This is a genomic window from Tessaracoccus lapidicaptus, from assembly GCF_001693815.1.
Classification (GTDB): domain Bacteria; phylum Actinomycetota; class Actinomycetes; order Propionibacteriales; family Propionibacteriaceae; genus Arachnia; species Arachnia lapidicapta.
Genome location: NZ_MBQD01000023.1, coordinates 56,304 through 113,163 on the forward strand (window position 1 = coordinate 56,304; position 56,860 = coordinate 113,163).

Genomic DNA, 56,860 nt, shown 5'->3' on the forward strand with positions numbered 1-56,860 from the left:
ATGTAGTAGACGGGATACCGCTCCCCCGTCGCCCCCACGAGCGCGGAGCCGATCGCCCAACCGGGCTCGGGAGCCACCCCGGGATCGGTGAAGACGACCTGGGTCGGCGTCACGAACATCCCCTCCGACGACTCCACGCGCTCGACGAGATCGGTGGGAACGGACTCGGAGCGGATGCCGGTGGACACCAGGCGTGACGTGGGGCCCTCGATGACCACGCGGTACTGGGCGGCCTGGGCGTCTGCCAGGTCGGCCAGGCGGTTGAGCGCCTCGTGGACGGCGACGCCCCGGTTCTCCGGGCTGCGCAGCTGGGCCTGCATGAACGCGTACACGCCGGCCGCTTCGTTGAGCGACGCGCTCTTCTTGGCGGCCACGACGCCCGCCGTCGCCTGCTGGAGCAGGACGACGCCAGCGAGGACCATGAGGAGCATCGACAGACCCAGAGTGGAGATGAGTACCCGCAGCGGCAGCGACCGCCACCACAGTCGGCGCACCCCGCCCTGGGTCCTACGCCCTCGGCTCACCGGCCCGGTACCCGATTCCCCGCACGGTGACGACGATCTCGGGGTGTTCCGGATCCTTCTCCACCTTCGACCTCAACCGCTGCACGTGGACGTTGACCAGCCGCGTGTCCGCCGAGTTGCGGTAGCCCCACACCTCGTCGAGGAGCGCCTCGCGGGTGAAGACATGTGACGGCCGCTTGGCCAGCGCGAGCAGCAGATCGAACTCCAGCGGCGTCAGCGACAGCTGCATACCGCCGCGCCGCACCGCATGGGAGGACACGGAGATGGTCAGGTCCCCGATGGTGAGGGTGTCGGCGCCCGACTCCTCCTGCGAGCGACGCAGCCGGGTGCGGATCCGGGCCACCAGTTCCTTGGCCTTGAACGGCTTCGCCACGTAGTCGTCCGCGCCGGCCTCGAGGCCCGCGACGACGTCCGCGGTGTCGGACTTGGCCGTCAACATGACGATCGGCACGCCGGACTCGGCGCGGATGTCGCGGCAGACCGCGACACCGTCGCGGCCGGGCAGCATGAGGTCGAGGAGCACGAGATCGGGACGCGCCTGCCTGAACTCGGCGACGGCGGCGTCGCCCGTGGAGCAGCGGACCGTGTCGAAGCCTTCCTGCCTCAACACGATCTGCAACATCTCCGACAGCGCCGCGTCATCGTCGACGACGAGGATGCGCGCCTTACCTCTCGGGTCGCTCACACCGATCTCCTCTTGCGTTCGCGTCCATGGTAGCCAGCCACGACGCCGTGACAGGCCAATGCCTAGTTGAGCGCCGGTTCGTCGGTCCAGGTCGACCACCTGCCCGGCGCGCCACCGACGCGGCGCAGGACCCGGCGCCAGAGACCTTCGGGGGTGCCGAAGACGTCTTCGGCGTGCGCGGTCGTCCGGAACCACGATCCGCGGATCAGCTCGTTCTCCAGCTGTCCGGGTGACCATCCGGACAGCCCGACGAACAGCCGCAGCTGGTTGAACGACGACCCGACGAGCTCAGGGGGGAAGTTGAGGTCGACGACGCCGATGTGCGGAGCGATGGCCTGCCACCCTGGTGGCGGGGCCGTCGGCGTGGCCGGCTCTCCGAGCGCAACGACCACGTCGGGGTTGACGGGGCCGCCCTCGAACAGCGCCACTGGCGGACTCATGTGGTCGCGGAAGGCCTCGTGCACCCCCGAGACCGGCAGCTCCGACAGCCGCGTCAGGCAGACCCCGATGGTGCCCTGAGGGTTGTGTTCGAGCAGCAGGATGACGGACTGGTCGAAGTAGCCGCCGCGCCCGGGCTGCGTGGCCACGAGCAACTGCCCGGCGGCGATCGCTCCCGTGTGCATCACGAGACCCACTCTATCCGCCCGGAACGACGACGCATTCGTCCTCGGCGGGACGCGGGAAGCCGGCGCCCCCGCACCAGCTCAGACCGGACGCTCTCCCCGCGTCAGCCTCTCGACGATGGTGTGGAGGCGCGCGGCCCGCGTCTCCGGGCGGCGTGCCAGAGCGATCCAGCCCAACGCCTGCTTCCGGACGCTCGGTGGCGATGCCTTCCAGGCGCCGCGAACTGCCGGATCAGCGTCCAGGGCTGCTGCAAGCTCAGCCGGTTCCTCCAGCGCCTCCACGGAGTCGAACACGGTCCACATCCCCGTCGCCTTCGCCCGCTCGATGGCGGCGAGACCGGCAGGTTGGAGGCGACCCTCGCGCGCAAGCTCGGCCACGCGCGCCTTGTTGGAGGCGGCCCACGGGCTGTTCGCACGCCGCGGCGCCATCCACTGCATCGCACGCTCCTCGTCGAGCACCTTCACCTGGCCGTCGATCCAAGCCCAGCAGAGCGCCTCGCGGACGAGGTCCTCATACGGCACGGCGGTCCGGCCCGAGCGGGCGCGCCAGCCCACCACCCAGACACCCTCGCGACGGGTATGGTTCGCCGCGAGCCAGTTCCGCCAGTCCTCCAGCGTCGCCGGGTGGAAATGCTCTGCATCCGTCACCATGCTGTCATCCTGCTGGCGACGAGGGGCGCGGCACAAGATCCTCCGCGACCCGGAGCCCCGCGGTCACTGCGTCGGACCCCAACCCGGCTCCAATTGCTTGTATCTCCCCTGGACGCATGCCTACATTGCCAAGGATCACAAGGAAACGGAGGCGATCATGATCCTGACCACACGACACCTACGCTCCGTGGCACTCGCGGTGGCGTCGATCGGGGCGATGGTCGTGGCCGGCGGGTCGGCCAGTGCCGCAGGAGCGATCCCTCTCAACGGGGGACAGGAGGCTCCCGCCCCGCTGAACCACGGCGCACGGGGCTGGTTCAGCTACGAGGTGTCGGGAACTGAACTGTGCTACACGCTCTCCGTCTCCGGACTGTCCGCCCCCGCGGCAGCCGCCCACATCCACGTAGGGCCTCGCAATACGCCGGGACCCGTCGTCGTCCCACTGATGGTCGAGAACACCACCACCTTCGAGACAGCCGGATGCGCTGTCGTCGAGGCCTCGCTCCTTGAAGCAATCGGGGAGAACCCGCGCGCGTACTACGTCAATGTGCACACGCCCACCAATCCGGCCGGCGAGATCCGTGGCCAGCTGAAGTGACCAGCCCCGGGCGGTCCGACAACGTATAAAGGGGCCGTCAGCGAACTGAATCGCCCCAGGTTTCGTGCCGCTCTCATGTGGGGAGCAGCTCTTGGTTGGCAGCATCCGCATCGAAGGGGTGCCGTCGCCGGGCTGCGGAGGCTGCAGCGGCATGGCGGGTGTGGGCCGTGCGGCCTGGCCAGGCCTCCCAGTCAGTCAGCGCGGTGTTCCAAGAACTGCTGCCCACAAACACGGACCGGCTGGCCCCGCACGCTGAGGGTAAGGGCGGCATGTCGCGAGGGTACGCACATCGGCTGCGAGATCGGCATGTGTTTGCTAGCCGAGGCTCGAGATTCGCGGCGGCCTACGAGTCGATCGCTCCGGTGGTCTGGCACGTATGCGGCACGGGCCCAGCATCGGCTTCCCCAATGCGGTTCCGACTGAGCCAAAGACCTCGGCGGGTTTGACAGGATTCGAACACGTCAGCCACCGCTGAACGTTCGTCGTCCTGCCCGTTCGGCGAACCGGTCAAGCGCCGAGAGCAGGCCTGGGACGGTCCAGACCCTGACGCCACCGATCGGCTTCTCGACACGTAACACCCCGGTCGCGACCAGACGGTCAAGGATTCGGTAAACGCTGGGCACCGGTACTCCAAGATCGGCCACCATCTCGGCGGTAAGCGCCGGCTCGCCCGAACACAGATCCGCGACCTTCATCAGATTCGCAGTCCGCCGGTCAGCCGTGGCCAGAATGCGGTCGCGGAGATCGTTGATGTCAGAACGCAGGATGTTCGCATTCTCCATGGCCCGACGACTGGCCTCGACGAAGGCTTCCACGATGGGCACAAGGTCTCCGCGCCGGTAAGCGGTCAGCGCCGCGAAGTACTCCCCCGTGTCCGCCAGCAGGCCCGAGGAGATCGGCACCGTCATCCGCGGAGACACCCCACGATGCCGAAGAATCGACGACACGAGAGCCCGACCGGTTCGCCCGTTGCCATCGGTGAACGGATGAATGGTCTCGAACTGAGCGTGCGCGATCGCGGCCTGCACCATGGGCTGCAGATCGGTACGGCGCGCGAACACACACAGATCATCGATCGCGGACTCCACCTGGTCATGCGAGGGCGCCACGAACGTGGCGGTCACCGGGGACCGGCCCCCGACCCACACGCTCTGGTCGCGGAACCTGCCGGCATTGGCCGGGTCGTCCCCGCCATTGAGACGCTCATGCATTGCCCTGATCGTGTTCGGGCTGATCCTGTCGGCCAGCTCGATCGCTGCCCGCATCGCGTCGGTGTTGGCCGCGATCATCACCGCGTTGGCTCCGGTCCTGCCGCCCAGCGACGCCAGTGCGATCGCCCGCGCCCCGGCGGTCAGGTTCTCGATCTGCGAACTCGAGGCGGACTCGGTGCGCAGCAGGACCGACGCGAACGGGACGCCCCAGGACGCCGATTCGGCGTCGAACGCCCGGATGTCTGCACAGACCTGGTCCGCTTCGCCCGCCAGCGCCGGATCCACGCGTGGTGCGAGGTCGCCGATGACCGCGGGAACCGCAAACCGGAAGGTGCCCCGGTTCAATGCACGCTGGCGCCTGCTGGCAGCCGGATCATCGGCGTGCCACGTCGCCTCGATGTATCCGACACCCGGCCAGGCGTCCCAGGTCTCCATATGCTCCACGTCCTCCTAATGAGAGAATCATAGCCGCATATTCTCATTAGACGCCCTGTTGAGAGACTAACAGCATCCATTCTCACTAGCGCCCTGAGAGTAGGTCCCTGGCTCGAGCCATGAACTGTCAGTGGAGGCGCGAAAGCTGACCGACCGCCGGGATCCGACTGAACTGGCGGTCGAGGTTCTTCACGCGGACCCTGATCAGTCGCGCGCCATGCCGGGCCGCGGGAAGATCCCTCGACGAGATGCTGCGACGCAGCGCGTCGACGCGACCTGGACGTCGCTGTGGCCGCCGAAGGTGAGGAGTTCCTCCGTGGTGGCCCCGGCGCCCGCGATCATCGTCAGGGCAGAATGGCGCGAGCCATGCCACACGAATCCTTTCGGGACGATCGGGCGGCCGGCGGCCGTCAGCTTGGCGTCGGCCGCTTCGATCGCCTTGGCGAAGTGGTTCCGCAGCACTTTCGGATGCAGGTACTGCATGCCGCGGGGGCTCTCGGGAACAGCGGTGCGTCGGCTGCGTCAGCGACCCGAGCAGTGAGCTGCGCGTCGAGGACTGCCCTCAGCTCAGAGTCCGGGGCCAGTGGAAGCTCGCGAATGCCTTCTTTGGTCTTGGGCGTGTCGAGCACGAGCCCGTTGCCCCGGCTGATCTGCTCTCTGGTCACGACCTGGCCCGAAGCCTCGGCGCGCTTGACCGCCGCGTGGAGACACGTCGTGCCCGCAGGTGACGCGGACCTGGTAGAGCCTCACGTCGCGGCCATGACGTGTCCGATGCGCCCGCCAGGGACACGCCCTTGTTCAGCAGCCCTGCAGGCATGTGGAGATCCAGGAATCCGATCCGAGCCCGCAGTACCCAGGTACCGTCTCTCTCCATGGGAGTGCCCACCTGGGCCCTGCTGTGCGACCAGCGCTCACCGCGCAACATGGCTCTGACAAGGAAAAAGGGGCCGTCAGCGAACTGACGGCCCCAAGGGGTGGAGGTGCTGGGAAACTATTCAAACCCGGATCCCCGCCGGATAGGCGTGATCTCGCGTCTCAGGGCGGCTACCCCGGTCGAGACACCTGCCGGGAATCCAACCCGACAGACGGTGCAACCGCGGGCAAGTCGGATGCAGAAGCTGCGTCCCGACCAGATCGCAGAGCTGGTCGCCGCCTACCAGGAGGGCGACACGACCTACGTGCTGGCTCGGCGCTACGGCGCCAAGCGAGAGACCATCTCCCGGCACCTTGAGGAGGCGGGCGTCGCCCGCCGGGGCGGAGTCAAGCGCCAAGACGACTCGGCCGACCAGATCGTCTCCCCTGCCAAGATCCGCGACTGGGCTCGAACGAACGGCTACCAAGTCAGCGATCGCGGGCGAATCCCGGCGCCGATCAAACAGGCGTGGTTGGCAGCCCGCCAGCGTGGACTCACGGGTCGTGTCGGAGCTCGCCGATAGAGTCCTGACTACCTGCGGACCGAGAGGGGGCAACGGTGGCGCTCACGACGTCGCTCGCGGGACGAGTGCGCAACACGAACCTCCCCAAGAGCCATTCGCTACTCCCCCTGCTGGAGGCTGTTATCAACGGTCTCCAAGCGATCGACGTGCGCTTCGGCGACGACATGAGCCAGGGACACCTTCGAGTCATGATCGAGCGAAGCGGGCAGGAAGAGTTCGACTTCGAGCCCACCGGCCCCGGTCGTGTGGCGCTGAAGCCGATCACGGGCTTCGTCGTCGAGGACAACGGCGTCGGCTTCACGCCGGACAACATGGACTCCTTCGAGACCCTGGACACCGACTACAAGGCGAACCTTGGCTGCCGTGGTGTTGGCAGGCTGCTGTGGCTCAAGGCGTTCGACAAGGTCTCCGTCCGCAGCGCCTACCTGGCTGACGACGGAGAGCTGTGCGCGCGGCAGTTTAGGTTCTCCATTGCTGGCGAAGTTGAGCACACCGAGACTCCCGACAACCTCAGCGATGCCGGTACCGCCGTTCACCTGGACGGGTTCAAAGAGGCCTTCCAGAAGAGTGCGCCGAAGTCAGCCGACGCCATCGCTCGCGAGGTCTTCGAGCACTGCATCTGGTACTTCCTCCGCCCCGGCGGTGCTCCGGACGTGAGCATCGTCGACGACGAGGTCGTCTCGCTCAACAGCCTGATGGAGGATTTCGTCTTCTCCGAGCTGCCTTTGACGACGGTCGAGGTCAAGGGTCAGAAGTTCGAGATGGCGAACCTCTGCCTGAAGTCGTCGACCCGTAACCCCACGCCGCGGCTGTACTGGTGCGCCGCGAACCGCCTGGTCATGGAAGAGAACCTCACCGGGAAGATCCCCGGGTTGTACGGACGGCTCAAGGACAAGACCTCAGCCGAGTTCGCCTACGCCTGCTACCTCTCCTCCGACTACCTCGACTCGCACGTGCGGGCCGACCGCACGGCCTTCGACATCAGTGAACGAATCCCCGGAGCGACCCTCGAGGACGACATCTCGATCGAGGACATCCGGACGGGAGTGCTCGACGCCATCGAGGAGCTCCTGGCCGACTCGCTCACCGCGGCGCGCGAGGAGGGCAAGGCCCGAGTCAGCGAGTTCGTGAGCAACCGAGCGCCCCGGTACCGACCGGTGCTGGCACGACTGGATCCTCTCGGCGTGACCGTGGACCCGTCGATCAAGGACCAGGACCTTGAGCTCGTCCTGCACCGACACCTCCAGAAACTGGAGGCCGACGTCATCGAGCAGGGTCACGCGGTCTTCGCCGAGGCTGACACCACGACACCCGAGGTCTACCAGGCGCGCCTGAACGAGTACCTCCAGACCGTCACGGACATCAACCAATCCGATCTGGCGGCTTACGTCTCACGACGGCGGGCGATCCTTGACGCCCTCGGCAAGCTCATCCGATCCAACGAACTCGGCAAGTACTCCCGCGAGGACGCCATCCACTCGCTGCTCATGCCGATGCGCACCGACTCCAACGAGATCGGCACCGACGCCTCGAACCTGTGGATCATCGACGAGCGACTGGCCTTCATGACTACCTCGCCTCGGACAAGACACTCAAGAGCATGCCGATCACCGGATCCGACTCCGCAAAGGAACCCGACATCCTGGCGACACGACTCGTCGGCTCCCCTGGATCCCCGGTGCTGGCAGCCGAGGGCGAGACGCTGCCCTTGCCCTCGATCGTCGTCGTCGAGATCAAGCGACCGATGCGGAACGACGCCTCGGAGGACAAGGATCCGATCTAGCAGACGCTCGACTACGTGAAGCGCGTACGCAACGGCGGAGTCATGACGGCGTCGGGGCGTCCGATCCCGGCCTCGAAGGACCAGCCCGCCTTCTGCTACGTGCTGGCCGACCTCACAACCACAATGGTCAGCCGGTGCGAGTACGCCGGGCTGCGCCCGACCCACGATGGCATGGGCTACTTCGGCTTCAACGAGCCGCACAAGGCCTATATCGAGGTCATGTCCTTCGACCGGCTCGTGAACTCGGCCACCGAACGCAACCGCGCTTTCTTCGACAAGCTCGGGCTGCCATCCACGTAGCCCGGAGCTGAGCGAGAAGCCGGTTCCCTGACAGGCACTTCTACTCGGATTCGAGCTCGAAGAACACCTCGGCCTGCCGACGGATCAGCGCGAGCTTCTTGGCGATCGGGCTGTGGTTGGCGTAGCCGAGCCGCTCAGCGATCTCGTGCTGGCGGTAGCCGCTGGACAACAGCACCACGATCTCGCGCTGCTGGCTGTCGAGCAGGGCAAGGAAGTCGCTGGTCACCAGCTTGCCGAGCACCTCACTCTCCGGGCTCTGAACCGGGATCGTATCGGTCAGCTCGACGAAACGTACCTGGACCTTGTTCCGCTTACGGTAGAGCTTGCGCTCGAAGTCCTCTCGTGCGTTCGACCACTTCGTGGAGAAATCATCGGCGACCCGGTGGCTGCGGACTGCGTCAAGGATGCCTCGGAGACGACCGGTTGCGTCGGCCGCCTCGACGGTCTCGGCAACGACCTCAGCCGCCTCCTCCTCGCCCATCCAGATCGGGCCACCCATCCGAGGGTTGCCGGTCACGCTCCCTCCAGAACGCTGCCGTCGACCAGGGTGACCGGACCAACGACCTTGCCCTTATCGACCTCGGGGAACGTTCGCAGGATGTCCTGGATGACGTCCGTGACGGGCGGCACCCAGAAGTCCAGGTTGTGAGCCAGTAGCCGGATCGGATCGTCCTTCGAGAAGGCCGACAGCCTCGAGCCGGAGTTGAGGTGCGGCCAGACAGTCCAGGCCCAGGCCTTGGCGAGCCGGTCACCGAAGTCGGGAGTGAGGAACCGACCGACGTTGCTGTGGTCGGCGAGAAACGGCCACTGGCCACGACGGAGCAGCGGCAGCCCGAAGCGGTCGAGCGTGGCCTTCGGGAGCAGGTGGAAGAGAGCCTCGTACTCGAAGTAGTGCGACTCCGTGCGGGGCACCAGGATCGTGTTGATGTCGCCCAGGTCGGCAAGCTCGGCGATCGGCGCGGGCAGGTCATCCTCATCGAAGAACCGACGACGGAACTGCGCCGCCTCCCAGAGCATGTTCCACATCCCGACCTGGCCGGCCATCTCCAGGTTGGGCTGGTCCATCTCGATCGCCACGTAGTCGGGCAGCTCGGGCTCGACCGGACGAATCACGCCACCGAACAACATCCCGGCGGACATGTTGTAGAGCGACGGGTACTCGTCGGGCGTCGCCTTGCCCGGCGGCACGAACGTCTCCTCGCGCTGCCAAGCCTCGATCTCGGCAGTGGTCGGTTCGCGCTCGTCCTCGACCAACCGTCCCGTGTCCTCTTGCATCTGCGTCATGCCCTACCTACGACAGTTCGGCCGAGAATTGTTCCTACCGCTCAGTCGCCTGGCCGGATACGGTTCTGGGTGAGACGGTCGATCACCTGGCTCGGCAGGCAGCCGTTCTCGGTCATGACCGACCGCACGTGTTGCTTCTGAGCCTGCTCGGAAGCGATGCCGACCGCAGTGGTCAACAGGTCGCCCCAGACGACCGCGACATCGCTCCCAATCTCCTCGACTGTGCTGGGCGACGCCAGGTGGACGTTGGGGTTCGCCGCTGGGGCGTGCTGCGGATCGACCGACAACTTGTCCGACACGATGATCGCGGGGCTACCCGCTGGCGGGTTGTCCATGCCCCGGTCGGCGGCGAGCTGGTCGAGCTGGGTGTTGGCCTGGCGGACGTCCTTGAGCGGCAGCAGGCCGTCGTCGTGCTCCTCAGACTTGGCCTCGATCGTCATCCACATGGCGGTGCCCCAGACCCAGTCCGAGTCGCACCGCCCCTGGCCCTTGGGCTTGGAAGCCTCGGCTCCGAGGAAGGACCCGAGCGTCGTCAGGCCACATTCGTACCGGGTCGCCTCATCCTGAGCGAGCGCCTCCTGCATCTCAGTCAGGGCGGCGTTGATCTTGTTCGGCTTGAGCTGGCCGCGCAGTCGCGCCACAACGGCGTTGACCGCCACTACATCCATGGGCACGAGCGGAACCTCTTCGGCACCAGGCAGGTCCCGCATCTCCTTCAGCCAGGTGGCCCTGTTGCCGGCGAGAGCTGCTTCGCGAACAAGCTGCCGAGCTCGAGCCCGCTGCGTCTCGTCCTGAGCTCCCAGATGCAGCCATACCCCAGCGATGTAGAGCAGCAGACCTCGGTAGCCCCGGGTCGCCTCCGGCCCGACATGGGGCACAGCTTCCTGCAGTTTCTCGCTCGCCCCGAGCCAGTCCCCGCCGAACGCCAGCTGCCACGCCTCGACCTCCAGAGCAGCAGCCTTGCCGAGGGCGTCGGCAGCCGGAGGCTCGACCTTGACTGCGTCCTGGCGAAACTCAGCGACTGCGGGCTCACCCTGTTCACGCCAATCCGCTTCGTGCTCAAGGAACATCTCGACGTTCTCGATGACCTCGTCTGGATCTGCACCCTTGCTGTTCTGCCAGCCGAACTCCACCTCAGCCTGCAGCTCAGGCTCGAGCGCCTTGAGGTTCTCGGGCCGAGAGAAGTACTTCATGATGTCCGAGCCGAGAACGACGACCACGGCATAGTCGTTGGGGCCACGGGTACAACGACCAGCACCCTGCACGATGCGCGTCCGAACTCGCTCCGCGAGGGCAGCGTTGGCCTCGGCCCGCTCGCTCAGGAACTTCTCCTGCAGGCCGACCGCATCGGGCTTGCCACCAAGCACCACAATCCGGCAGGCGGTACCCGGGAGATCCAGACCGTCGTAACGGTTGGCCAGCCCCAGGACGCCGGTCGCAGCACTCGCGAAGGCATCCAGCCCCTGCTGCTCCAGATCGTCACGCCCCAGGACCGGAACACCGTCGCCCGCCAACGCCTTGGCCGCCGCCTCAGTGTTGGCGACGCTCTCCTGACTGAGCACCAGCGCCTTGTCGGTCAGCCCGATGATCCGCTTGGTCAGCCCCGCCGGGTCGTTGCCCTTGACGATGTCCGGGAAGACGAACAGGCGGCGACCAGAGCGCGGCGGCGTCTTGGTCGGTAGCGGCATCCGGACGATCTCCCGTCGACCGAAGGCGCGCTCCAGCTCACCACCGGAGCCGAGCGTCGCCGACAGGTAGATGCGCTGCTCGGCGCGCGCGAACACATGGTTCTCGAAGGTCGGCGGGATCATCGGGCGGATCTGGATGCCGCCGTAGGACAGGTAGACACAGCACGACGCCAGTCCCGCCCGGATCATGGCGACCTTGTAGGAGTACGGCGTCGGCAGGGCCGCCAGGGCCGCGTCGAGCTTTGCCAGCGCCGCGGGGTCGACAGCCGGGAGGATCAGGCGCACCTGATGGTGGGCACCGGGATCGGGCTGGCCTTCCAGACGCTGGATGAGCAGACCAGACAGGAACGGCTTCAGCGACTCGAGGATGGCCAAGTAGGCAGCCTGGTCCTCGTGGCGCCGGATGTTGATCGCGTACTCGTTGCCGACAAACTGCTCGCCTGCGTGGGCGTCGTCGAAGAGCAGCAGACGGGGCTCAGGAATCTTCGGGCTGCTGTTGAAGATCGAGCTGTAGGTCGTGATGCCGATTGCCTCGCCACCCTCGACCGAGGCCTCGTCGATGGGGTCCCAGTCACGAGCGCGACCGACCAGGACTCCTACTGGAATGCCCTCACGCTGTGCCGTCCCTGCCACCTGGCGTGCGAGCTGCTTGGTCGGGGTGGCGTAGATGACCGGACCCTCGGCCTTGCCACGCACCCACTCGCCGATTAGCAGACCAGGCAGCGTCTTGCCCGTGCCGGTCGGCAGTTCGAGTGCCAGATCGGAAGTCTTCTGGTGGCTTTCGGCGTAGGCACGGATGACGTCACCCTGGTGCAGCCAGAGTGACGGAACGGCCTCGGTAGTCCGCGGCAGCGTCCCGTTGAGGTACAGCTCCTCCGGCGACGGGAACTGCTGAGCCGCTCGCTTGGTCTTGCCCTGAAAGGCCATGTCAGGCTTCCATCTCTCGCCGACCCTGGCCGGCGCTTTCGGTGGCGTGCTGGCTTTGCCGTTCCAGATCCCGCCAGTTGGGCACCAGGGCGGTCATCATGGCCTTGAACTGCTTGCCGTGGTCGCGGTACTTGAGGTGGAGCAGCTCGTGGACGATGACATAGTCCTGGAGGTCCTCGGCCTCGGTGGCGAGGTCGTCGGCCAGCGTCACGACGCCGTCGGGCGCACACGAGCCCCACTTGCCGGGTAGGCGCTTGATCTGGACCTGCTCCGGGTTGACCTTGAGCTTGACGGCCCAACCCATGGCGCGCCGGCGAAGCTGCTGCTCGGGGTAGAGCGACGACTTGGTGGCCATCAGCTCGCCTGCTCCAGCACCTGCATGATCCGCTCAATGACACCCGCACGGTCGTCCTTCGACAGAGCCAGCAACGGCTTGTACAGACTTGCCCGCAGCCGCCGACGCTCGTCAGGGTTCTCGCGCCAGCTCGGGAACTTGGCCAGCACCGACTCGATCTCGCGCAACGGTGCCATGCCGTCAAAGCCGGCCTTCTTCGCACCGTCGTCGATGGAGATGACCCAATAGACGGCGAAACCCAGGTCGGTCAGGCCGGACTCCTTCGCCTTCTGGCGGGCGGCCTCCTTCTCCTGCGCCAGCGCCTCCAGTTCGACCATAGCGGCCAGACCAGTGACCTTACGGTCCTCGAGATCCTGCAGGACGCGGTCGGCACGCTCCTTGATGCTCTGGAGCACCACAGCGCCGGCCGAGTGTTCCTCGATCTCCTTCTTCAGGCCACGGAGCAGGTTGTAGACCTTGCCTTCGTCCGGCCCCTCTTCCTCCTTGAGCTGCGCGAGCGTCTCGACGTCAAAGGTGACGACCTTCGAGAAGCGACCGAGCCCCTCCTGGGTCGCGGAGTCCTCGATCAGCTTCCTGGTCTTGTGCTCCAGGTCGCCGAGGAAGCCGCCCGACTCGGTGTAGTTGGCCCGCACCGCGGCGTAGAGCTTGGACAGATCCTTGTAGGTCTGGATGTGGTCACGAAGGCCGGGGTCAGGCGACAGGATCTCCCACAGCCGCTCGATGTTCTTGTAGACCTCGTAGAAGACCTTGCGAGCCTCCGGGTCGAGGAAGCGTCCGTAAACCGAGGCCTCCAGCTGGGCATCCGGCGTCGTGGAGCCGTCCGCCTGCAGGTACTCAGTTGCCGCTGCCGTGATCTTCATCTGCAGGTCGACCATCAGCACGTCGAGGTCTTCCAGCGCCCCCTCTATAGACGCCGAGTCGAAGTTGAGAGCCTTGGTCAGGTTCTTGAAGATGCTCACGAAGTCGACGACGAGGCCGACCTTCTTGCTGACGTTGTCGCTGTCGATGTACGGCCGGTTGACCCGCGCCAGCGACTGCAGCAGGACATGGTTGCGCATCGGCTTGTCGAGATACATCGCGTAGAGCACCGGTGCGTCGTAACCGGTCAGCAGCTTGTCGGTGACGATCAGGATCTTGGGCTCCTGGTCGGCCTTCTTAAAGGCCTTCCGGACAGCCTTCTCCTTGTCGTCCGACAGCTGGAGTTCGGCCACGGTCGGGCGATCGACGACGTCATTGACGTTCTTGGAGTAGACAACCTCCGACCACTCGGGCGGCAGGTATCGATCCAGCGCCCGCTTGTACTTGGCGCAGGTCTCGCGGTCGACAGCCACCACGAAGGCCTTGTAGCCGAGTGGCAGGACGTTCTCCTTGAAGTGCTCAGCCACGAACTTGGCGACCTGGTCAACCCGGTCCTCCGCCCCAAGGAAGGCACGAAGGTCTACCGCCCGCTCCAGCACCTTGTTGAGCTCGTCGACGTCGGTCACGTCCTCCTCTTCGGCGAGGGCGTAGAACTGCGACTCCAGATCCTCCTCAGGCAGGCGCATGGTGCTGGGCGCCAGCTTGTAGCGGATGGGCAGGGTGGTCTCGTCCTCGATCGACTCGATGATCGAGTACTTGTCGAGGAAGCCATCCGGATCCTGGCGACCGAAGATCTTGAACGAGCCAGAGCCCGCCTTGGAGTCGCCGACCGGCGTACCCGTGAACCCGATGATCGTGGCGTTCGGGACAGCGGCCATCAGGTAGGTGCCGAGGTCGGCAGCCACCGAGCGGTGCGCCTCGTCGATGAAGACATAGATGTTGTCCCGCGTCGAGGAGTTGGCCTTGATCTCCTCAAACTTGTGGATCATCGAGACGACGAGCCCACGGAAGTCCGAGTCGAAAACGTTCTGGAGATCAGCCTTGCTGTCCGCCCGGCGCACAGCGATGTCGGCGGCCTGCATCTCGCCGAGCAGTCGCTCCACCCACTCCTTGAGCTGACCCTCCAGCTCATTGCGGTCGACGACCAGAAGTACCGTCGCGTTACTGAAGCGCGCCTTGTCCTCCAGGATCTGGCGGGCAGCGGTCAGCAGTGTGAAGGTCTTGCCTGAGCCCTGCGTGTGCCAGACCAGACCACGAGTCTTGTCGGGGTCGGCGCAGCGCGCCACGATCTTGTCGACCGCCACCCGCTGGTGCTCCCGCAGCACCGACTTGCGGGTCTCGCCGTCCTCGACGTAGAAGAGAATCCAGTCCTTGAGGGTGCGCAGGAACGAGTGCGGCTCGAAGAAGGCCTGGACGGCGTTCTGATAGGACTCGTCCTCGGTGTACTTCCACTTGAAGATGAAGCGTCGCGAGACGTTCCAGGTGACGCCGTACCAGTACCCGAGCATGTGGGTGACGTTGTAGAGCTGGGTCTGCGCGAGCAGTTCCGGCGTCTCCTTTTCGTAGCGGCGCAGCTGGGTAATGCCCCGCGTCAGGGCGTCGCCGTCCTTGGGGTTCTTGTGCTCGACGATGGTCACAGGCAGACCGTTGACCACGAACATGACGTCGGCACGGTTGCCCTTGCGGGCTACCGGCTCGATCTTCCACTCCCACGTCACTTGGAGCTTGTTGTTGTCCGGGTACGCGAAGTCGATGAGCTGGACCGAGCGGGCACGCTTCTCGTTCTCGTCGTACCAGGTGTGCTCCCCGCGCATCCAGCGCAGCACTTCCCAGTTTCCCTCGATGCTGGCTGGAAGGGCCTCGATGGTCTCGACGATGGAGCGTGCCTGGTCGGCGGTCAGCCAGTAGTTGAACTCGCGGAGCTTGTCCTCCAGTACAGAGGTAAACAGCATGTTGTCGCGACCCCGACGCAGGATCTCAGCGTCAATCGGCTCGACGATCTCCCAGCCCACACTGTGGGCATGGGTCACCATCGGGAACTGCGCCGTCCGCGCTTCGCTGATCTTGAGTGCGGTCACGAGACCACCGCCAACGGCTCAGTCGGCCGCGGAAGCGCCGTCAGATCCAGCTCATCCACGGCCAGCCGTCCAGTCATCAGCTGATCCATCGCGGTGGTCCGCAGACCTTCTGCAAGCGAGGTCAGCCGGGCGCCCAGTTGCTGGGCACGCACAATGAGGTCCAGAACGTCGGCAATCGCCTCCTGCTCCGGCTCGGGCGGCAACAGAACCGGGATCCGATCGATCTTGGCCTTGTTGAGGGTGTTGCCCTTGATCTGCCGGTCCCGGTGCTCGGAATAGTCGACCTGGGACAAGTAGTAGCCGAGGTAACGCTGGTTGATGCCCTCGTGCGGGTAGATCGACATGATGGCCTCGTTGTGGCAGGCATCGATACCGAGGGTGGCAACACGTCCGATCGTCAGCTTGAAGCTCATCAAGAGCGTGCCAGCGGGCACGAAGCGCCCGCCGAACGACTCCTTGAGCGCCAGGCCACTGATTGTCTCCTTGGTCACCTTGACCGTGCCGTGGGCCTTCATGTCGGAGATGGCAACCCACGGCACATTGCCACCGTCATCGACCCAGTAGTCCGACCGAGCACGAGCGGGAGTGCGCCCGATCGAGTAGTCGGCGATGTCGGCGAAGTGCTCCTCCGTCCAGCCGTTAGGAACAGTCGTGGTCATGCCCGAACACCTCCGAAGAGCGTCGCGAGTGCAGTGCTGATCTCGCGGTAGTCGTTGTCGAGCTGAGCGAACTCGCGCAACTGGTCTGGGATGGACACCAACGCCTCGGCGTCGGGGCGCTCGATCCACTTGCTGGGGTTGAGGTTGTAGTCGGCCTGTTTGGCGTCCTCGAGCGTGATCCGGGCAACCGCCCCGACAATCGGCTCACCGTCGATGAACTTGCGCGCCAGGTCGATGACCGCATCGGCCGCCAAGTAGTTTTTCGGACGCCCCTTTGTGAAGGCCGTGCTGCCGTCTACGAGAACGATCTTGCCCTTGCGTGCGGCCGGCTTGCGCTTGTTGAGGATGACGATGATCCCTGCAGCGCTCGTGTTGTAGAACAGGTTGTCCGGCAGCAGGATCACCCCCTCAATCAGGTCGCGGTCAACGAACCAGCCACGAATGTCTCGCTCCTTATCGTTGACCTGACCAGATCCCCTGGTCACGGCCGCCGCATCGAGAACCACCGCGGCCCTCCCGCCGTCGTTTAGGACCGCGAGGGTGTGCTGGAGCCAGGCCCAGTCCGCTTTGCCGGTGGTGATTCCGCCCGCCCTGACGAAGCGGTCGTACGGGTCGTCCTCGTAGATGTCTGACGAGATCGGCTGGTTCCACATCGGGTTGGCAACCACGATGTCGTGGCGCTGGAGCCCGCCAGCGGTGTCGTGGAACTTCGGGTTGATCATCGTGTCGCCCCGCTGCAGGTCGACATCCATGTCGTGGATGATCGTGTTCATCCGCGCCACCGCGTAGCTCTCCGCCTGGAGTTCCTGGCCATACATCTTGAGCGGCACCTTGCTGGTCTTGTCGAGCTCGCGCGCCACCAACTGCAGCTTGATCAGTAGGCCGCCTGAGCCACAGGCGTAGTCGTGGCAGGTCTCACCCGGTCGCGGACGCAGGATGTGCGCCATAAGGAACCCGACCTCAGTCGGTGTGAAGAACTCACCCGCCGACTGGCCAGAGCCCTCAGCGAACTTGCGGAGAAGAAACTCGTACGCCCGGCCCAGGAAGTCGGGCTGAACATCGGCCAGACCCAGGCGGTAGCGCGGGTCGGAGAAAGCCTCGACCACCCCGCGCAGCTTGGCCGGGTTGATGTCGCGCTCACCGTTGCGCTCGGTGGCGAAGTCGACCACGTCGATCACGCCACTGAGAGTCGGGTTGTAGCGGACAACAGCACGCACAGCCTTGGTCAGGTGTTCCCCGATGTCCTTGGGCTCGGTCGTCCGACCACGGTCGTCGAGCGGCCAGGTGTAGGGCTCGCGACCCGAGATCGCTCCCCAACGCGCCTCAGGCGGCAGGTAGAAGCGCAGGAGCTCGGTATCCGTCTCCGCGATTTCCAGAGCAACATCCCTGTCGCCGTACTCCTCCGCCAGCCGCGAGATCTCGTCGTCGAAGACGTCCGACAGTCGCTTCAAGAAGAGCAGCGGCAGGAGGTAGTCCTTGAACTTGGCTGCGTCCTTCTCGCCCCGGATCGAGCTGGCAGCATCCCAGAGCATCTGCTCCATGGACTTGGTCGTGCCAACATCGGAGCGTGTACCACGCCGACGGCGTGGCATCACGGGAGTCGAGTCGCCAGCTTCAGCGGTGTCAATGCCCGCATCAGTCGCCAGCTCGAGGATGCGGGCCATGGGGGCGCGCTGCGGCTTGTTGCCGCCGCCCTCCCAGCGGTTGACGGTGGCGAAGGAGACGCCCAGGCGCGCGGCGAGCTCGGTCTGGGTCAGGTCGAGGTTCGCCCGGATGGCCTGCAGGACGGCCGCCACGTTCTCTGTCATGTTTGCTATCTTTGCTATATCGCAGAGTGCTGTCAAGCCGAAGCGCCCGAGAGAGTTCGCCGTGTGCTCAGCGCCTGCCGAACCAGCGTCGCGGACGGGGACTGTACGGTCAACGGTGTAACTCCGATCAAGGAGGAACACGATGAGCAGGCAGGCTGAGACGGCCCCAGCGGCTGTGGTGGACGGAGCCGGAGTGGCTGTGATGACGGAGGCGACTCGGCCGCCGGTGGTGGACCGGGGGCTGGTCGCCCAGCTCGTGGGTGACGCGCAACGTCAGGGCCTGTCGGTCGACGGGGAGGGCGGTCTGCTGTCCGAGTTGACCCGACTGGTGCTGGAGTCCGCGCTGGAAGGCGAGATCACCGATCACCTCGGCTACGACAAGCACACCAAGGGCGCCTCTGCGGACGGGAACGCCCGCAACGGCTCCCGGACGAAGACGGTGCTGACGAAGGCCGGCCCGGTCACCATCGGCGTCCCAAGGGACCGTGCCGGAACGTTCGAACCAACGATCGTCGCGAAGCGGCAGCGCCGGCTGGGGTCGATCGAGGACATCGTCTTGTCCTTGTCGGCGCGGGGCATGACCTACGGCGATATCAGCGCGCATCTGGCCGACGTGTACGGCTCCGAGGTGTCGAAGACCACGATCTCCACGATCACCGACAAGGTGCTGGACGGGATGTTGGAGTGGCAGAATCGGCCGCTGGACCCGGTCTACCCGGTGGTGTTCATCGACGCGATCCACGTCAAGGTCCGAGACGGCCAGGTCGCCAACCGGCCCATCTACGTCGCCCTTGCGGTGACGACGGAGGGCAACCGGGACATCCTCGGCCTGTGGGCAGGAGACGGTGGGGAAGGCGCCAAGTACTGGCTGCAGGTCCTCACGGAGCTCAAGAACCGCGGCGTGAACGACGTCCTGATGGTGGTGTGCGACGGCCTCAAGGGGCTGCCCGAGTCGGTGAACACGGTGTGGAAGGAGACGATCGTGCAGACCTGCATCGTGCACCTGATGCGCAACAGCTTCAAGTACTCCGCCCGGCAGCACTGGGACGCCATCTCCCGGCCTTGAAGCCCGTGTACCAGGCTGCGACCCTCACCGAGGCCGAGGAACGTTTCCTCGAGTTCGCCGAAGCCTGGGTCGAGAAGTATCCGGCAATCGTGCGGCTGTGGGAGAACGCCTGGGCCGAGTTCGTCCCGTTCCTCGGCTTCGACCGCGAGATCCGACGCATCGTGTGCACCACGAACGCGATCGAGTCGGTCAACGCCCGCATCCGCAAGGCCGTCCGAGCCCGCGGGCACTTCCCCAACGAGCAGGCCGCGCTCAAGTGCGTCTACCTCGCCGTCATGGCGCTCGACCCCACAGGCAAAGGCAGGGCCCGCTGGACCCAGAGATGGAAGGAAGCCCTCAACGCTTTCGACATCCGATTCGACGGCCGCCTCAGCAGCCCCAGACCAGCATGACAACACAACCCAGTTACACCGTTCGTTTGACAGACCCGGTCGAGGCCGAGGAGCTGGAGGCCGCGTTCTGGCGGTCGCTCAACACCAACCACGCACACAACGAAGAAGGGGCGGTCCAGATGGACCGCCCCTCTTCTGTGACAACATCGTGGGCTTCGTGCCTGGGCCGCCTTTCGGCGGTCCAGGGTTCTACTAAGCCCTCTATGGTGGAGGTGGCGGGAATTGAACCCGCGTCCTCGAGAGATGAACCAGGGCTTCTCCGGGTGCAGCTGACTAATCGTTCTACTCGGCTCTTGCACTCACGTCAGCATGTCGCAAACGAGCCCAGCTTCAGTAAAGTCCCGAACCGCCCCTGAAACACAGGCGGCTCAGCAAGCCTTCTAAATGAGGCCAGTCACCGGACGGAAGGCACGTCCGGGCTGACCGTTCGGTCGCTGATCAGGCAGCGAGAGCGAACTGTGCGCGGTTGTTTTCGGCACTTATTGGTTTCCATGCGTCGTTAACGAGATAAGCATGGATCCTCGACCCGCTTCCCCTGGAACTACCGTCCCAAGTCGAAACCAGTCACCCCCCTGTTGAGTTGTACCTACCCAGTGTAGCGCGGACCGCCCAGTTCCCCGCGCGGCGCCTGTGGCCGGGCCAGCAGGAACCGCTGAGCGCTGCCGGTGCCGGAGCGGCCGTTGAAGGCGCGCACGCCCGCGGCGATCGTGAAGCCGAACCACGCCAGCCAGGCCAAGCCGACGAGCTCCCCCACGCCGAGCACGATCCCCAGCACGGTGGCCACCGCGCCGACGACCAGCACGGTGATCTGGAGGCTGAGCGCGCGGGCCGCCTCCCACCAGACCCGCGACCCGGGAGCGGAGACAGCCTTGACCACCGCGGGACCCACGAAGGAGGTGAACAGCGCCGACAGGTGCGTGAGTCCGGCCGCGACGTTGGCCGCGGGCGCGGGCTCCCCCGGCCGAGGGGCGCGGAACGGCGCGGGCGCGATGCGCGCCAGGCCGGCGAGCGAGCGATTGAGTTCGAGGCGGTCCCGGGCGGCCAGCGCCTGGTCTAGGCGGCGGTCCAGCTGGGCCTCGTCGAGCAGGCCCTGCGCGTAGCAGGCCTGGAGGTGAGCCACCGCACGGTCTCGCTGCTGGTCGGTGACCTGGGTGAGGGGGCTCATGGGATGCGACGTCATGGTGTCCATTGTCCTCCGCGCCGCACCCCGGACCCACCCGGCGGTCCCCTGACCGGACCCCGGTTCTATCCCCGGTTGTAGCGGTTCCGGCTGGCGAGCGCCCGCTCGGCCTCGCGCTTGGCGTCGCGTTCGGCGATCGTCCTGCGCTTGTCCCAATCCTTCTTGCCCGTCGCGACGGCGATCTCGACCTTCGCGTAGCCATCGTTGAAGTAGATCGACAGCGGCACCAGCGTCGTGCCCGCGCTGCCCATGTCGCGGGTGATCTTCGCGATCTCCTTGCGGTGCAGCAGCAGCTTGCGGGTCCGTCGGGCGGAGTGATTGCGCCAGGTGCCGAACTCGTACTCCGGGATGTGTGCGTTGATCAGCCAGGCCTCGCCGTTGTCGTCGACGGTGGCGTAGGCGTCCAGCAGCGTGGCCCGCCCGGCGCGCAGCGTCTTGACCTCGGTGCCGGTGAGCACCAGCCCGGCCTCGTACACGTCACCGATGTGGTAGTCGTGCCTGGCCTTCTTGTTCTGCGCGATCAGCCTGCGTCCGGTCTCCCTGGGCATTCGCCCAGTATGGCACGGGTCAGCCGAACCACTTCGCCAGCGGATTCACGACCGAGCCGTCCTCCCACACCATGAGGTGCAGGTGGCACCCGGTGGAGTAGCCGGTGTTGCCGACGTAGCCGATGACCTGGCCGCGGGACACGCGCTGGCCCACGCGCACGGTGTACCGCGACGCGTGGTTGTAGCCGGTGGTGACGTAGTCACCGTCGAGGAGACCGTGGTCGATCATGAGGCGGTTGCCGTAGCCGGAGTTGTAGTAGCGCTCGCTGACCACACCGTCCTCGGCGGCGCGGATGGGCGTGCCGCAGGACGCGCCGAAATCGGTGCCGTCGTGGAGCTTCCAATAGCCGAGCACCGGGTGCAGGCGCATGCCGTAACGCGAGGTGATGCGGGCGCCCACGGGCATGAGGAACCGGGACGTGGGCGCGGCGACGGCGGGACGCGAGACGGTGCTGGTGGATCGGCTCGTGGTGGCTGCCGCCTTGGCCGCTGCCGCCTTGTCCGCGGCAGCCTTGGCGGCGGCGTCGCGCGCTGCCTTCTCGCGGGCGGCCTTCTCCCGTGCGGCCTTCTCGGCCGCCGCCTTCTTCGCGGCGGCGATGCGCGCCTGGATGCGCGCCTCCACGGAGGCGGCCTCCTGCTGAAGCGCGGCCTGGCGCGCCTCCTCGGCCGCCAGTTCTCCCTGGGCTGCCTGCTGGGCGGCTGCGGCTTCCTCCACAAGACGCGCGACCTCGGTCCGCAACGCGGCAGCCTCGTCGGCGGCGGCCTTGCGGGCGCGGAGCTGCTCGGCCGCGGCTTCGCGGGCCGCGTTCGCGGTGTCGCGGGCGGCGTCAGCGGCCGCCTGTGCGTCCTCGAGCGCCAGGCGCCGCATCTCCAGTTCGTCCAGCTGCTTGGCGGAGGAGTCGAACAGAGTCTGGGCCAGCTGCGCCCGCTGGTTGAGGTTGCTGGTGGTGACGTCGGTGAACAGCAGCGCCAGGTTGAGGAGGCCGTCGCTCTGCTGCGTGGTGACGAGCACCTCCTCGTTGATGCGACGGTTGACCGATTCCAGCGCGGCGAGGGCGGCGGCCACGTCGGCCTCGGCCTTCCTGAGCGCGATCTCGGCGGCCTCGAGTTCCGCCGCGCGGAGTTCGTCCAACGCCTGGGCGTCGCGCTCGGCGGCCTCGGCCTTCGCCAGCTTGGCCTCGGCGGCCGCCAGGTTCGCCTTGGCCTCGTTGTGCCGGCCGACGGCTGCAGAGAGGTCCGCGTTGGCGTCTTCGACGGCGTCGCTCTGCGCGGCCATCTCCTGCTGCAGCTGCGACTTGCGGTCGTCGAGTTCGTCGGCCCCGGCAGGGACGCCGAAGGCGGTGACGAGGGACAGGGCGGCGACGGTGGCGGCGATGCCACGGGCGAACCGGCCTGTGAGTGGGCGGCTGGTGACGGGCCTGGGGGGAAGATCCCGGTTCACGCTGGTGCCTCCTTCAACGTTGACTAGATGCGCAGGTACTTACGGGTCGCCAGCAGCGTGGGCACGATCGACAAGGCGATGCCCACGGCCGCTATGGCAAGAATTGCAGTGACGAGGTCTCCCCAGCCAATCCACGGTAAAGCGGTGATTGAGGTTGCCGCGTTCTGGACGATGACGAACCAGTAGCCCGCGGTGAGGGCGACCGCCGCCAGGATGATCCCCACCAGGCCCGCCACGAGCGACTCGAGGAGGAACGGCAGGAGGATGTAGAGGTTGGAGGCGCCGACGAGCCGCATGATGCCGATCTCACGGCGTCTCGTGAACGCCGCCATCCGGATGGTGTTGGCGATCTGTAGCGACGCCGCCAGCAGCAGCAGCGCGCTCATGGTGATCGTCGCCCACTGGAGCGCGCCCAGCCAGGTGAACATCGGCTCCAGGACTGTGTGGAGGTCCTGGACGTTCTGCACGCCCTGCAGACCCTCCGCCTCGCTGACGACGCCGGCGTAGTTCTCGGGGTTGGCGAGGCGGACGCGGAACGAGTCCTGCATGTCCTCGGCCGTGCGCGACGCCACGACCGGGGAGTCCTTGAACACGCGCTGGAACTCCTCGAATGCGGCCTGCTTCGACTCGTAGACCACCTCGCTGACCTCCGGGTTCGCCTCCAGGGTCTGCTGGATCTGCTCGCGTTGGGCGTCGGTGGTGCCCTTACCCGCTTCACAGCGACCGCCCTGCGTCTGCTCGGTGCAGAGGAACACGGAGATCTCGATCTTGTCGTAGAGGCTGCGCTTGGCGAGATCGACTTCCATCGACGTGAGGAGCCCGGCCCCGAGCAGCGACAGCGACACGCCCATGGTGACGATCACGGCGATCGTCATGGCGAGGTTGCGCTTGAGCCCGGACCAGGTCTCGCGGAGGGAATGACGCATGTGGTGGTTCTCCTGTCCTACGCCGTGCCGTAGACGCCCTTCGCCTGGTCCCGCACGAGTTCTCCCTGACGGAGCTCGAGGACCCGGCGACGCATCTGGTCGACGATGGACGAGTCGTGGGTGGCCATGATCACGGTGGTGTCGGCCTTGTTGATCCGGTCGAGCAGCTTCATGATGCCGACGGAGGTCTCCGGATCCAGGTTGCCGGTGGGCTCGTCGGCGATGAGGATCTTCGGGCGGTTGACGAACGCGCGGGCGATCGCCACCCGCTGCTGCTCGCCGCCGGAGAGCTCCTCCGAGGGGCGATCCGCCTTGCCCGTGAGTCCGACGAGGTCCAGGGTCTCCGGCACGATGCGCCGGATCTCGCGGGCGGGCCGGCCGATCACCTGCAGGGCGAAAGCCACGTTCTCGTAGACGGTCTTGCCCGGCAGCAGCCGGAAGTCCTGGAACACGGTGCCGATCTGCCGGCGCAGGGCCGGCACCTTCCACTGGTTCATGGTGCTGAGGTTCTTACCCGCGACGTACAGGGTGCCCTTGGTGGGGCGGTACTCGCGCAGGATCAGGCGGATGAAGGTCGTCTTCCCGGAACCGGACTGGCCGACGAGGAACACGAATTCACCGCGGCCGATCTCCAGGTTGATGTTGCGCAGCGCGGCGCGCTCCTGCCCTGGATAGAACTTGGTGACGTCCTCGAACGTGATCACGCACTTACTCCGACGGTTGGGGAAGAACCTGAGAAACTCTCAGTTGTCGTGGAGAGTCTACGCGAACGTGTCAAGGCCTCCAGCCCGACACGCGGCGTCACCCGGCCAGTTCCGCCTTCTTCCGCCAGCGGATGCCGGCGTCGATGAAGCCGTCGATGTCGCCGTCGAACACGGCCTCGGGGTTGCCCACCTCGTGGTCGGTGCGCAGGTCCTTGACCATCTGGTAGGGGTTCATGACGTAGGACCGCATCTGGGCGCCCCAGCTGTTTCCGCCGTCGCCCTTGAGCGCGTTGAGCTCCTTCTCGCGCTCCTGCCGGGCGCGTTCGAGGAGCCGGGACTGGAGCACGCGCAGTGCCGCCGCCTTGTTCTGCAGCTGCGACTTCTCGTTCTGGCAGCTGACGACGATGCCGGTGGGCAGGTGAGTGATGCGGACGGCCGAGTCGGTGGTGTTGACCGACTGCCCGCCGGGGCCCGAGGAGCGGAAGACGTCGATGCGGAGCTCGGCCTCCGGGATGTCGATGTGGTCGGTCTCCTCCGTCACGGGCAGCACCTCGACGCCCGCGAAGGACGTCTGGCGCCGCCCCTGGTTGTCGAACGGGGAGATGCGGACCAGCCGGTGCGTGCCCTGCTCCACCGACAGCGTCCCGTACGCGAAGGGGGCCTTCACAGCGAACGTCACCGACTTCAGACCGGCCTCCTCCGCGTAGGAGGTGTCGTAGATCTCCGTCGGGTAGCCGTGGCGGTCCGCCCACCGCAGATACATGCGCATGAGCATCTCTGCGAAGTCGGCCGCGTCCACCCCGCCTGCCTCGGCGCGGATGGTGATGAGGGCGTCACGCGGGTCGTACTCGCCGGACAACAGAGTCCGCACCTCGAGCGCCTCGATGTCGCGGCCGAGCGTGGACAGCTCCTTGACGACCTCGGCGCGGGCGTCGGCGTCCCCTTCCTCCTCCGCCATCTCGAGCATGAGACCGGCGTCGTCGAGCCTGGTGCGCAGTCCGACCAGCCGGTCCACCTCGCCCTGCTTGGCGGAGAGCTGCGACGTCACGCGCTGCGCGTTCTCCTGGTCGTCCCAGAGGTCGGGCGCCGCCACCTGCTCCTCGAGCACCGCGATCTCGGCGCGCAGTTTCTCGACATCGGCCACCGCCTCGATGGAGGCGAGGGAGCGCCCGAGGTCGGAGAGCCGCTGGGAGAGATCATCGTTAGCCACGATCGACCATCCTACCGGCAGTTCGTCCGGGCGCCCCCCTGCCACAATGGGGGGACGACCACACACCAGGACGGGGAGTTACATGGCGGCGACGAAGGACCGGTTGAAGCGAGATCTCGCGGCGGCGCTACGCGCCCGGGACGAGACGGCCAAGAGCAACATCCGGATGATGATGGCCGCGCTCACGGTGGAGGAGGTGGCGGGCGACACCGCCCGTGAGCTGAGCGACGCCGAGGAACTGGCCGTGGTGACCAAGGAGATGCGCAAGCGTCGCGACTCCGCCGAGACCTACGCGGCCGCCGGCCGTCAGGACCTGGCCGACAAGGAGTCCGCCGAGGCCGAGTTCATCGCCGCTTACCTCCCGGCGCCGCTCACCGACGTGGAGCTCGCCGCTCTCGTGGATGAGGAGATCGCCGCCCTGGGCGCCCCTGCCACGATGAAGAACATGGGCGGCCTCGTCAAGGCGGTGACCGCGCGAGCGGAGGGGCGGGCCGAAGGACGGACCATCGCCGCCCTCGTCCGGGCGCGCCTGGCGTGACCGCCCGCCGCACGAGGCTGGCTCGCCACGGGCGCATTGGCTAGTGTGGGGTGGCGCTCGGGCGCATAGCTCAGTTGGTTAGAGCACCTGCCTTACAAGCAGGGAGTCGGGGGTTCGAGTCCCTCTGCGCCCACCGCACGGGAGGGAGACGAGCATGACGACGCCACGGCGCGCGATGTCCCCCGAACCCGGCCACGCCCTGCGCGGCGGAGCCCGGCGCGGGCTGCCGCCGACGTCGGATCCCGAGCGGGAGCAGCGGAGCGCATGGCTCGCACTGGCGATCCTGGCCGTCGTCCTGGTGGTGGCCGTCATCGTTCTGCAGCTCGGCCTCGGACAGCGCACGTCGGCCTCGCCGTCGCCCACCCCCGCCGTCACCGCGACGCCCACGACGTCGTCGGCGACGCCCACGACGACACCGAGCACGTCCCCGTCGCCCGCGCCGACCGGCTCCCCCACGTCGACGGGCTCTCCGCCGGCCGCGTCCCCCTCCCCCACCCCGCCCGGGGTGCTGGATCTCGGTGACGCGGTGGTGACGGTGCCGGACGGCTGGGAGGTGTACGCCGACGAACTGGTCCAGGACGCGCGTCGCCTCGTGCGCCTCCGTGACCCGGCCACCGACGTGCGGGTGCAGATCGTCACGCTGACCACGGTCACGGGCGAGCTCGACCAGGCGTGCCGTGACCTCGTCGCCGACCAGCGGTCGGCCTTCACGGGGGTCGCCACGTCCCTGGTCGTCGACGTTCCGGTGGGCGCCGGCGCCACGGCGGTGTCGTGCGCGTTCACCGGGACACGCGTCAGCGACGGCGTCCCCAACAAGACGGAGTTCACGTTGCTGCGCCGCGACAGCGACGCCCAGACATTGGTGTTCCGCGACACCATCCCGTCGGCCACCGGGGACGGTGCCCCCGTCCTGGCGACGCTCACCGGGATGGAGTGCGCCGCCGCCGAGAGCTTCGGCGTGGTGGTCCAGGCCTGCTAGCGGTTCACTCCTGGCCCGGCTTCCGGCTCAGCTGGTCGAACACCGCCCGCAGGCGCAGCCACCACTGTTCCCGGGGGCGCTGCCGCTCCCAGTCCATGTGGTCGGTCACGTCGCGCAGCGGCGCCATGAGGCCCGGCGTCCCGCTGTGGGCGGCCACGTAGTCGTCCGTTCCGCTCTGCAGCTGGCGGTCGAGATTGACCAGCGCCTGGTAGGCCAGGCGGGTCGCGTTGATGCGGTCGAACGGCGACGGCGTGCCGCCCTGCTGCACGTGGCCGATGAGCGCCCTCCGGACGGAGTACAGCCCGCGACCCTCCGCCTCGAACAGTCGGGCGAGGACGTCGGCGGTGTAGTGCTCGCTGGTCTCCTCCCCCATGACGGCGAGATAGAAGCTGCGGCCGGTCTCGAAGGCGTCGACCAGCGCCTCGATGTCGGCCGACAGCTGCTCCAGCGTGATGCCCGACTCCGGCAGGTACGCCTTCTCGGCGCCGCCGGCGATGCCACCGAGGAGCGGCAGGAACCCGCAGGTGCGGCCCATGGTCTCGACGACGAAGGCGCGCTTGCTCGCCGACGCAGACATGCGCACCATGTCGATGGAGGACACGATGGTGTTGAGCGCCGTGTCGGCGCCCACAGCCATGGGCCAGCCGGGGAGGTTGTTGTCGATGCTGGCCGGCAGCAGCGCGAGCGGGATGTTGAAGGCGGGATACCTGCGGCGCTCCCGCTCCATCAGGTCGACGGTGGCGTAGGCGTGGAACCCGCCCATGACGAGCAGCGCGTCGACGCCGTGGTCCTCGAGGCTCCGGGCCATCTGGTAGAGCTCGCTCTCCTGCGGCACGTACCGGCGCGTCCCGAACGCGGCTCCACCCGTGTGTGCCATGCCCTCGACGTCGGACCAGCCGACCTGACGCAGGTCCCCGTTGATGAGGCCGGGCACGCCCCCGATCACGGCCATCATCTCGTACCCGAGGTCGAGGCCGGCGCGGACGGCGACGCGCGCCAACTGGTTCATGCCGGGCGCGAGGGCACCGGCATGCATGACGGCGATCCGGCGCGGCGTCTCCGGTGGGGACACGCTGGGCCTGGCCTCGTGCAGCATGCGGTAGATGTCGATCATGGTGAGGAAGCCATGGCCCCGCGCCGCCACGGCGGCGTCGTAGTCCGCCGAGGCGATGTAGTCACCGATCCGGTGCGTGGCCTCCACCGCCGAGAGCAGCCCGGTGGTATGCACGGCGTCGCGATGGACGCCGACGAGGACCGGTTCGCTGTCCGGCTCGGCGTCGAGCACCTGCCTGACCGCCTCGACCCCGCACGCGGTGGCCATCCACCTGTCGTAGGCCGACGGCGTGCCGCCGCGCTGGACGTGGCCGAGGATGGTGATCCGGGCCTCTTCGCCGGTGCGCTCACGCAGGACGTCCTGGATGCGGGAGGCCGTGATGGGCGTCCCGTCGCGGTCGGCCGCGCCCTCGGCGACGATGAGGATGGAGTCGCGGCGACCCGCGGCGCGGCCGCGGGCCAGGACGTCGACCATGCGGTCCTCCCAGCCCGGACGCGGCGGCGACTCGGGCAGGAACGTGTAGTCGGCCCCGCCGGCGATCGCGCTCATCAGGGCGAGGTAGCCGCAGTGGCGGCCCATGACCTCGACGATGAAGGTGCGGCGGTGGGACTCCGCGGTGGAGCTGATCGCGTCGATCGCCTCCGTGATGCGGTGCAGGGCCGAATCGGTGCCGATGGTCATGTCGGTGCCGACCATGTCGTTGTCGATGGATCCCACGAGCCCCGCGATGTACAGCCGGGGGTGCTGCGCCGCCTGCTCGGGGGTGATGCGGCCGGCCTCGACGAGCTCCGCGACGTACTCGGGCCAGCCCAGGCACAGATGTCTGCTGCCGGTGAGGGATCCGTCGCCGCCGATGACGATGAGTCGGTCGATGCCCTTCTCGATGAGGTTGGCCACTGCGGTGAGCTGCCCCTCACGCGTCCGGAACTCCGCGGACCGGGCGGTGCCGATCACGGTCCCGCCCTTGCTGAGGATGCCGGACACGTCGCTCCAGCCCAGGCGCACGATGTGCTCGCCGCCCTGGATGGCGCCCTGCCACCCCTCCCGGATGGCGAAGACCTCGGCACCCTCGTGGATGCCGGTCCGCACGATCGCGCGCACCGCCGCGTTCATGCCCTGGGCATCCCCGCCCGAGGTCATGACGCCGATGCGCACGGTCATCTGCGGAAGCCCTTGGGGCGTACGACCTTGGTCGCCTGCCAGTCCTCGGCGACGCTGGCGGTCTTCGTCAGCGTGAGTCCGGCGATCGTGACGCCCTCGGCGACCGAGGCGGGCCCGATGAATCCAGGGCGACCGACCTTGGGCGTGAGCAGCCAGATGTAGCCCGCATCCGTGAGATCCGTCAGCGCGTCGACCAGCCCGTCCGCGACGTCGCCGTCCTCGTCACGCCACCACAGCACGACGACGTCGACCGCCTCCAACGGTTCGTCCACCATCTCCGCGTCGAGGATGTCCATGATGTCGTCGCGCAGGTCGGAGTCGACGTCCTCGTCCCAGCCCAGCTCCTGGACGATCATTCCTGGTTCGAGGCCGAGGAGCTCCGCACCACTCGTGCCGTCATGGCCGGATGCGAGGCCCTTTCCTTCAGTGTTGTCCACGGGCCCAAGCCTGCCAGATGGGCCATCGCTTCGCATCAACCACCCCCGCCGGATGCGACGAACGGCGCGGGGCCGATGCTCTCGACCCCACGCCGTCCCGTCCGGTTCACCCGATCAGGCGTCGCCGCCCGCGTTGCCCGAGGACCCGGCCGTCACGTCGTCGAGCCGGTACTTCTCCGCGGCCTGCGTGGCCCACTCCTGCGGCACCTCACCCGCCAGGGCCAGCCGCTGCAGGACGGACACCGCGATCGACGGACCGTCGATCTTGAAGAAGCGCCGCGCCGCGGCCCGCGTGTCGGAGAACCCGAAGCCGTCGGCGCCCAGCGTCGTGTAGTCCCGGGGCACCCACTGGCGGATCTGGTCGGGGACGGCGCGCATGTAGTCGGACACCGCGACGACGGGGCCGGCGGTGTCCTTGAGCTTGCGCTCCACCCAGGTCTCGCCGTGGCTGCCGAACGGATCGGAGAACTTGCGCTCGTCCAGTTCGAGTCCTTCACGCCGCAACTCGCCCCACGAGGTGACGCTCCACACGTCCGCCACGATGCCGAAGTCGTTCTTCAGCAGTTCCTGCGCCTCGAGGGCCCACGGGACGGCGACGCCGGAGGCGAGGATCTGGGCGCGTCGGGCGTCCTCCCCCACCCCATCGAACGAACCGGCCTTGAACAGGTACATGCCGCGCAGGATGCCCTCGACCTCGACGCCCTCCGGCTCCGCCGGCTGGACCAGCGGCTCGTTGTACACCGTGAGGTAGTAGATGAGGTTCTCGGGATCCTCGCCGTACATGCGGCGCAGCCCGTCCTTGACGATGTGGGCGATCTCGTAGCCCCAGGCCGGATCGTAGGCGACGACCGCCGTGTTGGTCGACGCCAGGATCGGCGAGTGGCCGTCCATGTGCTGGGTGCCTTCGCCGGTGAGCGTGGTGCGGCCGGCGGTGGCGCCGATGAGGAACCCACGCGACAGCTGGTCAGCCGCCGCCCAGATCGCGTCGCCCGTGCGCTGGAAGCCGAACATCGAGTAGAAGACGTAGATCGGCACCATCGGCTCACCGTGGGTCGAGTATGACGACCCGGCGGCGGTGAACGCGCCGAGCGAGCCGGCCTCGTTGATGCCGGTGTGCAGGATCTGGCCGGTCTTCGACTCGCGGTAGCTGAGGAACAGCTCGTTGTCGACCGGCGTGTAGTTCTGCCCGTGCGGGTTGTAGATCTTGATGGTCGGGAAGAACGCGTCCATGCCGAACGTGCGGGCCTCGTCGGGGATGATCGGCACGACGCGCGGCGCGAACTCCTTGTCCCGCATGAGGTCCTTGAGCAGCCGAACGAACGCCATGGTGGTGGCCACCTGCTGGTTGCCCGAGCCCTTGCGCGACGAGTCGTAAGCCTTCTCCGCCGGCAGTGAGATGAACTTCTGGTCGCCGCGCCGCTCGGGGAGATATCCACCGAGCTCGCGCCGGCGCTCCTGCAGGTACTTGATCCGCGGATCGTCCTGCCCGGGATGGATGTACGGCGGACGGTAGGGATCCGCCTCGAGCTGCTCGTCGGTGATGGGGGCGTCGACGCGGTCGCGGAACGCCTTCAGGTCGTCGAGGGCCAGCTTCTTCATCTGGTGCGTGGCGTTGCGGCCCGCGAAGTGCTTGCCGAGGAAGTAGCCCTTGATCGTGTGCGCGAGGATGACCGTCGGCGCTCCGGTGAACTCCGTCGCGGCCTTGTACGCCGCGTACACCTTGGCGAAGTCGTGACCGCCGCGGGTGAGACGCCAGATCTCGTCGTCGCTCCAGTCCTTGACCATGGCGGCGGTGCGGGGGTCGCGGCCGAAGAAGTGCTTGCGCACGTAGGCGCCGTCGTTGGCCTTGAAGGTCTGGAAGTCGCCGTCGGTGGTGGCGTTCATGAGGTTGACGAGCGCGCCCTCGTGGTCGTTGGCCAGCAACGGATCCCAGCCGCGGCCCCAAACGACCTTGATGACGTTCCAGCCGGCGCCGCGGAAGAACGCCTCGAGCTCCTGCATGATCTTGCCGTTGCCGCGCACCGGGCCGTCGAGGCGCTGCAGGTTGCAGTTGACCACGAACGTGAGGTTGTCGAGCTCGTCGTTGGCGGCGAGCTGCAGCACGCCGCGCGACTCCGGCTCGTCCATCTCTCCGTCGCCCAGGAACGCCCACACGCGCTGCTGGGACGTGTCCTTGATGCCGCGATTGTGCAGGTACCGGTTGAACTGCGCCTGGTAGACCGCGTTGAGGGGCCCGAGGCCCATGGAGACGGTCGGGAACTCCCAGAACGACTCGAACTGGCGCGGGTGCGGGTAGCTGGGCAGCGCCCGCAGCTGGCCGTCGACGTAGTGCGAGTGCTCCTGGCGGAAGCCGTCGAGGTCGTTCTCGTCGAGGCGGCCCTCGAGGAAGGCCCGCGCGTACATGCCGGGCGAGGCGTGTCCCTGGAAGAAGATCTGGTCGCCGCCGCCGGGATGGTCCTTGCCCCGGAAGAAGTGGTTGAAGCCCACTTCGTAGAGCGTGGCCGACGAGGCATAGGACGCGATGTGCCCGCCGACGCCCACCCCGGGGCGCTGCGCGCGGTGCACCATGATGGCCGCGTTCCAGCGCAGCAGGCGACGGATGCCGCGCTCCAGCGTCTCGTCACCGGGGAAGGCCGGCTCGCTGGAGGCGGGGATGGTGTTGACGTAGTCCGTTCCGGTGAGCGAGGGAACCCCGATGTGACGTTCCCTGGCCCGCTCGAGCAGTTTGAGCATGACGTAGCGGGCGCGGTTGCGGCCACCGGCGTCGATGACCCCGTCGAGGGACTCCAGCCACTCCGCGGTCTCCGCCGTGTCGATGTCGGGCAGATTGGTGGGCAGACCGTTGAGGATCGGTCCGGCCTCGTTCTGGCTCACGAAAGTTCCTCTCGATGAAAAAATTCTCCAGCGTGGGCATCGCGCTGCGGTGCCCGGATGTCTCACCCTAGCGCGCGCGGCGGTGGTGTGCCCGGGTTGACTGGGTGCCTCGCGTTTGCTCGTGGGAACGGACCCAGGTCGGGTGCGTCAGCGGTGGCGGCGGCAGTGCTCGAGCAGGCGGTCGACGGGCCACGTCGTGATGATGCGATCCGGGTCGATGCCGCCGGCGGCGGCCCGGGCGGCGCCGTAGGTGAGGAAGTCGAGTTGGCCCGGCGCGTGCGCGTCCGAGTCGATGCTGAACAGGCAGCCCGCGTCGGCGGCCACACGCATGAGGTCCAGCGGGGGGTCCTGGCGCTCGGGGCGCGCGTTGATCTCGACCGCGACGCCGAACATGGCGCAGGCCGCGAAGACCATCTCCGGATCGAAGGCCGACTGGCCGCGCCACGTCCCGTCCCCGCGCAGCTTGCGGCCGGTGCAGTGTCCCAGAACCGTCGTCGCGGGATGGGCCACGGCGCGGACCATGCGTGCGGTCATCGTGGCCGAGTCCGCCTTGAGGTCAGAGTGCACCGAGGCGACCACGACGTCGAGCCCGGCGAGCAGGTCCTCGGCCCGGTCGAGCGATCCGTCGGCCAGGATGTCGACCTCGCATCCCCGCAGCACGCGGAGCGACCTCTCCTCCTGGACCCGTCCGATCTCGTCCCACTGCTCCAGCAGGCGCTCCCGGCTCAGGCCGCGGGCCACCGTGAGCCGGGGCGAGTGGTCGGTGATGGCGATGTACTCGTGCCCGAGAGCCTCCGCGACCTCGGCCATCTCGGGCAGGGGCGACCCGCCGTCGGACCATGTGGTGTGCGTGTGGAGGTCGCCGCGCAGCAGCGCCCTCAGCTCGTCGCCGGCGGGATCCAGCGACGCGGCGCCCTCCTCTCGGCGGCGGGCGAGCGCCTCGGGGATCCGTCCGGCCATGGCCTCGGTGACCAGCGCCGCCGTCTTGGGTCCGAACCGCGGCAGGGCCCGCCAACCCTCGACGGTGGTGGGTCGCTGGTCGGCGGGCAGGGAGGCGGCCACGTCGGCCGCCTCCCGGTAGGCGCGCACCCGGTAGGTGTCGGCGCGGCCGCGCTCCAGCCAGAACGCGTACTCACGCAGGACCGCGACCGGGTCCAGGGTCATCGCACCTGGTCAGCCATGAACGCGTCCACCTGTGCGCGGTTGGCGCGTAGCTTCGGATCGTTCTTGAGGTAGTGCGACGTCTCGCGCGCGATCAGGCCTGACAGCAGCAGCAGACCGACGAGGTTGGGCAGCGCCATGAGCCCGTTCATGATGTCGGCGAACGCCCAGACCACGCCGAGCGGCACGGTGGCGCCGATGTAGACCACGATCGTGAACAGGATGCGGTAGGCCAGCGTGGCGCGGGCGCCGAACAGGCGCTCGACGCAGCGGTCGCCGTAGTAGGACCAGCCGAGGATGGTGGAGAACGCGAACAGGATGACCCCGATGGCCACGATGTAGCCGCCCCAGTTCCCGGGCAGCCCGTGACTGAAGGCCATGGACGTGAGCAGCGCGGGGCTCTCCCCGTCGTCCCACACCCCCGTCGTGACGAGCACCAGACCGGTGAAGGAGACGACCACGATGGTGTCGATGAACGTCTGGGTCATGGACACCAGACCCTGGCGGACGGGGTGCGTGGTCTGCGCGGCCGCCGCGGCGATGGCCGCCGAGCCCATCCCGGACTCGTTGGAGAAGATGCCGCGGGCGACGCCGTACTGCACGGCCAGCATGAAGCTGCCGAAGGCGCCGCCGGCCATGCCCGGCCCGGTGAACGCCTGGCCGAAGATCAGCACGAGCGCGCCCGGCACGTCGACGATGTTGACGATGAGGATGTAGAGCGCACCCAGGATGTAGAACACGATCATGAAGGGCACGAGGGCCGCCGTGACGGTGCCGATCGCGCGGATCCCGCCGAGGATGACCAGACCCGTGAACACCGCCATGACGATGGCGCTGATCTGGGGATCGATGCCGAAGGCGTTCTGGGCGTTGGCCGCGACCGAGTTGGCCTGGGTCATGTTCCCGATGCCGAAGCTCGCCAGCACCGCGAAGACCGCGAAGATGATGCTGAGAGCCACGCCCCAGCCGCCGGGCAGCGCCTTCTTCAGGTAGTACTGCGGGCCACCGGAGGCGTCGCCCTTCGCGTCCACGGTGCGGAACCGGACCGCCAGGAAGGCCTCGGAGTACTTGGACGCCATGCCCACCAGGCCGGTGACCCACATCCAGAACAGCGCTCCCGGCCCGCCCATGGAGATGGCGGTGGCGACACCGACGATGTTGCCGACACCGACCGTGGCGGCCAATGCCGTGGTCAGCGCCTGGAACTGGGAGATGTCACCTCCCTCGGCGTCGGCGTCCTTGCGCTCCCACAGCGCGAGGCGCAGCGCGGACCCCAACGTCCGGAACTGGATGCCGCGCAGCTTGATGGTCAGCCACAGGCCGGTCAGCAGCAACAGCGGGATGAGGAGAAACGGTCCCCACACGAATCCCGCGATCTCTTCCAACAACGTCGTCAACGCTTCCACGTCGACCCCCTTCACTCAGTGAACGAGGGTCAACGTAGCGCGGGGTGGCCGCCCGGCGTCGGAGGCGCCGCGAACGTGTTACCGGGAGTTAACACGCCGCTCACGGCACCGGACGCAGCAGGTAGGTGTCCTGGATCCACCCGTGGTGGTCCACCAGCCTGCTGCGTAGCGCAGCCAGGTCGTCGGTCACCGTCCGCAGCGGCCCGTTCGCCAGGACCTGGTCCGGCGTGCCGAGGTAGGCGCCCCAGAAGACCTCGGTATCGGGGAACTCGGCCACCAGTCCGCGGCAGGCGAGGTCGGGATCGTTCATGACGACGACGTCGCCGAGGTCCGGCCGGTATTCGCTGAGCAGGCGCGCGCCCGTGGTGATGTGCACCGACGCCCCGGCGTTCAGGGCGATCTGGTGGGCCGCCGCCAGCACCTGCAGCGCGCTGACGCCCGGGATGACGGTCACGTCCACGGCCAGCGTGTCGCGGAGCGCGTCGACGACGCGCAGGATCGAGTCGTAGAGGCCGGGATCGCCCCACGCCAGGAACCCGACGGTGGCGTCCTGCGGGAGACCGGCGAGGATGTGGCTGTAGGTCGACAGGCGGCCCGCGTCCACGTCGCCCGGGTGCTCTCGCTGAGGGTCGAGGACCGTGATGACGCGGTGCGGGCGCTGCACGTGTCGCCGGAGCAGCTCGCTGCGGCGCCAGACGAGGTCGGGTTGGTCCTCGGCGTGGTCGCCGACGAGAAAGACGTCCACCTCGTTCATCGCCGCCACGGCGTCCAGTGTCAGCTGCCCGAAGCCGCCGGGGCCGATCCCGATGACGAACACCTTGCGTCCCATGGGCGCCCAGCCTAGTCGGCGGCGGGGCGTCACGGCGCACTACGCTGACGGGATGGACGTACGCCCCGGGACCGCTCCCGCGCTCATCTCCTCGGCCAGGGTCCGCTCAGGCATGATCAAGCGCCTGCAGTCGGCGACCGCCGAGATGAACACCGCGACGCTGACCGCGCTGGTCGCCCGCCACGAGTGGTTCACGCTGTTGGACGCCGAGTCGCGCTCCTGGATCGGGATCCTGGCGCGCGCCGGCATCGACGGGTTCGTGTCGTGGTTCGCCGGGGAGCCCTTCGCGCCGGAGTCGATCTTCGACGCCGCTCCCCGCGCCATGGCCCGGCGGATCACGCTGCAGCAGACCGTCGACCTGGTCCGCACGACCACCGACGTCGTGGAGGAACAGATCCAGCACCTCATGCCGCGCGGGGACCGGCAGGCGCTCCAACTCGGCATCGTGCACTACTCGCGCGAGGTGGCGTTCGCGGCGGCCGCGATCTACGCCCGCGCCGCCGAGGCCCGGGGCGCGTGGGACTCGCGGATCGAGGCGACGATCGTCGACGCCGTCGTCCGTGCGGAGACCGACGAGTCCGTGCTGTCGCGGGCCTCCACGCTGGGCTGGAGCACTGACTCGAAGGTGGTGGTCGCCATCGGCGGGGCACCGCAGGACGCCGCGGTGCTCGACGGGCTCCGGCGGGCGGCCGCCAAGCTCACGCTCGACGTCCTGGCCGCCCCCCAGGGCGACCGGCTGGTCGTCATCGCCGGCGGCGGCGGCGTCGCCGACCCCGTCGAGACGTGTGAGCGGATCGGCCGCCTCCACGACTTCTTCGCTGAGGGGCCCGTCGTCGTCGGCCCCACGGTGGACGGGCTGGCCGGGGCGCACCGGTCCGCCCGCGCCGCGGCGTCCGGATACCGGGCGGCGAAGGCGTGGCCCGAGGGCCCCAGCACCATGCTGTCGGTCGACCTTCTCCCGGAGCGGGCGCTGGCCGGCGACGGGCACGCCCGGCGGACGTTGGCCTCGGAGATCTACCCGGCGTTGGCCGCCAACAAGGAGCTCCTCGAGACGTGCGTCGGGTTCCTCGACTGCGGATCGTCGATGGAGGCGACGGCGCGCGCGCTGTTCGTGCACCCCAATACCGTGCGGTACCGCCTCAAGCGCATCCAGGAGGTCACCGGCTACAACCCGACCGACGCGCGGGAGGCGTACGTCCTGCGCATGGCGATCACGCTCGGCCGGCTCCACAGCTGACCGCCACCGGTCGCGGCTTGTGGGAACCCCACAAACGGCCCACGGGCATTTCGTGCGTCTCGCGCCCGCATCGCGGGGGCCCGCCACGGCACAGTGGGAGACGTGCTAGCTATCGTCGCGCCGGGTCAGGGCGCCCAGACCCCCGGATTCCTCTCATCATGGCTCGACGACCCTGAGTTCGCGTCGCTCATCGCGGACTACTCCGAGGCCTGCGGGCTGGACCTGGCGCACTTCGGCACGCAGGCCGACGCCGAGACCATCCGCGACACCGCCATCGCGCAGCCCCTGCTCGTCGGCGCGGGTCTCGCCGTCGCGGCGCGGCTCGGCGCCGAGGCCGACGTCGTCGCCGGCCACTCCGTCGGAGAGCTGGCAGCCCTCGCCCTCGCGGGCGTGGTGACCGCCACCGACGCCCTGACGCTCGTGCGTGAGCGCGGCCTCGCGATGGCCGACGCCTCGGCGCTGCGCCGCACCTCCATGACCGCCGTCATCGGCGGCGACCGGGACGAGGTGCTGGCGGCCATCGCCGGCGCCGGGCTCACGGCCGCGAACAACAACGGCTCGGGCCAGATCGTGGCCGCGGGCACCGTCGAGGAACTCGAGGCGCTGGCCGCCGAGCCGCCGCGACGCGCCCGGCTGATCCCGCTCAGCGTGGCGGGGGCCTTCCACACCGTGCACATGGCGCCCGCCGTCGACCGGCTCGCGGCCGCGGCGGCCCAGGTGCAGGTGAGCGACCCCGGCACGCGGCTGCTCAGCAACGCGGACGGCGCGGTCGTCGCCTCAGGGCGCGACGCTCTGGATCGCGTGATCGCCCAGGTGGCCAACCCTGTCCGGTGGGACCTCTGCATGGCGACCATGGCGGAGCTCGGCGTCACCGGCCTCCTCGAGCTGCCCCCGTCGGGTACCCTCACCGGCATCGCGAAGCGCAATCTCAAGGGCGTCGAGCTGTTCAGCCTCAACACCCCCGACCAGTTGGCGGACGCGGCCGAGTTCTGCCGCACCCACCGCCAGTCCGCCTAGATCCGAGTAGGTCACACATGCCCCTCCAGTCCTCCACGGGCGCGCAGTACGCCCGCGTCATGTCGGTCGGCGGCGCCCGCGGCAGCCGCGTCGTCACCAACGCCGAGATGTGCACGATGATCGACTCCTCCGACGAGTGGATCACGCAGCGCACCGGTATCAAGGAGCGGCGCTGGGTCGCCGAGGGCGAGGACGCCGAGACCCTCGGCGCCGAGGCCGGCCGGAAGGCCATCGAGCGGGCCGGGCTGCAGCCCGCCGACATCGACGCCGTGATCGTGTCCACGATCTCCCACTACCGCCAGACCCCGTCGCTGGCCGCCATCCTCGCCGAGGATCTCGGCATGGACTCACCCGCCGCGTTCGACCTGTCGGCGGCCTGCGCGGGATTCTCCTACGGCGTCGGCCTCGCCGAGTCCATGGTGCGCGCCGGATCGGCTACGCACGTCCTGGTGATCGGCGTCGAGGTCCTGTCGAAGTACACCGACATGTCGGACCGCTCGACGGCGTTCCTCTTCTCCGACGGCGCCGGCGCCGTGGTCGTCGGACCCAGCGAGACCCCGGCCATCGGCCCGACTGTGTGGGGCTCCAAGCCGGAGGATCACTCTGTCATCGAGGTCGACGACTGGCGCGATGTCGAGCCCGGCGCCGCGGGGCCGTTCATCCACATGGAGGGCCGCGAGGTCTTCAAGTGGGCCACCACCGCCATCGTCGAGAAGGCCGTCGAGACGCTCACGGCCTCGGGTCTGACGCCCGAGGAGCTCGACTGCTTCATCCCCCACCAGGCCAACAACCGGATCACGGATTCGATGTTGCGCCACCTCAAGCTGCCCGAGGACGTCGTGGTCGCCCGCGACATCGTCAACATGGGCAATTCGTCCGCGGCGTCGATCCCGCTGGCGATGGAGGCCCTGCTCGAATCCGGGCAGGCCAAGAGCGGTGACAGTGCACTGATCATCGGTTTCGGCGCGGGACTCGTGTTCGCGGGCCAGACCCTGATCCTGCCCTGATCGCACCACACCAGAAAGAAGGAGCCAGCATGGCCAGCACTGAAGAGATCCGCACCGACCTCGCCGAGATCGTCAACGACATCGCCGGCGTCGCCGTGGAGGACGTCCAGCTCGACAAGTCCTTCGTGGACGACCTCGGCGTCGACTCGCTGTCGATGGTCGAGATCATCTACGCCTGCGAGGACAAGTTCGGCGTGTCCATCCCCGACGAGGACGCCAAGAACCTCAAGACCGTGGGCGACGCGGTCGCCTACATCGAGCGCGCCGCCAACTGACGCGTCGGGGACGGCCCGCCGGGCCGTCCCCACCTTCCACCTTCCTGCCTGCTGACGAGGAGACCCATGTCCCAGACCGTCGTGATCACCGGCCTCGGCGCCACCACCCCCCTCGGCGGCGACGTCGAGAGCACCTGGGCCGGCCTGCTCGCCGGCCGCTCGGGCGTCGTGGCCCTCACCGAGGAGTGGGCCCAGGAGCTGCCCACCCGCATCGCGGCCAAGGCCGCCGTCGAGCCCACCGAGGTCATCGACCGGGTCGAGGCGCGCAAGCTCGACCGCTCCACGCAGCTCATGCAGGTCGCCGGCCTCGCAGCGTGGGCCGACGCCGGCTTCGGCCTGGGCGCCGACAACCCCGTCGACCCCGACCGCCTCGGCGTCGTGTGCGCCACCGGCATCGGCGGCCTCCACTCGCTGCTCAGCAACTGGGACGTCATGAAGGAGAAGGGCGTGCGGCGGGTGTCGCCGTTCACGATCCCCATGCTCATGGCGAACGCCCCCGCCGCGAACCTCGGCCTCAAGGTGCATGCCCGCGCCGGCGTCCACACCCCGGTGTCCGCCTGCGCCTCCTCGAACGAGGCCATCTCCCTCGGTCTCGACATGATCCGTCTCGGTCGCGCCGACGTCGTGCTCGTCGGCGGCGGCGAGGCGGTCATCCACCCGCTGCCCATCGGCGCCTTCGGCCAGATGCAAGCGCTGTCACGCCGCAACGACGAGCCCGAGCGCGCGTCGCGGCCGTGGGACGTCGACCGCGACGGCTTCGTCCTCGGCGAAGGTGCCGCGCTGATGGTGATCGAGACCCTCGAGTCGGCCAAGGCCCGCGGAGCCAAGATCTACGGGACGCTGGCCGGCGCCGGCATCACGGCCGACAGCCACGACCTCGTGCAGCCGGATCCCGACGGCTACGGCCAGTCGCAGGCCATGATCAAGGGCCTGCGCGAAGCCGGTCTCACCGCCCGCGACATCGTCCACATCAACGCCCACGGCACCTCGACGCCGCAGGGGGACGTGACGGAGGCCGGGTCGATCCGCACGGCGCTGGGCACCGATGTCGAGCACGTCGTCGTCACATCGACCAAGTCGATGACCGGGCACCTGCTCGGTGGCGCCGGAGCGCTGGAGACGGTCGCCACCGTGCTGGCCCTGCGCGAGCGCATGGTCCCGGGGACCATCAACGTCGACCGCATCGAGCCGGACCTCGGCATCGACGTGGCGACCAGCAACCGGCCGCTCCCCCAGGGCGACCTGGCCGCGGTCAACAACTCGTTCGGGTTCGGCGGCCACAACGTCGCGATCGTCGTCACCAACGAGAACATCACCGCCTGACGGGCGGCGCCCCGGTCACACCACCTGGTGCAACCAGCGGACCGGGGCGTCCTCGCCGGCGTGGCGGAACACCTCCAGCTCCTCGTCCCACGGCACCCCCAGGAGTCGTTCCAGCGCCTTGAGCACCGGCTCTCCGCCGAGCGCGTCGGTGGCCACCGCATGCTTGAGCCGGTCCTCCGGAACCAGGATGTCGCCGTGGACGCCGGTCACGGCGCTGAACGCCCCGAGGCCCGGCGTGTAGCAGAAGCGCTGGCCGTCGCTGGCCGCGGTGGGTTCCTCCGTCACCTCGAACCGGAGCCGGGACACCGCCGAGAGTGCGCTGGCGAGGGCCGCCCCGGTCCCGACGGGACCCGTCCACGACACCTCTGCCCGGCGCGTCCCGGGTTCAGCAGGCTGCGGGGTCCAGGGTAGGTCGGTGCGGCCGCCCAGGACTCCACCCACGGCCCATTCGATGTGCGGGCACAGCGCGGCCGACGCGGAGTGGACGAAGATCATCCCCCGCGCCGTGGGGCGGCTGGTCGTGTCGACACGAACAGTCATCTGGGTACCTCCTGGTTGGGCCGGATTGCCTTCCCCTGCGATCAGGCCCGCCCAGGTGTGCGCCCCATTGTGCCCACACGCGGGCGCGACACGCAATGCCCGGTTGTGCGGCCGCCTCCGGGCCGGTAGACAGGACCGCATGCGCGACCCCCTGCCGCTCGATGCCGTCCTGCACTATCCCGACGCCGTGTCCCAGGTCACGGCCACGTCCGCCGGTGTCCACTGGCTGGCGACCATCGCCGCGGAGGACGGCCGGGTGACCGTGCGCCGCCTGGCCGACGGCACCGTGACCGACCTCACCCCCGAGGCACAGGTTCGCTCGCGCGTCATGGAGTACGGCGGCGGCGCCTACGCCGTCGACGGCCATCTGCTGGCCCATTGCGACGATCGCACCCGGCGCGTCTGGCTGGTTGACGGCGATCGCCGGACGCCCCTGACGCCGGCCGACTCGCCCTTCGTCTACGGCGGCCTGGCCCTCAGCGCAGCCGACGGAGTTCTCCTGGCGGTGCGGGAGGACCACTCCGCGTCGCCGGAGCCGCGCACCGAGATCGTCGCGCTGTCGCTGTCGTCGGACAATCCCGACGGCGGCCGCGTCCTGGTCACGGGCGCCGACTTCTACGCCGGCCTCCGCCTCCGGGCCGGCCAGCTCGCGTGGTACCAGTGGAACCACCCCGACATGAGCTGGGACACCAGCGAGGTCTGGACCGCCCCGCTCGCCGATCCCGGCCTCGCGCGCGCCGTGTCGGCCCGCCCCGGCGTGTCGGCCCAGCGGCCCCTGTGGCTGGATGACGGCAGGCTCGCCCACACCACGGACGAGTCGGGGTTCTGGAACTGGCGCGTCGAGGACGGACCCGCGTGGCGCGTCCCGCACGACTGCGACGTCCCCACCTGGGTCCTCACGCCCCCGGTGGCCGCCGTCGTGGCGGGCGGCGCCATCGCCTCCGTGGAGTTCGACGGCGGCATCGGGTCGCTGGCCGTGTGGGACTCCCGCACCGGCGCCGTCACCCACCCGCTCCCGGGGACGACGTCGATCGAGTCGGTCGCGGCACACGATGGCGTCCTCTACGCCGTCGCGGAGTGGCCGGACCGGCCCGCGACCCTGGTGGGGCTCCACCCCGACGGAACGCACCGCATCCTGGCCGGTGGCGGGTCCGGCCGGGTCGTCGCCGCCCCGCAGGCGGTCTGGGCGGACGGACCGGCCGGCCCGGTGCACGCATGGCTCTACCTGCCCGGCACGCCCTGTCCCCCGCTGATCGTGCTGACGCACGGGGGACCCACGTCGATGACGACGGCGTCCTACGATCCGGGCATCCAGTTCTGGGTCTCGCGCGGATTCGCGGTGGTCGACGTCAACTACTCGGGGTCCACCGGCTTCGGACGCGCCTACCGTGACCGGCTGCGCGGCGCCTGGGGCGAGCTCGACGTCGCCGACGCCGCCGCGGTGGTCGGCGTCCTGGCGTCGGACGGGACCGTCGACGCCCATCGGGTCGCGATCACCGGCGGCAGCGCCGGCGGGTACACCACCTTGAAGTCACTCGTGTCGACCGACGTCTATGCCGCCGGCATCAGCCGCTACGGCATCGGCTACCTGCCGACCCTCGCCACGGACACGCACAAGGCAGAGTCGCGCTATTTGGACTCGCTCATCGCTCCCTGGCCGGCCGGGCGCGAGGTGTACGAGGCCCGCTCGCCCATCAACCATCTGGACCGGCTCCGCACCCCGATGTTGATCCTGCAGGGCACCGACGACAAGGTGGTGCCCCCGGACCAGGCCGAGCGCATGGCGGAGGCCGTCCGCGCCGCGGGGCTCCCGGTGGCGCTGGTCATGTTCGACGGTGAGGGTCACGGGTTCCGCTCGATGTCGGCTCGGCGCGCCGCGCTGGAGTCGCAGGTGTCGTTCCTGGAGCAGGTGTTCGCGATGGCCCCCAGCCCTGACGTGCCGCGGCTCGCGATCGAGAACCTCTCCTAGTACTCGCGGGGGCCGAACACCGCGGTCCCCAGCCGGACCGTCGTGGCGCCGTGCGCGATGGCGATGCGGTAGTCCCCTGACATGCCCATGCTCAGCTCGTCCCAGCCGCCCCCGTCGGCGTCACGCAGCGCGTCCCGCAGCCCCGCGAGGGTCCGGAAGCAGGCCGCCACCGCATCGCGGTCCGGGCTGTTGACCGCCATGGTCATGAGGCCGCGGGCCTCGAGCAGGTCGTAGGGCCTGAGTGCGGCGGCGAACGCGGCCGCCTCGTCGGGCCGGACGCCGGACTTGGCCTCCTCGGCGGAGGTGTTGACCTGGATCAGGACCGGGAGGCGGCGCCCCGTTCCCTCCAGACGACGCTGGAGCGCCTCGGCCAGGCGGATGCTGTCCAGGGAGTGCAGTTCTGCTGCTATCTCCGCGACCTGGCGGGCCTTGTTCGTCTGGACGTGACCGATGACGGCGAACCCGATCCCCTCCCCGTGCAGGGCCGCGTGCTTGGCGGCCATCTCCTGCACCTTGTTCTCCCCGAAGAGGATGTATCCGGCGGCGCGCGCCTCTCGGATGCTGTCGACCGTGTGGTACTTCGACACCGGCAGCAGCCGGACCTCGGCGGGGTCGCGGCCGGCCTCGCGACAGGCCTCGTCGATGTCGGCCCGGACGGCGGCCAGGCGCTCAGCGATGCTCGCCACGCCTCACCTCCCGATCGTCAGGGTCCCCACGGTCCATTCAAGCACCGGCCGGGCGGGGACAGGCAATCGGGTGGGCCGTTGGCCTCCCCCCATGCAGGCCAACGACCCACCCGGACCCGGATGAGTGAGCTGACCCCCACGGTAGTGGCCGTACGTGGCAGTGGCTAGCGCTGATCCATTTCTGTACCGAACCCGTACGACCCGGTACGCCCGATCAGGGCCAGCGGGCGCCGAGCGAGATGACGCCGAGCGCGGCGAGGGCGGCGAAGATGATGGCAAGCCCCGCGTAGCGGTCGGTCACCTCGGCCGGCACCCGCTCCGTCCCGACCGAGCGCCGGATGGCTTCGTACACCTCGCGCAGCTGGCCGCTGTTCTCCGCCGCGTACTTCTTGCCCCCCGAGAGTCGGGCGATCTCGGACAGCTCGTAGTGGTCGACGGCGACCCGCTGGCGTTGCCCGTCCTGCTCGACGTAGCCGTTGTCGGTGCCGTACGCGATGGTGTAGACGGGCACCTCCTGGCTCGCCGCCAGTTCGGCCGCGCCGGCCGAGCTCCGGCCGATGTTGGTCGCGCCGTCGGACAGAAGGACGACGGCGGCGGGGGCGACGGCCTCCGGGTCGTCCGGGTCCGGGGCCACCAGCGTCAGCGCCTTGAGGCTGGTGTACACGCCCTCACCGACCGCCGTCGAGGGGGCGAGCTGGACGGCGTCGATGGCCCGGGCGACGGCCCCACGGTCGATGGTCGGGGGCACCGCGATGTCCGGCGTGCCCGCGAACGTCACCAGCGCCACGTTGAACCGCTCGGGCAGTGAGTCGATGAAGGCCTTGGCGCCGGCCTGGGCGGCTGCGAGCCGGTTGGGTTCGACGTCCTCGGCCTCCATGGACCAGGAGACGTCGAGCGCGACGACGATGGTGGCCCGGTCGCGCGGCTGATCGACGTAGTCCTTCGGCACCGCCCACGCGATGATGAGCGAGCCGAGGCTCAGGAGCGCGAGCAGGACGGCGCCGTGCCGCTTCCACGCGGCGTCACGGGGCAGGACGACCCGCAGGCGGCTGCTCATGGGTCGCTGGACGCGGCGCCCGGCGAGCAGGACGTACAGGACCGCGATGAGCGGGATGATGGCCAGCGCCCACAGCCGCTCGGGCCGCATGAACTCCAGCATGAGGGGCGTCATCGCGGCCACCTCGCGGCCATCATGACGGCCCCCAGAGCGGCGACGATGGCGAACCCCAGGGCGGCGAACGCGTACTGCGCCGTGATGGGCTTCTTGACGTCCTCATAGCCGACCACGGAGCCGATCTGTCGATACGCCGTCGCGAGGGACTCGGCGTCGTCGGCGTCGACCGAGCGTCCGCCGGTCTCGACAGCGATCCGCTCGAGCGTCGCGGTGTCGGGAGCGACGTTCTCGCGCTGGCCGTCGATGTCGACGAAACCGTTCTGGGTGCCGTAGGCGATCGTGAACACCGGGATGTCGCGGCCCTTGGCGCGGCTCACCGCCTGGTCCGGGGCCGCGCCCTCGGTGGAGGCGCCGTCGGAGAGCAGGACGACCATGGCCGGCGCCGGCTCCTCGTCGTCCTCTCCGGGAGGCGCCTGGTCCACCGCGCGCAAGGCGGCGTCGATGGAGTCGCCGATGGCCGTGCCGTCGGCGAGTTCCAGGGCAGCGATGGCGCGCTGCGTGACGCCCCGGTCGGTGGTCGGGGGGACGACGATCGAGGGGCGGCCGGACAGGGCGACCACGGCCACGTTGAAGCTGTCGGGGAGGTTCTCGACGAAGGTGCCGGCGGCGGCCTTCGCCGCCTCGAGCCGGGAGGGCTCGACGTCCTCGGCCGACATGGACAGCGAGGTGTCGACCACGAGGACGACGGTCGCACGCTCACGCGGCTGACGCTCGGTGCCGAGCGGGTTCGCGTAGGCCAGGCCCAACGCCACCAGAGACGCCAGCGACATCGCCACCGCGAGATGCCGGGTCCAGCGGCGCTGCGCACCCACGACGCGGTTGAGGACCCCGGTGTTGGTGAACCGCAACGCGACGCGGCCCTTGAGCCGCAGCAGCACGAGGTAGACGATGACGAGCACGGGCAGCAGGAGCAGGGTCCACAGCCGCTCCGGGTTCTCGAACTCCGGGATCACTTGCTCACCCCCTGGGGGGGCTGGTGCAGCATGCCCGCGATGCGCCGGTAGTTGAGGACGAACCGGGCGATGTCTGCCACCCAGTCCCGGTCCGTGCGGAGCTGGATGTGTCCGGCGCCGGCGCGCCGCAACGCGACGCGCACCCGCTCGCGCTGAGCCCGGGTGGCGGCGTCCATGCGGCGCCGGGCGGCGTCGTCGGAGGTGTTGACGTAGCGCGCGAACGAGGTCTCGGGGTCGTGGATGAGCATCTCGCCGACGTCGGGCAGCTCCAGTTCGTGTCGGTCGACGACCTCGACGCAGAGGACCTGGTTACGCACGGCCAGCCGACGCACCGCCTTCTCCCACGGCGGCGGGACCTCAGGATCCAGCTCCGAGTCGCCCGGCGTGAGGAAGTCCGAGACGATGACCCGCATGCCCCGACGCCGCTGGGACCGGGTCATGTGTTCGATGCCGTCGGCGAGTTCGAGGTCACCTGGGGCGTGGTCCGGCACGATCGGCTCGACGAGCATCTTGCGCAGCAGACCGTAGAGCGCTGTGCGGCCTGAACGGGCGGGCAGGCGCTTGACCTGGTCGGGAAGCATCATCATGCCTCCGAAACGGTCGCCCATCCGCTGGCTGAGGAAGCCGATGGTGGCGATCGCCGCGATCCCCAGGTCGCGCTTGGTGACGCCCTCGGTTCCCCAGTTCATCGACGGGGTCACGTCGAGCAAAGCCCAGACCTCCAGCTCCCGGTCGGCCATGGTGTCGCGGACGTGCGGGACGGTCGTACGGGCCGTGACGGCCCAGTCGATCTTGCGGACGTCGTCCTGGCCCGGCTGATAGACGCGCGCGTCGTTGGTGTCGGAGCCGGCACCCGGCAGCAGCCCCAGGTGGTCACCGTGGAGGAAGCCCTCCAGCCGGCGCACGATCGTCAGTTCGAGCCGGCGCAGGGCCGCCTCGGGGGCGAGCCGCGCCAGTGGGATCGTCGGCCCGGTGGGCGGCCTGAGGACCGACCACTCGGCGCCGCTCTCGTCGGGTCGGGCCACGGGGCGGTCCCTCAGCTGCGCCCGGGCTGGTGGGCATGGCTCTGGTGCGCCGCCTCGCGCTGCTGCTCGTTCCACACGGGTGTGGGTGCCGGAACCATGGCGACGATGCGGTCGACGACGTCGGTGGGGTTGATGTTGTCCGCCACGGCGTCGAAGGCCAGCACGATGCGGTGCGCCATGACGTCGCGGGCGACGGCCTGCACGTCGGTGGGGAGCACGTAGTCGCGGCCGTTGATGAGCGCCAGCGCCCGCGAGGCGGCCACGAGGCCCAGGGTCGCGCGCGGCGAGCAGCCGATCTGGATGACGCCGGTGAGGTCCGGCATGCCGAAATCGGCGGGGGTCCGGGAGGCGAGTACCAGCCGCACGATGTACTCGGCCACCAGGTTGTGGACGAACACGTTGGAAGCCATGTCCTGCAGATGGCGCACCGACGCCGGGTCCAGGACCCGGTTCGCCTCCGGCGGGCTGACGCTCATGCGGCGCAGGATCTCCAGCTCCTCGTTGCCGCGCGGGTAGGGCACGTCCACCTTGAGGAGGAAGCGGTCCCGCTGGGCCTCGGGCAGCGGGTAGACGCCCTCCGACTCGATGGGGTTCTGGGTGGCGATGACGATGAAGGGCTTCGGCGCGGGGTAGGTGCGGCCGCCGATGGACACCTGCTTCTCGGCCATCAGCTCGAGCATCGCGGACTGCACCTTGGCGGGAGCTCTGTTGATCTCGTCGGCCAGGACGAAGTTGACGAACACGGGGCCGAGCTCGATCTCGAAGCTCTCCGTCCGCGCGGAATAGATGCGCGTGCCGACGATGTCCGAGGGCACGAGGTCCGGGGTGAACTGCACCCGCGCAAAGTCGCCGCCGACGACGGTCGCGAACGACCGGACGGCCAGGGTCTTCGCGACGCCGGGCACGCCCTCGAGCAGGCAGTGGCCCTTCGCCAGCAGCGCCACCATCAGCTGCTGCACCATGTGCTCCTGGCCGACGATGACCCGCTGCACCTGGCTGATCGCGTCGCCCAGCAGGCGTGCGGCCCCGGCGACGTCGCGCGGCAGATCGGTCTCGTCGATCGACGGTGTGCTCACGCGGTGACTCCTTCTGGTTCGGTCGTGACCCGCGCCCAACGATAGCGCCCGGAGGAAGCGCTCCCGCGGGCCCGAGCGCGCCGACCGGACACGCGCCCGCCCGGTGACGCGTGGTTTGATGGTACCGATGAGCACCCACGACGACGCCGGCCGCGACCCGGCCCCGATGGCCGGTCACCATCCGCTCCGCGACGACGACCCGGCGCGGGTCGGAGACTTCTGGCTCGACTCGCGCCTCACCGCGACCCCGGCCGGCACGGCGTTCGCGGCGCACGAGGAGCGCGGAGACGCGGTCCTTCTCATCCTGCTGTCCGAGGGCGCGGCCGCCGACCCCGCGGCACGCGCGCGTTTCGCCGGCGAGGTCAACGCCATGCACATCGACACCGTGGTCGCCCGCGGCGGGCAGGACCAGGACGACGGCCGCATGGCAGTGCGATTCCGCGGGGAGGCCGAGGACCCGGCCCTCGCGGACCACGGTCCGCTCGCCCCCTGGGCGGCGCTGGCCTTCGACGGCTCGCTGGCCGCCGTTCTGGAGGCCGACCGCGTGTTGCGGGCGGTCGACCTGTCGATGAGCCCGCCGCTCAGCGAGCCGTCCGGGCCCGACTACCGGCTGCACTGGATCGACCGCACGGGCACCGGACCGACCCGTGCGTGGCCGCTCCCCTGGCCCGGCCGCACGGACCGCGCCGGGTGGATCACGATGCTGGTGTCGTTCCTGCTCATGGCGCTGATCACCGCCGTCGCGATCCTGCTGGCGATCCTCGCGTTCCAGAACCAGCCGCCCGTCAACGCGCCCCAGCCGATCCCCTCGATGGGCGAGGGCAGCGGCTCCGGCTCGCCGTCCGGCTCGCAGACGGGCTCGCAGTCGGGTGAGCCTCAGTCGCCGTCGGGCACCCCGTCCCCCGGCAGCGACCCGGGCCCCTACTCGGACAGCCCGTCGATGAACCAGCCCAGCGGCGACCAGTCCGGTCCCGGCGCCCCGACGGTCAACCCTCGGCTCTGACCGGCCCAGCCGGCCGCGCTATGCTGGCGGCCCGTCACGGGGCGATAGCACAGCCGGTTAGTGCAGCGGACTCATAATCCGCGGGTCGCGGGTTCGAGCCCCGCTCGCCCCACTCAGGCGCCGACGCGCGACGCCACCTCCGACAACCACGCGGCCACCCCCGCCGGCCCGTCGGCCAGGACGTCGGCCCGGTCGCCGAGCGCCGGGAGCTCCGCCGAGCCGCTGACGACGCGGCAGGTGGCCAGGCCGGCCGCCGCGAGGTCGTCCAGGAGATCGAACGCGGGCAGGTCGCCCAGATCGTCGCCGCACATCGCCACGACAAGCGCACCGGTCTCCTCGACGATGTCCCTGAGCGCCTCGCCCTTGGTGACCGTCGACGCGCGCAGCTCGAGGATGAATTTTCCGGGCTCCAGGACCAGGCCGTTGGCGGCAGCGATGCGCGCGACGTGCGGCTTCAGCTCGGCGAAAGCGGCCGCCGGATCCGGGCAGCGCCGGGTGTGCACCCCGACCGCCCGGCCCTTGTGCTCCAGGTGCACCCCGGGCGGGCCGACCTCGTCGAGCAGCCGCTCCAGCTCGACGGTGGCCACAGCGACGCTCTGCGGGGTCTCGGGCGGGGTGGCGACGCCAGTCGCCGCATCCCATCGCTCTGCTCCGTACTGGCCCAGGACCACCAAGCGGTCCAGGCCAGGCCTCTCCGCCAGCCGGCCGAGCCGCACCACCGTCTCGACCGGGCGGCCCGTGATGACGACGAGATGGCCCACTCGATGGCCCAACTCCGTGAGCGCGGTCGCGGCCGCGGGATGCAGCGCGGAGAGGTCCGGATCGTCGACGATCGGGGCCAGGGTGCCGTCGAAATCCATGGCGACAAGGACCCGGTCCGGGGCCGCCGCCGCGGCGTCGAAGAACTCGTGGGCTGCGTCTGAGATGGCTCGCCAAGAAGTCATGCCCACACTCTGCCACGGCGGATCGTCCCGGCCAGTCGCTAGGGTGTAGAGCAGGAGGAACCAATGTCGCAACTCGCCAGCTTCGTCGTCGTCGCCAATCGCCTGCCCGTGGACCGCGTCACCGCATCCGATGGGAGCGTGGACTGGCGGACCTCACCCGGAGGCCTGGTCACGGCGCTGGAACCCGTGATGCGCCAGCGCGGCGGGGCCTGGATCGGGTGGCACGGGGCCGCGGACGAGCAGGTCGCCCCGTTCGAGCACGACGGCTATTCGGTGGTGCCCGTCCCCCTGAGCGCCGCCGAGTACGAGGAGTATTACGAGGGCTTCTCCAACGCCACCCTCTGGCCCCTCTACCACGACACCGTCGCGTTCCCCGAGTTCCATCGGGAGTGGTGGGACGCCTACGTGACCGTCAACCGTCGGTTCGCGGAAGCGGCGGCGGAGGCGGCCGACGAGGGCGCCACGGTCTGGGTGCAGGACTACCAGTTGCAGCTGGTGCCACAGATGCTGCGGGAGCTGCGGCCCGACCTCAGGGTCGGCTTCTTCCTGCACATCCCCTTCCCCCCCATCGAGCTGTTCCTGCAGCTGCCGTGGCGCACGGAGATCCTCGAAGGGCTTCTCGGCGCGGACCTCGTGGGTTTCCAGGTCCCGGGCGGCGCCGCGAACTTCCTGCGCCTCGTGCGGCGGCAGACCGGCCTGAAGGTCGAGCGGGACCGTGTGCAGGTCACCGACTCCCATGCCAGCGTGTCGCGCGCCTACCCCATCTCCATCGACACGCAGGGTTTCGCGGACCTGGCGAACACCCCCGAGGTCATCGCCGAGTCCGAGGCGTTGCTGGAGGAATTGGGCCACCCCAAGCGCATCTTCCTGGGGGTCGACCGTCTCGACTACACCAAGGGGCTGCGGCAGCGCATCCGGGCCATGGGAGAGCTGTTCGAGGAGGGCAAGCTCAACCCGGCGGAGGACGTGTTCCTCCAGGTGGCCACGCCCTCGCGGGAACGGGTCGAGGAGTACAAGCGCCTGCGCGACGACATCGATCTGCTGGTGGGACGCATCAATTCCGAGGTGGGGGGCATCGGCCGGCCCGCGATCGTCTACCGGCACGCCGGGTTCCCCCGCCAGACGATGGCGGCGATGTACCGCATCGCCGACGTCATGGTGGTGACGCCCCTGCGCGACGGGATGAACCTCGTCGCGAAGGAATACGTGGCCTGCCATCCGAACACCGGCGGAGCCCTCGTGCTCAGCGAGTTCGCCGGTGCCGCCCTGGAACTGAAGCAGGCCTATCTGGTCAACCCCTACGACCTCAACGGCATGAAGGCGGTCCTCATGCAGGCCGCCACCGATCCCCTGAAGGCGCGGGAGCGGCGCATGCGGGCGCTGAAGAAGCAGGTCAAGGCCAACACCATCGACCACTGGGCGGACGCGTTCCTCGGGGACTTAGCCGGGCTGGACTGATCGGGGGTCAAGCCGGCGTAGTGCCGGCGTCGACGCCGCCCCGTGCACCACGACCGACAGCAGGATCGTGAAGGCGACCGCCGACCAGAGCCACTGCTCGTCCGGGAGGGCGACCAAGCCACCGGCGTAGGCCAGGTAGTAGAGGGATCCGACGCCACGGACCCCGAAGAACGCCGCGACGAGCCGCTCGGCCGGCTGTAGCCCTCCCGGCCGCTCCGGGTCCCGGGCCGCCACGCTGAGCGACACCCACGCGGCGAGCGGCCTGATGACGAAGACCAGGGCGAACGCGAGTACGACGGCGCGCCAGTCCACGCCGCCGAGCAGGGTGCGGGTCAGCGCCATGCCTAGGAAGAGCAGGATGACGAGGATCAGCAGCCGTTCCAGATAGCCGACCACCTGATGCATGGCCCGATGGTGGTCGTGGTGGCGCTCGACGCTGCGTAAAGCCAGGCCGCAGGCGAACACGCCGAGGAATCCGTACCCGCCGGCGACCTCCGTCGCCCCGTAGGACAGCACCAGGGCGGCGACGGCCAGCAGCGGCTCACCGCGCTCCGCGATCCGCAGGCGGTGGTCCGCGGCCCGGAAGGCGAGCCGCCCGAGGCCCCAGCCGACGAGCGCGCCGACCAGGACCCCGAGCAAGATCTTGCCGACCAGTTCCCAGGCGAGCCAGCCGGCTCCCCACTCGGAGACCGACCCGCGGGATGCCAGGAACACGGCGGCGTAGACGAACGGAAACGCGAGGCCGTCGTTGAGGCCCGCCTCGGAGGTCAGCGCGAACCTCACCTCGTTGCGCTCGTCGGGCTCCGCCTCCTCCGCCGAGCCGCCCGTGCTCGGGCCGTCGACCTGCACGTCGCCGGCGAGCACCGGATCGGTGGGAGCCAGGCAGGCACCCAGCAGGAGGGCCGCCGGGGCGGCCACCCCCAGGACGGTCCATCCCAGGACGAAGATGGCGGCGATCGTCAGGGGCATCGCGACGAGCAGCAGCCGCCACGTCGGGGACCACGAGCGCCAGGTGTCTCTGCTCAGCGGCCGATCCAACGCGAGGCCCACGCCCATGAGCGCGACGAGGACGGCGACCTCGGTGACGTGCTCGACGACCTTCCGACCCGCGACAGGGTCGAGGGACCATCCGTCCGGCATCGGCAGCAGCCCGATGAGCATGCCGAGGAGCAGGAGCACCATGGGTGCGGACAGCGCGATCGACCGAACCAGCACCGGAGCCAGGACGGCGACGAACAACGCCAGCCCGGCTACCAGCCACACCGCATCGGCGCTCATGTCCGTGACTCCTCTGCCCTCACTCACGCAGTATGCCGTGCCGGGCCGGGCCGGAAGTGTTTCGGCGGTCGGAGACGGCCCCCGTGGGGGCGGGGAAGGGCGAGGCAGGACGCCCGCGGAAACAAGAACAAGCCGTTCTCACCAGCGTTCAGCTGGTCAGAACGGCTTGTCCGTTGGCTCCCCGGACTGGACTCGAACCAGTAACCCTTCGATTAACAGTCGAATGCTCTGCCAATTGAGCTACCAGGGATCAGTGGTTACCCACGCGAGGAAGAACGTTAGCAGATCATCCGTGATGTGGCGAAATCAGAAGTACTCGGTCTTCAGCCGGTCCGTCTCGGCGACCACAAGCTCCCGCGTCCGGGGATCGGCCAGGTCAGCGCCGCCCGACGGGACGGCGTACCAGTGCATAGTGGGATGGTGACCGAGGCTGCGGCGGCCGACGATCTGCACCTGGCCTCGCGGGGCCTCCACCGTGCTCTGCACCACCGTCGACGCCTGCACGCGTTCCTGGAACAGCTCCGGGAGTCGCCCCGGCTCATCCAGCCGGGCCTCGAATCGTTCGCCCTCGACAGTCCGCCACCGGAAGGTGCTGCCCTCGCCGGACCACGACCCGCTGCCGATCTCCTCCCAGCCCCACACCCGCCAGGTGTCGCCCATGCGGCGGGCGAGGCCGGTTCGGGTGCCGACCAGCACCACCCCCTCGCCGATGCCGTGCGCGAGGACGTCAGCGCGGTGGCCGAGCACGGTGTCGAGTTCCTCGATCAGCTCGGGATCCAGGCGATTGAACAGCTCCATAGCACCATTGTGCTCCTCTGTGGACAACCGCGCCGCGCGTAGCGGATCCATCCACAGGCGGCGCGATCCGCCCCCCGGTGATCCCGGCGGCGGCCGAGGCTGGCGCCATGGACCTCAACACGATGCAGCTGCCCGCGGTCGATCTCCGCCCCGGGCAGGATGAAGAGCTCGCCCGCGCCGTCGAGGCCGGGGTGTACGCCGAGCAGCTCCTCGCCTCGCGGGGCGCGGATCCGGAGCTGGAACGAGTCGTGGCTCTGGGCAGGGAGGCCCAGGCCCGGATGTGGTCGGCGGGGATGCGCATCGCCATGCAGCAGGCGAGGCGCGCCGCAGTGGCCCGCGGCCTCCCCGCCGAGGACCTGTTCCAGGACGCCTGCGTCGCCGTGGCGGAGGCGATCCTCCGCTACGACTTCACCCGCGGGACCCGCTTCACGACCTTCGCGTTCGAGAGCGTGTCGTGGGCGTTGGGCGACGGCAGCCGCCATCGCACCGGCCGCCCCACCCTGACGCGGTGGGAACGCCGGGCCGCGCGGCGGCTCCGGGCCGAACTCGATGCACGGCAGTCGGCCGGTGCCGCGGCCGACCTGGGCGAGGCTGCGGCGGCCGCCGGCGTGTCGGCGGCCGCCGCCCAGCGGGCCATGGTGCGATGGCTGAGCCTCGACGAGGCGACGATCGCCGACCCCGCCACCGAGGACTCCTTCGCCGACGTCGGCCACGGCCTCGACTTCCTCGAGCTGCTCACCCCCCGGGACCGGCGGGTGCTGGAGTTGCGCTACGGCATTGGCGCCACCCCGCACACCCTGGCCGCGGCGGCCGAGCGGCTGGGCGCCTCCCCGTCGACGGTGTTCCGCTGGGAGCGCGAGGCGCTGATCGCGGCACGGGCGCTGCTCAGTGGCGACCGGACGACGGTGCCCGTCAGTGGACGATCGCCTCGCCCGCCCCGGCTCCCGTCATCGAGCGAACCTCCATCTCGATCGCGAACTCCTCGTCGCCGCGCCGGCTCGAGGTGACGGTGCCCAGGAAGCCTGCCAGGAAGGCGAGCGGCACGCTGACCAGGGCGGGGTTATCGAGCGGGAACCACGAGAAGTCGATCCCCTCCCCCAACATCGACCCGGGCGATCCCGAGATCGCTGGCGAGAAGACGATGAGCAGGGTCGCCGACACGAGGCCGGTGTAGATGGACCACACCGACCCGCGCGTGGTGAAGCGCCGCCAGTACAGCGTGTACAGGATCGACGGCAGGTTGGCGGAGGCCGCGACAGCGAACGCCAGCGAGATCAGGAAGGCGATGTTCTGACCGTTGGCGGCGATGCCACCGAGGATCGCGAGCACTCCGACGACGACCGACGTGATGCGCGCGACGCGGACCTCCTGCGCCGGGTCGGCCTTGCCGTCCTTGAGGATCGAGTTGTACACGTCGTGGGCGAACGACGCCGACGCGGTGATGGTCAGCCCCGCCACGACGGCCAGGATCGTCGCGAACGCGACGCCGGAGATGACCCCCATGAAGACCTCGCCGCCGAGGCCGAGCGCCAGGAGGGGCGCCGCGGAGTTGGCGCCACCGGGGGCGGCGAGGATGGCCTGCTGCCCGACGAGCTTGGGGGCCCCGAGCCCCAGCACGAGAGTGAACAGGAAGAAGTTCCCGACGAGGATGATGGCCCACACCGCAGAGCGGCGCGCCTCCCGCGCCGTGGGCACGGTGTAGAAGCGCATGAGCACGTGCGGCAGCCCGGAAGGGCCGGCGATGAGCGCCAGCGACAGCGACAGGAACGACAGCTTGGTGAACTCCGACGCACCGTAGCGGCCCATGGGCTCCAGCAGATCCTTGCCCGTGCCGGTGGCCGGATCCAGCGCCGCCTGCTGGGCCGCAAGGGCCAGCGCATCGAGGTTGAACCCGTCGCCCATCAGCACGAGAAGGGTCATCACCGCAGCGCCGGTGACGAGGAGCACCGCCTTGATCATCTGCACCCAAGTCGTGCCCTTCATGCCGCCGATGAGCACGTAGACGATCATCAGCACGCCCACCAGCCCGATCACCACGCCCTGCATCGACCGGTCCGAGACGCCAAGCAGCAGCGCGACCAGCCCGCCGGCACCGGCCATCTGCGCCAACAGGTAGACGAACGAGATCACGAGCGTGGAGGTGGCCGCCGAGAGGTAGTCGCCGGTGATCGCGAGTCCGTTCTGGCGGCCCGAGAACTTCGCGCCGCCCGTGTAGAAGTCCGATGCCTTGGACTTCTGCCGGCTGACGACGATGACGACACCGAGGGTGGCGGCGACGAAGACCGCGAAGACGCCGATGTTGATCAGCGGGTTGCCGTAGGCGGCGGCCTCCAGGGGGATCACAGGTCAGCTCCGTCCACGAGACGCTCACGCAGAACCGTCGACAGCGGGTCGAGTCGCCGGTCGGCGACCCGCACGTAGATGGCGGTCCACACCCACACGACGGCGAACTGGAACAGGCCGAGCACGATGCCGGTGTTGAGGCCCTCGAGGCCGAGGAAGGGGGCGGCCATGAAGTCGGTGGCGTAGATCGATGTCTCGACGTGAAGATAATGTAGGCAGGCCGATGCGGACAATGCAATACCGGACTTTGTCAGGTCGTCCCGGTCTGCCGTCTCCGGGCCGACGGGTGGCTCAGCTGAGCCCGACCGACAGGAGCTGCTTGCGACGCATCTCCAACTCGGTCAACTGCGCGAACTGGGCGCGGTGCCCGCTGGGGTCCTTCACCGGGTCCGTGCGCTGCAGGCGGGACTTGAGGTCCGCGATCTGCCGCGTCACGCGCGCCAGCTTGAGCCGAGAGCTGTGCTGCAGCGCATAGGTCTCGTCGGCCTCGCGGAGCAGCGGCTCCACCACAAGGGCCACCATCAGCTGCCGCACCAGGTCCGACGGCGCGGCCGCGCGCAGCCGGTCGGTCCACGCCTCGCCCCAGGGAACCTCCGCGATGAGGCGGAAGACCGCGGCGTAGGCGGGGTGCGAGAAGTCCTCCGCCTCGACCGCGTTCCAGGCCTCGTCGAACGTCATGGGGCACTGCAACATGAGTTTGAGGGTGTCGCGCTCGAGCCTGAGGCCCGGGTCGTTCGGGTTCGGCCACGCGGGGTCCGGACGAGGAGCGTCGTCAGCCCCGTGGTCGGGCTCCGGAGACCGGTGACGGGCCCGCGACGCCTCACGGCGGACCTCGTCGACGTCCATGCCGAGCACGGCCGAGAGCTCACGCAGGTACTGGCTCACCAGGGACTGGTCCCGGATGGAGCTCAGCAGCTCCGCGCCCTCCCTGGCGGCCCCGAGCCG

52 protein-coding genes, 3 tRNA genes, 1 other RNA gene and 1 pseudogene (2 of these 57 only partly in view) are annotated in these 56,860 nt (G+C 69.0%); 18 read left to right on the top strand and 39 right to left on the bottom strand.

The genetic code is table 11. The annotated features are described in order from the left end of the window. The 4 genes from mtrB to BCR15_RS10050 all read right to left on the bottom strand — a co-directional run. Positions 1-443 carry the 5' end (the start) of an MtrAB system histidine kinase MtrB gene (gene mtrB / locus BCR15_RS10035; RefSeq protein WP_141680110.1) on the bottom strand. Its footprint begins 1,036 nt before the window's first position, so 443 of the gene's 1,479 nt are visible here — the first part of the coding sequence; its start codon is at positions 441-443; its stop codon lies beyond the left edge, outside the window. Positions 444-507: 64 nt separating this feature from the next. Continuing rightward, positions 508-1,209 carry an MtrAB system response regulator MtrA gene (gene mtrA / locus BCR15_RS10040; protein ID WP_078919542.1) on the bottom strand — a complete coding sequence of 234 codons (702 nt, stop codon included), beginning with the start codon at positions 1,207-1,209 and terminating at the stop codon, positions 508-510. A 62-nt stretch (positions 1,210-1,271) separates the two neighbouring features. Continuing rightward, positions 1,272-1,832 carry a YqgE/AlgH family protein gene (locus BCR15_RS10045; protein WP_068752230.1) on the bottom strand — a complete coding sequence of 187 codons (561 nt, stop codon included), beginning with the start codon at positions 1,830-1,832 and terminating at the stop codon, positions 1,272-1,274. 81 nt (positions 1,833-1,913) lie between these two features. Further along, the gene (locus tag BCR15_RS10050; RefSeq protein WP_068752072.1) at positions 1,914-2,483 is read right to left on the bottom strand and encodes a YdeI/OmpD-associated family protein; all 570 of its coding nucleotides are present in this window, start codon (positions 2,481-2,483) and stop codon (positions 1,914-1,916) included. Positions 2,484-2,640: 157 nt separating this feature from the next. Here BCR15_RS10050 and BCR15_RS10055 point away from each other — a divergent pair, with 157 nt between their 5' ends. Beyond that, positions 2,641-3,081, top strand: a complete 441-nt coding sequence (locus BCR15_RS10055) for a CHRD domain-containing protein (protein ID WP_068752073.1) — start codon at positions 2,641-2,643, stop codon at positions 3,079-3,081. A 461-nt stretch (positions 3,082-3,542) separates the two neighbouring features. Here the strand turns inward: BCR15_RS10055 and BCR15_RS10060 are convergent, their stop codons facing one another. Continuing rightward, on the bottom strand, positions 3,543-4,727 hold the full coding sequence (locus tag BCR15_RS10060; RefSeq protein ID WP_068752231.1) for a Fic family protein: 1,185 nt from the start codon (positions 4,725-4,727) through the stop codon (positions 3,543-3,545). Between the two features lie 204 nt (positions 4,728-4,931). After that, positions 4,932-5,210, bottom strand: a complete 279-nt coding sequence (locus BCR15_RS10065; protein ID WP_068752074.1) for a site-specific integrase — start codon at positions 5,208-5,210, stop codon at positions 4,932-4,934. 626 nt (positions 5,211-5,836) lie between these two features. Here BCR15_RS10065 and BCR15_RS10070 point away from each other — a divergent pair. Genes BCR15_RS10070 through BCR15_RS15115 form a run of 3 tightly spaced genes read left to right on the top strand, consistent with a single transcriptional unit; the run spans position 5,837 to position 8,246 of the window. Continuing rightward, the gene (locus BCR15_RS10070) at positions 5,837-6,163 is read left to right on the top strand and encodes an Lsr2 family DNA-binding protein (protein WP_068752075.1); all 327 of its coding nucleotides are present in this window, start codon (positions 5,837-5,839) and stop codon (positions 6,161-6,163) included. Between the two features lie 35 nt (positions 6,164-6,198). Continuing rightward, positions 6,199-7,965: a hypothetical protein gene (locus BCR15_RS10075; RefSeq protein ID WP_197971674.1), complete on the top strand. Its 1,767-nt coding sequence runs from the start codon at positions 6,199-6,201 to the stop codon at positions 7,963-7,965. Beyond that, positions 7,962-8,246, top strand: a complete 285-nt coding sequence (locus tag BCR15_RS15115; protein WP_197971673.1) for a hypothetical protein — start codon at positions 7,962-7,964, stop codon at positions 8,244-8,246. Before BCR15_RS10075 ends, BCR15_RS15115 begins: the two co-directional genes overlap by 4 nt. A gap of 40 nt (positions 8,247-8,286) precedes the next feature. On the opposite strand, the gene BCR15_RS15120 is transcribed toward BCR15_RS15115, so the two are convergent. Genes BCR15_RS15120 through BCR15_RS10105 form a run of 7 tightly spaced genes read right to left on the bottom strand, consistent with a single transcriptional unit; the run spans position 8,287 to position 17,903 of the window. Further along, complete coding sequence (locus BCR15_RS15120; protein ID WP_197971672.1) at positions 8,287-8,763, bottom strand: RNA polymerase sigma factor; 477 nt, start codon at positions 8,761-8,763, stop codon at positions 8,287-8,289. Beyond that, complete coding sequence (locus BCR15_RS15125) at positions 8,760-9,530, bottom strand: hypothetical protein (protein ID WP_197971671.1); 771 nt, start codon at positions 9,528-9,530, stop codon at positions 8,760-8,762. The genes BCR15_RS15120 and BCR15_RS15125 overlap by 4 nt, the downstream gene beginning before the upstream one ends. 41 nt (positions 9,531-9,571) lie before the next feature. Next, entirely contained in the window at positions 9,572-12,145 is a 2,574-nt protein-coding gene (locus BCR15_RS10085; RefSeq protein ID WP_068752076.1) for a DEAD/DEAH box helicase, read from the bottom strand. Between the two features lies 1 nt (position 12,146). Next, positions 12,147-12,500, bottom strand: coding sequence for a M48 metallopeptidase family protein (locus BCR15_RS10090; RefSeq protein WP_068752077.1), 354 nt, complete (start codon positions 12,498-12,500; stop codon positions 12,147-12,149). Then, positions 12,500-15,436: a type I restriction endonuclease subunit R gene (locus tag BCR15_RS10095; RefSeq protein WP_068752078.1), complete on the bottom strand. Its 2,937-nt coding sequence runs from the start codon at positions 15,434-15,436 to the stop codon at positions 12,500-12,502. Before BCR15_RS10095 ends, BCR15_RS10090 begins: the two co-directional genes overlap by 1 nt. Then, on the bottom strand, positions 15,433-16,095 hold the full coding sequence (locus tag BCR15_RS10100) for a restriction endonuclease subunit S (RefSeq protein WP_068752079.1): 663 nt from the start codon (positions 16,093-16,095) through the stop codon (positions 15,433-15,435). The genes BCR15_RS10095 and BCR15_RS10100 overlap by 4 nt, the downstream gene beginning before the upstream one ends. Then, positions 16,092-17,903, bottom strand: a complete 1,812-nt coding sequence (locus BCR15_RS10105) for an N-6 DNA methylase (protein ID WP_068752080.1) — start codon at positions 17,901-17,903, stop codon at positions 16,092-16,094. The genes BCR15_RS10100 and BCR15_RS10105 overlap by 4 nt, the downstream gene beginning before the upstream one ends. Before the next feature lie 202 nt (positions 17,904-18,105). On the opposite strand from BCR15_RS10105, the pseudogene BCR15_RS10110 reads away from it, so the two are divergent. Beyond that, positions 18,106-19,361: pseudogene (locus BCR15_RS10110) on the top strand (IS256 family transposase). Between the two features lie 204 nt (positions 19,362-19,565). Here BCR15_RS10110 and ssrA read toward each other — a convergent pair. The 7 genes from ssrA to prfB all read right to left on the bottom strand — a co-directional run bounded on the left by ssrA (position 19,566) and on the right by prfB (position 25,370). Beyond that, positions 19,566-19,933, bottom strand: a transfer-messenger RNA (tmRNA) gene (gene ssrA, locus BCR15_RS10115). 14 nt (positions 19,934-19,947) lie between these two features. Next, entirely contained in the window at positions 19,948-20,541 is a 594-nt protein-coding gene (locus BCR15_RS10120; RefSeq protein WP_176715224.1) for a DUF1707 and DUF4870 domain-containing protein, read from the bottom strand. A gap of 65 nt (positions 20,542-20,606) precedes the next feature. After that, positions 20,607-21,089 (bottom strand): SsrA-binding protein SmpB, encoded by a 483-nt coding sequence (smpB, locus tag BCR15_RS10125; RefSeq protein WP_068752082.1) that lies wholly within the window; start codon positions 21,087-21,089, stop codon positions 20,607-20,609. Positions 21,090-21,108: 19 nt separating this feature from the next. After that, complete coding sequence (locus BCR15_RS10130) at positions 21,109-22,530, bottom strand: M23 family metallopeptidase (protein WP_068752083.1); 1,422 nt, start codon at positions 22,528-22,530, stop codon at positions 21,109-21,111. Positions 22,531-22,553: 23 nt separating this feature from the next. Next, positions 22,554-23,456, bottom strand: a complete 903-nt coding sequence (ftsX, locus tag BCR15_RS10135) for a permease-like cell division protein FtsX (protein WP_218058954.1) — start codon at positions 23,454-23,456, stop codon at positions 22,554-22,556. A 17-nt stretch (positions 23,457-23,473) separates the two neighbouring features. Next, complete coding sequence (gene ftsE, locus BCR15_RS10140; protein ID WP_068752084.1) at positions 23,474-24,160, bottom strand: cell division ATP-binding protein FtsE; 687 nt, start codon at positions 24,158-24,160, stop codon at positions 23,474-23,476. Positions 24,161-24,257: 97 nt separating this feature from the next. Continuing rightward, on the bottom strand, positions 24,258-25,370 hold the full coding sequence (gene prfB, locus BCR15_RS10145) for a peptide chain release factor 2 (RefSeq protein ID WP_068752085.1): 1,113 nt from the start codon (positions 25,368-25,370) through the stop codon (positions 24,258-24,260). Between the two features lie 82 nt (positions 25,371-25,452). Between prfB and BCR15_RS10150 the strand changes: the two genes are divergently transcribed. From BCR15_RS10150 to BCR15_RS10160, 3 genes are all read left to right on the top strand, one after another. Beyond that, positions 25,453-25,908: a GatB/YqeY domain-containing protein gene (locus BCR15_RS10150; protein ID WP_068752086.1), complete on the top strand. Its 456-nt coding sequence runs from the start codon at positions 25,453-25,455 to the stop codon at positions 25,906-25,908. 59 nt (positions 25,909-25,967) lie between these two features. Beyond that, positions 25,968-26,041: transfer RNA gene (locus tag BCR15_RS10155), tRNA-Val, on the top strand. A 21-nt stretch (positions 26,042-26,062) separates the two neighbouring features. Next, positions 26,063-26,887 carry a hypothetical protein gene (locus BCR15_RS10160; protein WP_078920380.1) on the top strand — a complete coding sequence of 275 codons (825 nt, stop codon included), beginning with the start codon at positions 26,063-26,065 and terminating at the stop codon, positions 26,885-26,887. 4 nt (positions 26,888-26,891) lie between these two features. Here the strand turns inward: BCR15_RS10160 and BCR15_RS10165 are convergent, their stop codons facing one another. The 6 genes from BCR15_RS10165 to cobF form a co-directional block, all read right to left on the bottom strand. Further along, on the bottom strand, positions 26,892-29,102 hold the full coding sequence (locus tag BCR15_RS10165) for a 6-phosphofructokinase (RefSeq protein ID WP_068752088.1): 2,211 nt from the start codon (positions 29,100-29,102) through the stop codon (positions 26,892-26,894). Further along, positions 29,099-29,575, bottom strand: a complete 477-nt coding sequence (locus BCR15_RS10170; RefSeq protein WP_068752089.1) for a DUF3052 domain-containing protein — start codon at positions 29,573-29,575, stop codon at positions 29,099-29,101. The genes BCR15_RS10165 and BCR15_RS10170 overlap by 4 nt, the downstream gene beginning before the upstream one ends. Before the next feature lie 78 nt (positions 29,576-29,653). Beyond that, positions 29,654-32,413, bottom strand: coding sequence for a pyruvate dehydrogenase (acetyl-transferring), homodimeric type (aceE, locus tag BCR15_RS10175; RefSeq protein WP_141680105.1), 2,760 nt, complete (start codon positions 32,411-32,413; stop codon positions 29,654-29,656). Positions 32,414-32,560: 147 nt separating this feature from the next. Further along, complete coding sequence (locus BCR15_RS10180) at positions 32,561-33,577, bottom strand: PHP domain-containing protein (RefSeq protein WP_218058955.1); 1,017 nt, start codon at positions 33,575-33,577, stop codon at positions 32,561-32,563. After that, positions 33,574-34,980: an alanine/glycine:cation symporter family protein gene (locus BCR15_RS10185; protein ID WP_078920379.1), complete on the bottom strand. Its 1,407-nt coding sequence runs from the start codon at positions 34,978-34,980 to the stop codon at positions 33,574-33,576. The genes BCR15_RS10180 and BCR15_RS10185 overlap by 4 nt, the downstream gene beginning before the upstream one ends. A 100-nt stretch (positions 34,981-35,080) precedes the next feature. Then, on the bottom strand, positions 35,081-35,809 hold the full coding sequence (gene cobF / locus BCR15_RS10190; RefSeq protein WP_068752091.1) for a precorrin-6A synthase (deacetylating): 729 nt from the start codon (positions 35,807-35,809) through the stop codon (positions 35,081-35,083). A gap of 112 nt (positions 35,810-35,921) precedes the next feature. On the opposite strand from cobF, the gene BCR15_RS10195 reads away from it, so the two are divergent. The 5 genes from BCR15_RS10195 to BCR15_RS10215 all read left to right on the top strand — a co-directional run bounded on the left by BCR15_RS10195 (position 35,922) and on the right by BCR15_RS10215 (position 40,668). Continuing rightward, positions 35,922-37,046 (top strand): PucR family transcriptional regulator, encoded by a 1,125-nt coding sequence (locus BCR15_RS10195; protein WP_439653991.1) that lies wholly within the window; start codon positions 35,922-35,924, stop codon positions 37,044-37,046. Positions 37,047-37,148: 102 nt separating this feature from the next. Beyond that, positions 37,149-38,063 (top strand): ACP S-malonyltransferase, encoded by a 915-nt coding sequence (locus BCR15_RS10200; RefSeq protein WP_068752093.1) that lies wholly within the window; start codon positions 37,149-37,151, stop codon positions 38,061-38,063. Between the two features lie 17 nt (positions 38,064-38,080). Continuing rightward, positions 38,081-39,070, top strand: coding sequence for a beta-ketoacyl-ACP synthase III (locus BCR15_RS10205; protein ID WP_068752094.1), 990 nt, complete (start codon positions 38,081-38,083; stop codon positions 39,068-39,070). Positions 39,071-39,099: 29 nt separating this feature from the next. After that, positions 39,100-39,345: an acyl carrier protein gene (locus BCR15_RS10210; protein ID WP_068752095.1), complete on the top strand. Its 246-nt coding sequence runs from the start codon at positions 39,100-39,102 to the stop codon at positions 39,343-39,345. A gap of 66 nt (positions 39,346-39,411) precedes the next feature. Continuing rightward, positions 39,412-40,668, top strand: a complete 1,257-nt coding sequence (locus tag BCR15_RS10215) for a beta-ketoacyl-[acyl-carrier-protein] synthase family protein (protein WP_068752096.1) — start codon at positions 39,412-39,414, stop codon at positions 40,666-40,668. 15 nt (positions 40,669-40,683) lie between these two features. Here BCR15_RS10215 and BCR15_RS10220 read toward each other — a convergent pair whose 3' ends face one another. Beyond that, positions 40,684-41,208, bottom strand: a complete 525-nt coding sequence (locus BCR15_RS10220) for a DUF3145 domain-containing protein (protein ID WP_068752097.1) — start codon at positions 41,206-41,208, stop codon at positions 40,684-40,686. Between the two features lie 139 nt (positions 41,209-41,347). Between BCR15_RS10220 and BCR15_RS10225 the strand changes: the two genes are divergently transcribed. After that, complete coding sequence (locus tag BCR15_RS10225; protein ID WP_068752098.1) at positions 41,348-43,177, top strand: alpha/beta hydrolase family protein; 1,830 nt, start codon at positions 41,348-41,350, stop codon at positions 43,175-43,177. Here the strand turns inward: BCR15_RS10225 and BCR15_RS10230 are convergent. The 5 genes from BCR15_RS10230 to BCR15_RS10250 form a co-directional block, all read right to left on the bottom strand. Beyond that, complete coding sequence (locus BCR15_RS10230; protein ID WP_068752099.1) at positions 43,174-43,863, bottom strand: YggS family pyridoxal phosphate-dependent enzyme; 690 nt, start codon at positions 43,861-43,863, stop codon at positions 43,174-43,176. The genes BCR15_RS10225 and BCR15_RS10230 overlap by 4 nt on opposite strands. 214 nt (positions 43,864-44,077) lie before the next feature. Continuing rightward, positions 44,078-45,043, bottom strand: coding sequence for a VWA domain-containing protein (locus BCR15_RS10235; RefSeq protein ID WP_068752100.1), 966 nt, complete (start codon positions 45,041-45,043; stop codon positions 44,078-44,080). Continuing rightward, complete coding sequence (locus BCR15_RS10240; protein ID WP_068752101.1) at positions 45,031-45,990, bottom strand: VWA domain-containing protein; 960 nt, start codon at positions 45,988-45,990, stop codon at positions 45,031-45,033. The genes BCR15_RS10235 and BCR15_RS10240 overlap by 13 nt, the downstream gene beginning before the upstream one ends. Further along, the gene (locus BCR15_RS10245) at positions 45,987-47,015 is read right to left on the bottom strand and encodes a DUF58 domain-containing protein (RefSeq protein ID WP_176715225.1); all 1,029 of its coding nucleotides are present in this window, start codon (positions 47,013-47,015) and stop codon (positions 45,987-45,989) included. Before BCR15_RS10245 ends, BCR15_RS10240 begins: the two co-directional genes overlap by 4 nt. Positions 47,016-47,026: 11 nt before the next feature. Continuing rightward, on the bottom strand, positions 47,027-48,091 hold the full coding sequence (locus BCR15_RS10250) for an AAA family ATPase (protein WP_068752102.1): 1,065 nt from the start codon (positions 48,089-48,091) through the stop codon (positions 47,027-47,029). A gap of 127 nt (positions 48,092-48,218) precedes the next feature. Here BCR15_RS10250 and BCR15_RS10255 point away from each other — a divergent pair, with 127 nt between their 5' ends. After that, positions 48,219-49,094, top strand: a complete 876-nt coding sequence (locus BCR15_RS10255) for a hypothetical protein (RefSeq protein WP_068752103.1) — start codon at positions 48,219-48,221, stop codon at positions 49,092-49,094. Positions 49,095-49,132: 38 nt separating this feature from the next. Next, positions 49,133-49,206: transfer RNA gene (locus BCR15_RS10260), tRNA-Ile, on the top strand. A gap of 1 nt (position 49,207) precedes the next feature. Here BCR15_RS10260 and otsB read toward each other — a convergent pair. Next, complete coding sequence (otsB, locus tag BCR15_RS10265) at positions 49,208-50,038, bottom strand: trehalose-phosphatase (RefSeq protein WP_068752104.1); 831 nt, start codon at positions 50,036-50,038, stop codon at positions 49,208-49,210. 63 nt (positions 50,039-50,101) lie between these two features. On the opposite strand from otsB, the gene BCR15_RS10270 reads away from it, so the two are divergent. Then, positions 50,102-51,496: an alpha,alpha-trehalose-phosphate synthase (UDP-forming) gene (locus BCR15_RS10270; RefSeq protein ID WP_068752105.1), complete on the top strand. Its 1,395-nt coding sequence runs from the start codon at positions 50,102-50,104 to the stop codon at positions 51,494-51,496. Here BCR15_RS10270 and BCR15_RS10275 read toward each other — a convergent pair. The 3 genes from BCR15_RS10275 to BCR15_RS10285 all read right to left on the bottom strand — a co-directional run bounded on the left by BCR15_RS10275 (position 51,479) and on the right by BCR15_RS10285 (position 53,572). Beyond that, on the bottom strand, positions 51,479-52,774 hold the full coding sequence (locus BCR15_RS10275; RefSeq protein WP_068752106.1) for a cation:proton antiporter: 1,296 nt from the start codon (positions 52,772-52,774) through the stop codon (positions 51,479-51,481). The genes BCR15_RS10270 and BCR15_RS10275 overlap by 18 nt on opposite strands. Positions 52,775-52,948: 174 nt before the next feature. Beyond that, a tRNA-Asn gene (locus BCR15_RS10280) sits at positions 52,949-53,024 on the bottom strand. A 56-nt stretch (positions 53,025-53,080) separates the two neighbouring features. Next, positions 53,081-53,572 (bottom strand): hypothetical protein, encoded by a 492-nt coding sequence (locus BCR15_RS10285; protein ID WP_068752107.1) that lies wholly within the window; start codon positions 53,570-53,572, stop codon positions 53,081-53,083. Between the two features lie 107 nt (positions 53,573-53,679). Here BCR15_RS10285 and BCR15_RS10290 point away from each other — a divergent pair, with 107 nt between their 5' ends. After that, positions 53,680-54,579 (top strand): sigma-70 family RNA polymerase sigma factor, encoded by a 900-nt coding sequence (locus BCR15_RS10290; protein WP_068752108.1) that lies wholly within the window; start codon positions 53,680-53,682, stop codon positions 54,577-54,579. Here BCR15_RS10290 and BCR15_RS10295 read toward each other — a convergent pair. The 3 genes in view from BCR15_RS10295 to dnaG are tightly spaced (at most 58 nt apart) and all read right to left on the bottom strand, a layout consistent with a single transcriptional unit that may run on beyond the window. Continuing rightward, entirely contained in the window at positions 54,485-55,915 is a 1,431-nt protein-coding gene (locus BCR15_RS10295) for a solute symporter family protein (RefSeq protein WP_141680106.1), read from the bottom strand. The two genes, BCR15_RS10290 and BCR15_RS10295, sit on opposite strands and share 95 nt — an antisense overlap. Beyond that, a complete protein-coding gene (locus tag BCR15_RS14390; protein WP_176715226.1) occupies positions 55,912-56,148 on the bottom strand; it encodes a DUF485 domain-containing protein in 237 nt (78 codons plus the stop codon). Before BCR15_RS14390 ends, BCR15_RS10295 begins: the two co-directional genes overlap by 4 nt. 58 nt (positions 56,149-56,206) lie before the next feature. Beyond that, positions 56,207-56,860, bottom strand: partial view of a DNA primase gene (gene dnaG, locus BCR15_RS10300; RefSeq protein WP_068752109.1) — the 3' end only. It continues 1,170 nt past the right edge of the window; the window shows 654 of its 1,824 coding nt (coding positions 1,171-1,824); its start codon lies off the right edge, out of view — the gene reads right to left on this strand; its stop codon occupies positions 56,207-56,209.

Excerpts from the sequence above, each read along its gene's own strand:
- BCR15_RS10045 (WP_068752230.1), bottom strand. The coding sequence starts at position 1,832 with ATGCACACGGGAGCGATCGCCGCCGGGCAGTTGCTCGTGGCCACGCAG.
- BCR15_RS10100 (WP_068752079.1), bottom strand. The coding sequence starts at position 16,095 with ATGACCACGACTGTTCCTAACGGCTGGACGGAGGAGCACTTCGCCGAC.
- BCR15_RS10170 (WP_068752089.1), bottom strand. The coding sequence starts at position 29,575 with ATGCGAAGCGATGGCCCATCTGGCAGGCTTGGGCCCGTGGACAACACT.
- BCR15_RS10105 (WP_068752080.1), bottom strand. The coding sequence starts at position 17,903 with ATGACAGAGAACGTGGCGGCCGTCCTGCAGGCCATCCGGGCGAACCTC.
- BCR15_RS10050 (WP_068752072.1), bottom strand. The coding sequence starts at position 2,483 with ATGGTGACGGATGCAGAGCATTTCCACCCGGCGACGCTGGAGGACTGG.
- BCR15_RS10120 (WP_176715224.1), bottom strand. The coding sequence starts at position 20,541 with ATGACGTCGCATCCCATGAGCCCCCTCACCCAGGTCACCGACCAGCAG.
- BCR15_RS10180 (WP_218058955.1), bottom strand. The coding sequence starts at position 33,577 with ATGACCCTGGACCCGGTCGCGGTCCTGCGTGAGTACGCGTTCTGGCTG.
- BCR15_RS10205 (WP_068752094.1), top strand. The coding sequence starts at position 38,081 with ATGCCCCTCCAGTCCTCCACGGGCGCGCAGTACGCCCGCGTCATGTCG.
- BCR15_RS10285 (WP_068752107.1), bottom strand. The coding sequence starts at position 53,572 with ATGGAGCTGTTCAATCGCCTGGATCCCGAGCTGATCGAGGAACTCGAC.
- BCR15_RS10220 (WP_068752097.1), bottom strand. The coding sequence starts at position 41,208 with ATGACTGTTCGTGTCGACACGACCAGCCGCCCCACGGCGCGGGGGATG.
- BCR15_RS10290 (WP_068752108.1), top strand. The coding sequence starts at position 53,680 with ATGGACCTCAACACGATGCAGCTGCCCGCGGTCGATCTCCGCCCCGGG.
- BCR15_RS10165 (WP_068752088.1), bottom strand. The coding sequence starts at position 29,102 with ATGACCGTGCGCATCGGCGTCATGACCTCGGGCGGGGATGCCCAGGGC.
- BCR15_RS10270 (WP_068752105.1), top strand. The coding sequence starts at position 50,102 with ATGTCGCAACTCGCCAGCTTCGTCGTCGTCGCCAATCGCCTGCCCGTG.
- BCR15_RS10070 (WP_068752075.1), top strand. The coding sequence starts at position 5,837 with ATGCAGAAGCTGCGTCCCGACCAGATCGCAGAGCTGGTCGCCGCCTAC.
- BCR15_RS10225 (WP_068752098.1), top strand. The coding sequence starts at position 41,348 with ATGCGCGACCCCCTGCCGCTCGATGCCGTCCTGCACTATCCCGACGCC.
- BCR15_RS10085 (WP_068752076.1), bottom strand. The coding sequence starts at position 12,145 with ATGGCCTTTCAGGGCAAGACCAAGCGAGCGGCTCAGCAGTTCCCGTCG.
- BCR15_RS10275 (WP_068752106.1), bottom strand. The coding sequence starts at position 52,774 with ATGAGCGCCGATGCGGTGTGGCTGGTAGCCGGGCTGGCGTTGTTCGTC.
- BCR15_RS10210 (WP_068752095.1), top strand. The coding sequence starts at position 39,100 with ATGGCCAGCACTGAAGAGATCCGCACCGACCTCGCCGAGATCGTCAAC.
- BCR15_RS10255 (WP_068752103.1), top strand. The coding sequence starts at position 48,219 with ATGAGCACCCACGACGACGCCGGCCGCGACCCGGCCCCGATGGCCGGT.
- BCR15_RS10090 (WP_068752077.1), bottom strand. The coding sequence starts at position 12,500 with ATGGCCACCAAGTCGTCGCTCTACCCCGAGCAGCAGCTTCGCCGGCGC.
- BCR15_RS10150 (WP_068752086.1), top strand. The coding sequence starts at position 25,453 with ATGGCGGCGACGAAGGACCGGTTGAAGCGAGATCTCGCGGCGGCGCTA.
- otsB (WP_068752104.1), bottom strand. The coding sequence starts at position 50,038 with ATGACTTCTTGGCGAGCCATCTCAGACGCAGCCCACGAGTTCTTCGAC.
- BCR15_RS10060 (WP_068752231.1), bottom strand. The coding sequence starts at position 4,727 with ATGGAGACCTGGGACGCCTGGCCGGGTGTCGGATACATCGAGGCGACG.
- cobF (WP_068752091.1), bottom strand. The coding sequence starts at position 35,809 with ATGGGACGCAAGGTGTTCGTCATCGGGATCGGCCCCGGCGGCTTCGGG.
- ftsX (WP_218058954.1), bottom strand. The coding sequence starts at position 23,456 with ATGCGTCATTCCCTCCGCGAGACCTGGTCCGGGCTCAAGCGCAACCTC.
- BCR15_RS15125 (WP_197971671.1), bottom strand. The coding sequence starts at position 9,530 with ATGACGCAGATGCAAGAGGACACGGGACGGTTGGTCGAGGACGAGCGC.
- BCR15_RS10055 (WP_068752073.1), top strand. The coding sequence starts at position 2,641 with ATGATCCTGACCACACGACACCTACGCTCCGTGGCACTCGCGGTGGCG.
- BCR15_RS10160 (WP_078920380.1), top strand. The coding sequence starts at position 26,063 with ATGACGACGCCACGGCGCGCGATGTCCCCCGAACCCGGCCACGCCCTG.
- BCR15_RS10065 (WP_068752074.1), bottom strand. The coding sequence starts at position 5,210 with ATGCAGTACCTGCATCCGAAAGTGCTGCGGAACCACTTCGCCAAGGCG.
- BCR15_RS10195 (WP_439653991.1), top strand. The coding sequence starts at position 35,922 with ATGATCAAGCGCCTGCAGTCGGCGACCGCCGAGATGAACACCGCGACG.
- smpB (WP_068752082.1), bottom strand. The coding sequence starts at position 21,089 with ATGCCCAGGGAGACCGGACGCAGGCTGATCGCGCAGAACAAGAAGGCC.
- BCR15_RS10215 (WP_068752096.1), top strand. The coding sequence starts at position 39,412 with ATGTCCCAGACCGTCGTGATCACCGGCCTCGGCGCCACCACCCCCCTC.